48 protein-coding genes and 1 tRNA gene (1 of these 49 cut by a window edge) are annotated in these 57671 nt (G+C 71.0%); 32 read left to right on the top strand and 17 right to left on the bottom strand.

The genetic code is table 11. From position 1 onward, the window contains the following. Positions 1–1067: the 5' portion of a sorbosone dehydrogenase family protein gene (locus MTF69_RS24760; protein WP_243337822.1), read on the bottom strand. 142 nt of this gene lie to the left of the window's left edge; the window shows 1067 of its 1209 coding nt (coding positions 1–1067); it begins with the start codon at positions 1065–1067; its stop codon lies off the left edge, out of view. A gap of 310 nt (positions 1068–1377) precedes the next feature. Continuing rightward, on the bottom strand, positions 1378–2379 hold the full coding sequence (locus MTF69_RS24755) for an aldo/keto reductase (protein ID WP_243337820.1): 1002 nt from the start codon (positions 2377–2379) through the stop codon (positions 1378–1380). Positions 2380–2458: 79 nt separating this feature from the next. On the opposite strand from MTF69_RS24755, the gene MTF69_RS24750 reads away from it, so the two are divergent. The 6 genes from MTF69_RS24750 (at position 2459) to serA (ending at position 12325) form a co-directional block, all read left to right on the top strand. Next, complete coding sequence (locus MTF69_RS24750; RefSeq protein ID WP_243337818.1) at positions 2459–3415, top strand: 2-hydroxyacid dehydrogenase; 957 nt, start codon at positions 2459–2461, stop codon at positions 3413–3415. 282 nt (positions 3416–3697) lie between these two features. Next, the gene (locus tag MTF69_RS24745; RefSeq protein WP_374323705.1) at positions 3698–6655 is read left to right on the top strand and encodes a putative bifunctional diguanylate cyclase/phosphodiesterase; all 2958 of its coding nucleotides are present in this window, start codon (positions 3698–3700) and stop codon (positions 6653–6655) included. A gap of 215 nt (positions 6656–6870) precedes the next feature. Then, positions 6871–8760, top strand: a complete 1890-nt coding sequence (locus MTF69_RS24740; RefSeq protein WP_243337815.1) for an acetolactate synthase large subunit — start codon at positions 6871–6873, stop codon at positions 8758–8760. A gap of 32 nt (positions 8761–8792) precedes the next feature. Beyond that, complete coding sequence (gene ilvN / locus MTF69_RS24735; RefSeq protein WP_243337813.1) at positions 8793–9317, top strand: acetolactate synthase small subunit; 525 nt, start codon at positions 8793–8795, stop codon at positions 9315–9317. 141 nt (positions 9318–9458) lie between these two features. Then, complete coding sequence (gene ilvC, locus MTF69_RS24730) at positions 9459–10460, top strand: ketol-acid reductoisomerase (protein WP_243337812.1); 1002 nt, start codon at positions 9459–9461, stop codon at positions 10458–10460. A 275-nt stretch (positions 10461–10735) separates the two neighbouring features. Next, positions 10736–12325, top strand: coding sequence for a phosphoglycerate dehydrogenase (serA, locus tag MTF69_RS24725; RefSeq protein WP_243337811.1), 1590 nt, complete (start codon positions 10736–10738; stop codon positions 12323–12325). A 76-nt stretch (positions 12326–12401) separates the two neighbouring features. On the opposite strand, the gene MTF69_RS24720 is transcribed toward serA, so the two are convergent. Beyond that, the gene (locus MTF69_RS24720; protein WP_243337810.1) at positions 12402–13937 is read right to left on the bottom strand and encodes an MFS transporter; all 1536 of its coding nucleotides are present in this window, start codon (positions 13935–13937) and stop codon (positions 12402–12404) included. 103 nt (positions 13938–14040) lie between these two features. On the opposite strand from MTF69_RS24720, the gene MTF69_RS24715 reads away from it, so the two are divergent. After that, complete coding sequence (locus MTF69_RS24715; protein ID WP_243337808.1) at positions 14041–14640, top strand: TetR/AcrR family transcriptional regulator; 600 nt, start codon at positions 14041–14043, stop codon at positions 14638–14640. A 10-nt stretch (positions 14641–14650) separates the two neighbouring features. Here MTF69_RS24715 and MTF69_RS24710 read toward each other — a convergent pair whose 3' ends face one another. Then, entirely contained in the window at positions 14651–15886 is a 1236-nt protein-coding gene (locus MTF69_RS24710; RefSeq protein ID WP_243337807.1) for a CdaR family transcriptional regulator, read from the bottom strand. Positions 15887–16087: 201 nt separating this feature from the next. On the opposite strand from MTF69_RS24710, the gene MTF69_RS24705 reads away from it, so the two are divergent. The 4 genes from MTF69_RS24705 to MTF69_RS24690 all read left to right on the top strand — a co-directional run bounded on the left by MTF69_RS24705 (position 16088) and on the right by MTF69_RS24690 (position 20048). Then, a complete protein-coding gene (locus tag MTF69_RS24705) occupies positions 16088–17014 on the top strand; it encodes a proline dehydrogenase family protein (RefSeq protein ID WP_243337805.1) in 927 nt (308 codons plus the stop codon). 33 nt (positions 17015–17047) lie between these two features. Then, positions 17048–18688, top strand: coding sequence for an L-glutamate gamma-semialdehyde dehydrogenase (gene pruA, locus MTF69_RS24700; RefSeq protein WP_243337804.1), 1641 nt, complete (start codon positions 17048–17050; stop codon positions 18686–18688). Positions 18689–18939: 251 nt separating this feature from the next. Further along, the gene (locus MTF69_RS24695; RefSeq protein ID WP_243337803.1) at positions 18940–19818 is read left to right on the top strand and encodes a hypothetical protein; all 879 of its coding nucleotides are present in this window, start codon (positions 18940–18942) and stop codon (positions 19816–19818) included. Next, the gene (locus tag MTF69_RS24690) at positions 19818–20048 is read left to right on the top strand and encodes a hypothetical protein (RefSeq protein WP_243337802.1); all 231 of its coding nucleotides are present in this window, start codon (positions 19818–19820) and stop codon (positions 20046–20048) included. Before MTF69_RS24695 ends, MTF69_RS24690 begins: the two co-directional genes overlap by 1 nt. Here the strand turns inward: MTF69_RS24690 and MTF69_RS24685 are convergent. Continuing rightward, positions 20032–20733: a nitroreductase family protein gene (locus MTF69_RS24685; protein ID WP_243337799.1), complete on the bottom strand. Its 702-nt coding sequence runs from the start codon at positions 20731–20733 to the stop codon at positions 20032–20034. The genes MTF69_RS24690 and MTF69_RS24685 overlap by 17 nt on opposite strands. Before the next feature lie 129 nt (positions 20734–20862). On the opposite strand from MTF69_RS24685, the gene MTF69_RS24680 reads away from it, so the two are divergent. From MTF69_RS24680 to MTF69_RS24670, 3 genes are all read left to right on the top strand, one after another. Beyond that, entirely contained in the window at positions 20863–21426 is a 564-nt protein-coding gene (locus MTF69_RS24680; protein WP_243337796.1) for an SMI1/KNR4 family protein, read from the top strand. Then, on the top strand, positions 21405–21968 hold the full coding sequence (locus tag MTF69_RS24675; protein WP_374323699.1) for a GNAT family N-acetyltransferase: 564 nt from the start codon (positions 21405–21407) through the stop codon (positions 21966–21968). Before MTF69_RS24680 ends, MTF69_RS24675 begins: the two co-directional genes overlap by 22 nt. Before the next feature lie 245 nt (positions 21969–22213). Continuing rightward, complete coding sequence (locus MTF69_RS24670) at positions 22214–22423, top strand: hypothetical protein (RefSeq protein WP_243337794.1); 210 nt, start codon at positions 22214–22216, stop codon at positions 22421–22423. 126 nt (positions 22424–22549) lie between these two features. On the opposite strand, the gene MTF69_RS24665 is transcribed toward MTF69_RS24670, so the two are convergent. Then, positions 22550–22729 (bottom strand): hypothetical protein, encoded by a 180-nt coding sequence (locus tag MTF69_RS24665; RefSeq protein WP_243337792.1) that lies wholly within the window; start codon positions 22727–22729, stop codon positions 22550–22552. A gap of 262 nt (positions 22730–22991) precedes the next feature. Between MTF69_RS24665 and MTF69_RS24660 the strand changes: the two genes are divergently transcribed. After that, entirely contained in the window at positions 22992–24908 is a 1917-nt protein-coding gene (locus MTF69_RS24660; protein WP_243337791.1) for a transposase, read from the top strand. Positions 24909–24923: 15 nt separating this feature from the next. On the opposite strand, the gene MTF69_RS24655 is transcribed toward MTF69_RS24660, so the two are convergent. Then, positions 24924–26954, bottom strand: coding sequence for a phosphocholine-specific phospholipase C (locus MTF69_RS24655; protein ID WP_243337786.1), 2031 nt, complete (start codon positions 26952–26954; stop codon positions 24924–24926). A 750-nt stretch (positions 26955–27704) separates the two neighbouring features. Here MTF69_RS24655 and MTF69_RS42990 point away from each other — a divergent pair. The 4 genes from MTF69_RS42990 to MTF69_RS24640 all read left to right on the top strand — a co-directional run bounded on the left by MTF69_RS42990 (position 27705) and on the right by MTF69_RS24640 (position 30721). Further along, positions 27705–27839 (top strand): hypothetical protein, encoded by a 135-nt coding sequence (locus tag MTF69_RS42990; protein WP_266904135.1) that lies wholly within the window; start codon positions 27705–27707, stop codon positions 27837–27839. A 137-nt stretch (positions 27840–27976) separates the two neighbouring features. Then, the gene (locus MTF69_RS24650) at positions 27977–29017 is read left to right on the top strand and encodes a 3-isopropylmalate dehydrogenase (RefSeq protein ID WP_243337785.1); all 1041 of its coding nucleotides are present in this window, start codon (positions 27977–27979) and stop codon (positions 29015–29017) included. 232 nt (positions 29018–29249) lie between these two features. Next, positions 29250–30338: a branched-chain amino acid aminotransferase gene (locus tag MTF69_RS24645; RefSeq protein WP_243337784.1), complete on the top strand. Its 1089-nt coding sequence runs from the start codon at positions 29250–29252 to the stop codon at positions 30336–30338. 68 nt (positions 30339–30406) lie between these two features. Beyond that, positions 30407–30721, top strand: coding sequence for an antibiotic biosynthesis monooxygenase family protein (locus MTF69_RS24640; protein WP_243337783.1), 315 nt, complete (start codon positions 30407–30409; stop codon positions 30719–30721). Between the two features lie 72 nt (positions 30722–30793). Here MTF69_RS24640 and MTF69_RS24635 read toward each other — a convergent pair whose 3' ends face one another. Further along, on the bottom strand, positions 30794–32218 hold the full coding sequence (locus MTF69_RS24635) for a cytosine permease (protein WP_243337781.1): 1425 nt from the start codon (positions 32216–32218) through the stop codon (positions 30794–30796). A 164-nt stretch (positions 32219–32382) separates the two neighbouring features. Here MTF69_RS24635 and ureA point away from each other — a divergent pair, with 164 nt between their 5' ends. The 6 genes from ureA to MTF69_RS24605 all read left to right on the top strand — a co-directional run bounded on the left by ureA (position 32383) and on the right by MTF69_RS24605 (position 40144). Next, entirely contained in the window at positions 32383–33096 is a 714-nt protein-coding gene (gene ureA, locus MTF69_RS24630) for an urease subunit gamma (protein ID WP_243337778.1), read from the top strand. Further along, positions 33093–34826 carry an urease subunit alpha gene (locus MTF69_RS24625; protein ID WP_243337776.1) on the top strand — a complete coding sequence of 578 codons (1734 nt, stop codon included), beginning with the start codon at positions 33093–33095 and terminating at the stop codon, positions 34824–34826. Before ureA ends, MTF69_RS24625 begins: the two co-directional genes overlap by 4 nt. 47 nt (positions 34827–34873) lie before the next feature. Beyond that, on the top strand, positions 34874–35926 hold the full coding sequence (locus MTF69_RS24620; RefSeq protein WP_243337775.1) for an agmatine/peptidylarginine deiminase: 1053 nt from the start codon (positions 34874–34876) through the stop codon (positions 35924–35926). Positions 35927–35958: 32 nt separating this feature from the next. Then, positions 35959–36606 carry a TetR/AcrR family transcriptional regulator gene (locus MTF69_RS24615; RefSeq protein ID WP_243337773.1) on the top strand — a complete coding sequence of 216 codons (648 nt, stop codon included), beginning with the start codon at positions 35959–35961 and terminating at the stop codon, positions 36604–36606. A 380-nt stretch (positions 36607–36986) separates the two neighbouring features. After that, positions 36987–38624 (top strand): citramalate synthase, encoded by a 1638-nt coding sequence (cimA, locus tag MTF69_RS24610; RefSeq protein WP_243337771.1) that lies wholly within the window; start codon positions 36987–36989, stop codon positions 38622–38624. A gap of 152 nt (positions 38625–38776) precedes the next feature. Then, complete coding sequence (locus MTF69_RS24605) at positions 38777–40144, top strand: hypothetical protein (RefSeq protein ID WP_243337768.1); 1368 nt, start codon at positions 38777–38779, stop codon at positions 40142–40144. Between the two features lie 64 nt (positions 40145–40208). Here the strand turns inward: MTF69_RS24605 and MTF69_RS24600 are convergent, their stop codons facing one another. Beyond that, positions 40209–40826 carry a YceI family protein gene (locus MTF69_RS24600; protein ID WP_243337766.1) on the bottom strand — a complete coding sequence of 206 codons (618 nt, stop codon included), beginning with the start codon at positions 40824–40826 and terminating at the stop codon, positions 40209–40211. Between the two features lie 299 nt (positions 40827–41125). On the opposite strand from MTF69_RS24600, the gene MTF69_RS24595 reads away from it, so the two are divergent. Continuing rightward, positions 41126–42709 carry an acyl-CoA carboxylase subunit beta gene (locus tag MTF69_RS24595; protein WP_243337765.1) on the top strand — a complete coding sequence of 528 codons (1584 nt, stop codon included), beginning with the start codon at positions 41126–41128 and terminating at the stop codon, positions 42707–42709. A 23-nt stretch (positions 42710–42732) separates the two neighbouring features. Further along, positions 42733–42936 carry an acyl-CoA carboxylase subunit epsilon gene (locus MTF69_RS24590; protein WP_243337762.1) on the top strand — a complete coding sequence of 68 codons (204 nt, stop codon included), beginning with the start codon at positions 42733–42735 and terminating at the stop codon, positions 42934–42936. 70 nt (positions 42937–43006) lie between these two features. Here the strand turns inward: MTF69_RS24590 and MTF69_RS24585 are convergent, their stop codons facing one another. The 8 genes from MTF69_RS24585 to MTF69_RS24550 form a co-directional block, all read right to left on the bottom strand. Further along, positions 43007–43591: an ATP/GTP-binding protein gene (locus tag MTF69_RS24585; RefSeq protein WP_243337760.1), complete on the bottom strand. Its 585-nt coding sequence runs from the start codon at positions 43589–43591 to the stop codon at positions 43007–43009. Next, on the bottom strand, positions 43572–44165 hold the full coding sequence (locus MTF69_RS24580; RefSeq protein WP_243337758.1) for a DUF742 domain-containing protein: 594 nt from the start codon (positions 44163–44165) through the stop codon (positions 43572–43574). The genes MTF69_RS24585 and MTF69_RS24580 overlap by 20 nt, the downstream gene beginning before the upstream one ends. A gap of 93 nt (positions 44166–44258) precedes the next feature. Next, entirely contained in the window at positions 44259–44672 is a 414-nt protein-coding gene (locus MTF69_RS24575; protein ID WP_243337850.1) for a roadblock/LC7 domain-containing protein, read from the bottom strand. A 10-nt stretch (positions 44673–44682) separates the two neighbouring features. After that, positions 44683–47886 (bottom strand): nitrate- and nitrite sensing domain-containing protein, encoded by a 3204-nt coding sequence (locus tag MTF69_RS24570; RefSeq protein ID WP_243337756.1) that lies wholly within the window; start codon positions 47884–47886, stop codon positions 44683–44685. Positions 47887–48194: 308 nt separating this feature from the next. Further along, positions 48195–48779, bottom strand: a complete 585-nt coding sequence (locus MTF69_RS24565) for an ATP/GTP-binding protein (RefSeq protein WP_243337754.1) — start codon at positions 48777–48779, stop codon at positions 48195–48197. Next, positions 48760–49152, bottom strand: coding sequence for a DUF742 domain-containing protein (locus MTF69_RS24560; RefSeq protein ID WP_243337752.1), 393 nt, complete (start codon positions 49150–49152; stop codon positions 48760–48762). The genes MTF69_RS24565 and MTF69_RS24560 overlap by 20 nt, the downstream gene beginning before the upstream one ends. Positions 49153–49303: 151 nt before the next feature. Then, positions 49304–49717 carry a roadblock/LC7 domain-containing protein gene (locus MTF69_RS24555; RefSeq protein ID WP_008739864.1) on the bottom strand — a complete coding sequence of 138 codons (414 nt, stop codon included), beginning with the start codon at positions 49715–49717 and terminating at the stop codon, positions 49304–49306. Positions 49718–49726: 9 nt separating this feature from the next. After that, positions 49727–53536: a nitrate- and nitrite sensing domain-containing protein gene (locus tag MTF69_RS24550; RefSeq protein ID WP_243337751.1), complete on the bottom strand. Its 3810-nt coding sequence runs from the start codon at positions 53534–53536 to the stop codon at positions 49727–49729. Between the two features lie 601 nt (positions 53537–54137). Between MTF69_RS24550 and MTF69_RS24545 the strand changes: the two genes are divergently transcribed. From MTF69_RS24545 to MTF69_RS24525, 5 genes are all read left to right on the top strand, one after another. Further along, positions 54138–54320 (top strand): hypothetical protein, encoded by a 183-nt coding sequence (locus tag MTF69_RS24545; protein WP_243337750.1) that lies wholly within the window; start codon positions 54138–54140, stop codon positions 54318–54320. A 102-nt stretch (positions 54321–54422) separates the two neighbouring features. Continuing rightward, complete coding sequence (locus MTF69_RS24540; protein ID WP_243337749.1) at positions 54423–55229, top strand: fumarylacetoacetate hydrolase family protein; 807 nt, start codon at positions 54423–54425, stop codon at positions 55227–55229. Then, positions 55222–56700, top strand: coding sequence for a glutamate--tRNA ligase (gene gltX, locus MTF69_RS24535; RefSeq protein ID WP_243337748.1), 1479 nt, complete (start codon positions 55222–55224; stop codon positions 56698–56700). Before MTF69_RS24540 ends, gltX begins: the two co-directional genes overlap by 8 nt. Positions 56701–56780: 80 nt before the next feature. Then, positions 56781–57509 (top strand): HAD family hydrolase, encoded by a 729-nt coding sequence (locus tag MTF69_RS24530; RefSeq protein WP_243337742.1) that lies wholly within the window; start codon positions 56781–56783, stop codon positions 57507–57509. Positions 57510–57595: 86 nt separating this feature from the next. Next, positions 57596–57667, top strand: a tRNA-Gln gene (locus tag MTF69_RS24525). Positions 57668–57671 lie beyond the last annotated feature (4 nt).

Here is a 57671-nt window from a genome sequence, read left to right as displayed (position 1 = left end):
GGCTCGGGCTCCGCCACCAGGGCCGCCCCGGCCAGCGGAATCCGCCAGAGCCGCTGCCCCCTCAGCCCGGCCATCCAGACGGAGCCCTGCGCCCAGGCGATCCCGCTCGGCGAGGCCTCGTCGGTCTTCCAGACCGCCACCGGATCGCGCATGCCCGGCTTGCCGGCCTTGCCCTCGGCCTCCGGCCAGCCGTAGTTCGCGCCGGGCTCGATCAGATTCAGCTCGTCCCAGGTGTTCTGCCCGAACTCGGCCGCCCACAGCCGTTTGTCCTTGTCCCAGGCGAGCCCCTGCACATTGCGGTGCCCGTAGGAGTAGACGACCGAGTCGGCCTCCGGATTGCCGTGCACCGGCTCCCCGTCCGGGGTCATCCGCAGGATCTTCCCGCCGAGCGACTTCTTGTCCTGGGCCAGCCCGGTGTCCCCGGTCTCGCCCGTCCCGGCGTAGAGCATCTTGTCCGGGCCGAAGGCGATCCGCCCGCCGTTGTGGATGAGCCCCTTGGGAATCCCCCTGAACACCGTGTCCGGTGCGCCCAGTTGATCGCCGGCCGGTCTCTTCTCGTCATAGCGCAGCCGGGCGATGCGGTTGTCCGACTCGGTGGTGAAGTAGGCGTACACCATGAGGTCCGAGGCGAAGGAAGGGGACAGGGCCAGGCCCATCAGCCCGCCCTCGCCGCCCGGGGCGACCCCGGGCACCTTGCCGACCTCGGTCACGGCGCCGGTGCCCACCTCGACCCGGCTGATCGTGCCCTTGTCCCGCGAGGCGACGAGCAGGTTCCCGTCGGGCAGCGGAGCCACCCCCCACGGGGACTCCAGGCCCTGGGCGGCCACGCCGGTCACCGTCACCTGCCCCTTGGCCGGCGGCCCGGAGGCCGACGCGGAGGCGGAGGGCCCGCCCGAGGCCCCCGATGGCGCGGAGCCCGCCGTCGTGCCCGGTGGCGCCTCGCTCGGCCGGGCTCCGGCTCCGTCCGGCGGGGAGCAGCCGGCGGCCAGCAGCGCCCCGCATCCCGCCAGGGCGACCGCCGCCAGTACCCCGCGGACCCGGCCGCGCGGGCCACCGTACGACCGCATCGGCAGCCTCACCCGACCCTGCACCCGACCCTGCACCCGGTCCTGCACCCGGTCCTGGCCCGGCCCTTGTGCCTCCCCCGACCCAGGCCCCTGCCCCGGCCCCTGCCCTTGTCCAGGCCCCGGCCCCTGCCCCGGCCCCTGCCCCGGCCCCTGCCCTTGTCCCGGCCCAGGCCCCTGCCCCGGCCCCTGTCCCCGCTCGTGTCCGTATCGCATCGCCGTACTCCCCTCCGGTCCTCCGATCGTGCCCTCACAGACTCAACAGCGCCGACCATGCCCCAAGTTCCGCCACTCGTACACTCGATCGAGTGGATCAGGCGCCCATCGGCACCGGCAGCTCCGACAGCTCCACCAGGTCCTCGGCGCTCAGCCGCACCTCCGCCGCCCGCGCGTTCTCCGCCGCCCGGTGCGCCTGCCCGGTCCCGGGCACCGGAACCACCTGCGGCCCCTGCGCCAGCACCCACGCCAGCGCCACCTGCGCCGCCGTGACCTCCGGTCCGTGCCGCCGGGCGACCCGCCGCAGCCCCGCCACCAGCACCTGGTTCGCCGCCATCGCGTACGCCGTGAACCGCGGATGCCTGGCCCGGACGTCCTCGGGCTCGAACCCCTCGCCCGGGACCAGCGTCCCGGTCAGGAACCCGCTCCCCAGCGGCATCGCCGCCAGGAACCCCACACCCCGCGCCGCGCACCACGGCAGCAGCCGCCACGCCGCCTGCGGCGACCACACCGACAGCTCCGCCTGCACCGCGCTCACCGGGAACACCTGCTGCGCCCGCTCCAGGTGCCGCACGGTCGTCTCGTACGCCGGGTCCCCGCGCCGCCCCGCGCCCGGCCCGGTGCCCGCCCCCAGCGCGCAGAAGCCCAGCGCCCGCACCTTGCCCGCGCCCACCAGCTCCGCCATCGCGCCCCAGGACTCCTCGACCGGCACGTCCGGGTCCACCCTGTGCAGCTGGTACAGGTCTATGACGTCGGTGCGCAGCCGCCGCAGCGAGGCGTCGCAGGCCCGCCGCAGGTACCCGGGGCGCCCGTCGGCCACCACGTGCACCCCGTCGGCCCGCAGCCCCGCCTTCGCGGACACGAAGGCGTCGGCCCTGCGCTCGCGCAGCACCCGGCCGAGCAGCAGCTCATTGGTGTAGGGGCCGTACAGATCGGCGGTGTCGAGCAGGTTCGCCCCCAGGTCGAGGGCCGTGTGCAGGGTGAGCAGCGAGTCCTCGCGCCGCCTGCGCGAAGGCGCGTACGCCCCGCTCATCGGCATGCAGCCGAGGCCGACGGCACCCACCGTCAGCGCCCCCGCCCCGATCGACCTGCGCTCCACCGTGCGTCCCCCCTGGTCCTCCCGGTCCGGCACACAAACTAACGGCTCGATCCGGATCCCCTGGCATAGCCTCCTGATCATGACTGCAGAGATGCGCGAGACCCTCGACGTATGGCTCCCCTTCCCCGCCGAGGAGATCGAGGGCCTGCCCGATTCCTTCCACTACCGCCACTGGGACGGCGAGGAGACCTTCCCCGCCGATCCGGCCGCCTGCGTCTTCTACGTCACCCCGTACATGAAGTCCCCCGCCGTCACCCTGCGCCCGCTGGCCGCCATGCCCCGCCTGCGGATCGTCCAGACCCTGACCGCCGGGGTCGATCACGTCCTGGGCGGCCTCGGCGACCTGGCCCCCGGTGTCCGTCTGTGCAACGCCAAGGGCGTCCACGACGCGAGCACCGCCGAGCTCACGCTCACCCTGGTCCTGGCCTCCCTGCGCGGGATCCCCGGCATGGTGCGCGGCCAGGACCGCGAGGAGTGGCGCTTCGGGTTCTACGAGGCCCTCGCGGACAAGTCCGTACTGATCATCGGCTACGGAGCGGTCGGCGCGGCCGTCGAGGACCGGCTCGCGCCCTTCGAGTGCGAGCGGATCGTCCGGGTCGCGCGGACGGCGCGCACCACGGCGCGCGGGCCGGTGCACGCCCTCGCCGAGCTGCCCCAACTCCTACCCGGGGCCGACGTGGTGATCCTCTCCACACCGCTCACCGCGGAGACGAGGGGGCTCGCGGACGCCGAGTTCCTCGGCCGCATGAAGGACGGCGCGCTGCTCGTGAACGTGGCCCGCGGACCCGTCGTCGACACCAAGTCGCTTCTGGCGGAGGTGGAGTCGGGCCGGCTGCGCGCCGCGCTGGACGTCACCGATCCGGAACCACTGCCTTCAGGCCATCCGCTCTGGCATGCTCCGGGTGTCCTGATCACGCCCCATGTGGGCGGCAGCAGCTCCGCGTTCGAGCCGCGGGCCAAGCGCCTGGTGGCCCGTCAGCTCCGCCGGTTCGCCGCCGGAGAGCCCGTGGAGAACACGGTGCTGATCACGGAATGACGTGCGGTGAGCACGCTCCGCGATCGCCCGAACGCGCTCGGTGGACGCAACTCCCCTGTTGGTGACGGAGCGTAGAGACACTATGTCCCTGAGTGACGAAAGTGGTGTATCGTCCGGACCAAGGGGCTGCGCCACGAATGTCTGGCGCCGGGGAGTGATCGGACACTTTGGGGGGCGACGGGCGATGCACGGCCAATGGACGAAGGATCCGATGCGGCGAAGCCGCCGGAGGCGGCGGTGCCGGGACTGGACCGCGCCGGAACCAGCCAGCGAGGGGGACCGGTGAGCACCCCGGGGGCGGCGCTCCTGACCCGCCGGCCCCTCGCCGGCGGCGGCAGCGGCGCCAAGGCGCTGGCGATGCAGCTCCTCCTCGCGGTGGTCAGCAGCGGGTACGCCGTGGGTGCGGCCCTCGGCTGGGGCTCAGAGGAACTCGCCGAGATCATGGGCGACTTCGGGCTCAGCGCCGCCGGCCTGCTGGCCGCCGTCTCCTGTTTCACGTACGCCCGGGCCATTGACAGCCGGGAGCGCCCGGCCTGGCTGCTGTTCGCGTTCTCCTCGCTCATGGGCTGCTGCGGCAACGCCGTCTGGGGCTGGTACGAGGTGGTCCTCGGCGAGGCCGTGCCGAAGCCCTCCCTCGCCGACTTCGCCTTCCTCTGCTTCGCGCCGCCCGCCATCGTGGGCCTGCTCGTCCTCGCGAAGCGCCCGGTCACCAGGGCCGGCTGGGTCTGCCTCGGCCTCGACTCCTGGCTCATCGGCGGCTCCCTGCTCACCCTCTCCTGGAGCCTGGCCCTCGCGCACGCCGCGCGCACCGCCCAGTCCGGCGCCCCCGGCAGCGTCCCGCGCGCGGCCCTCTCGCTGGCCTACCCGCTCCTGGACATCGCGCTCGTCTCAATGGTGCTGGTGCTGCACTTCCGCCGCTCCGAGACCAACCGCTCCGCCGTGAACACCGCCATCGCGGCCCTCGCCCTGACCGTGCTGAGCGACGCGCTGTTCACCTCGCCGCTGCTCAGCGCCGAGTACCAGTCCGGCCAGCTCCTCGACGCCGGCTGGTTCGCCGGCTCGCTCCTCCTCGCGTACGCGCCCTGGGGCGCCCGCCGCCTGCACCCCGGCCCCGGGCCCGAGCACGGAGCGGCCCACGCGCGCTCCGAGCGGCCGCACAGCCGCCCCATCACCGGCTCCCTCCCCGCCCTCACCCCGTACCTCGCGGCGGCCGTCTGCACGCTGGGCATCCTCTACAACGTGGTGGACGGCAGGAAGGTCGACCGGGTCGTCGTCTTCACGGGCTGTACGGTCGTGCTCGCCCTGGTCATCCGCCAGGGCATCATGCTGCTCGACAACATCGCGCTGACCCAGGAACTGGCCCAGAAGGAGAACCACTTCCGCTCCCTGGTCCAGGGATCCAGCGACGTCATCATGATCGCCGCGCCCACCGGAACCCTGCGCTACGTCAGCCCCGCCGCCGCCGGGGTCTACGGCCGCGAGGCGGAAGAGCTGGTCGGCACCGAGCTGGCCACCCTGATCCACCCGGAGGACCTGGGCCGCGTCGTCCACGAGGTGCGCCGCTTCCTGGCCGCGCCGCCCGCCGAGGAGCCGACCACCCGCATCGAGTGCCGGTTCAGATCGGGCGGTGGCGAGTGGCTCAATGTGGAGTCCACCGTCAACCGCCACCAGGGCGGCCTCATCCTGAACAGCCGGGACGTCACCGAACGGGTCCGGCTCCAGGCGCAGCTCCAGCACAGCGCCGAGCACGACCCGCTCACCGACCTCCCCAACCGGGCCCTGTTCACCCGGCGGGTCCGCCAGGCCCTCACCGGCCGGCGGGCCGGGGACCACAGCACCGCCGTGCTGTTCATCGACCTCGACGGCTTCAAGGCGGTCAACGACACCATCGGCCACCAGGCCGGTGACGAGCTGCTCATCGAAGCCGCCCGCCGGCTCCAGGACTCGGTCCGGGCCGGGGACACCGCGGCCCGCCTCGGCGGCGACGAGTTCGCCGCACTGATCCTGGGCGACGGCAACCGCGACCGCAGCGCCCGCGAGTACCAGGTCCACGAGATCGCCGACCGGCTGCGCACCACTCTCTCCCAGCCCTACCGGATCGCCGGGAGCGAGGTCCGGGTCGCCGCCAGCATCGGCGTGGCCTTCGCGGACCCCGGCATCACTCCTTCGGACCTGATGCGCAACGCGGATCTCGCGATGTACCGGGCCAAGGCGGGCGGCAAGGACCGGGTCGAGATGTACGCGCCCCAGATGCAGGCCGAGGTCGTCCGCAAGGCCGAGCTGGCGGGGCGGCTGCGCACCGCGCTGCACGACGGAGAGTTCGCCCTGCTGCACCAGCCCGTGGTCTGCCTGGCCTCGGGGGAGATCTCGGCCGTGGTGGCGCAGGCCCGGTGGCGTTCCGCCCAGGGGATCCTGTTCACCCCCGCCGAGTTCCTGCGGGTCGCCGAGTACAGCGAAGGAGGGGCCGGCGAAGGAGGGGCTGGCGAGGGAGGGGCCGGCGGGGCCGGCGGGGGCGGGTCCACCGCCCGGGCAGCCGTGCCGGACGCCTCGCGCACCGCCGAGCTGGGGCGCTGGCTGCTGGAGCAGGCCGTCGGGCAGGCCGCCGAGCGGCACCGGGCCGGGCACGACGTTCCCGTGGCCGTACGGATGACCGCGCAACGCCTGCTGGACCGGTCGATGCCGCTGGGCTCCGTGGAAGCCCTGCTGACCCGCAACGGGCTGCCGTCGGGCGCGCTCGTCCTGGAGCTCGCCGTCTCCGACCCCAGGGTGCCCTTCGACGACCTGGAGCGCCGTCTGGCGGCGCTGCGCCGCCTCGGGGTCCTGATCGCCCTGGACGGCTTCGGCAGCGGTTACGCGGCCATCAGCGCGCTGCGCCGGCTTCCCGTGGACATGCTCAAGCTCGACCGGGGCCTGGTCGAGGGGGTCGTGGAATCCCCCCGACTCCACAAGATCACCGCAGGTCTGTTGCGGATCGCAAACGACCTCGGCATGCAGTCGGTGGCGGAGGGCGTGGACCTCCCGGAGCAGGTCATGGCACTGCGCGCGATGGGCTGCAGCCATGGGCAGGGAATGGCCTTCTCCGGCCCTCTGGACGAGTACAGGCTGCGGCGAGCGCTCGTGCGCGGTACGTTCCCAGTACCGGGCGGTGCGGCCCAACCCGCGTTGGCCGGTGGTTCGCCGGGGGGCTCGATGGCTATCCACAGAGGCTCACATAATGAGACGCCCGTCCCACCCGCTTGACATCACCCTCCCGCCGGAGGGAGGGTCAATGCCATGCGCACCCGAATTCTCGTACTTGGAAAGCGCGTCGGCTGAAGCTGGGACCAGCATGTCCCCGCTCAACGCACCCGACGCGCTCCCCTCGCTTGCCTCCCGGCACGAGGGGTTTTTTGTTGCACTGGCAACGTCGAATCTCGTAAAACCCTCCTCGTAAAACCCTCAGCTTCGAGAAGAGAATGCCGATGACCGATCAGGCCACCGGGGCCCACCATCCGCAGCCGCGGGCCCGTACCGGCGGACACCAGACCGCCGCAGTTGAGCACGTCACGGGTGCGCAGTCCCTCATCCGCTCTCTCGAAGAGGTGGGGTGCGACACCGTCTTCGGCATTCCGGGGGGCTGCATCCTCCCGGCCTACGACCCGATGATGGACAGCAAGAAGGTCCGCCACATCCTGGTCCGCCACGAGCAGGGGGCCGGCCACGCCGCCACCGGCTACGCGCAGGCCACGGGCAAGGTCGGCGTCTGTATGGCCACCTCCGGCCCGGGCGCCACCAACCTGGTCACCCCGATCGCCGACGCGCACATGGACTCCGTGCCGCTCGTCGCGATCACCGGCCAGGTCTCCTCCAAGGCGATCGGCACCGACGCCTTCCAGGAGGCGGACATCGTCGGCATCACCATGCCGATCACCAAGCACAACTTCCTGGTCACCAAGGCCGAGGACATCGCGCGGACCATCGCCGAGGCCTTCCACATCGCCTCGACCGGCCGCCCCGGTCCGGTGCTGGTCGACATCGCCAAGGACGCCCTGCAGGCGAAGACCACCTTCTCGTGGCCGCCGAGCCAGGACCTGCCGGGCTACCGTCCGGTCACCAAGCCGCACGCCAAGCAGATCCGCGAGGCCGCCAAGATGATCGCCGCCGCCAAGCGGCCGGTCCTCTACGTGGGCGGCGGCGTCATGAAGGCCGGCGCGACCGCCGAGCTGAAGGTCCTCGCCGAGCTCACCGGCGTCCCGGTCGTCACCACTCTGATGGCCCTGGGCTCCATCCCGGACAGCCATCCGCAGAACGTCGGCATGCCCGGCATGCACGGTGCCGTCACCGCCGTGACCGCGCTCCAGAAGTCGGACCTGCTGATCGCGCTCGGCACCCGCTTCGACGACCGCGTCACCGGCAAGCTGGACAGCTTCGCCCCCTTCGCCAAGGTCATCCACGCGGACATCGACCCGGCCGAGATCGGCAAGAACCGCGCCGTGGACGTCCCGATCGTCGGTGACGCCCGCGAGGTCATCGCCGACCTGATCCAGGCCGTCCAGGCCGAGGCCAACGACGGCAACGCCGGCGACTACACCGCCTGGTGGAAGGACCTCAACCGCTGGCGCGACACCTACCCGCTGGGCTACGACCTGCCCGAGGACGGCACGCTCTCCCCCCAGCAGGTCATCGAGCGGATCGGCCAGCTGGCACCGAAGGGCACCATCTACACGGCCGGCGTCGGCCAGCACCAGATGTGGGCCTCGCACTTCGTGAACTACGAGGAGCCCCGCACCTGGCTGAACTCCGGCGGCGCCGGAACCATGGGCTACGCGGTCCCCGCCGCGATGGGCGCCAAGGTCGGCATGCCGGAGCGCACCGTCTGGGCGATCGACGGCGACGGCTGTTTCCAGATGACCAATCAGGAACTGGCCACCTGCGCGCTGAACAACATCCCGATCAAGGTCGCGATCATCAACAACGGTGCGCTGGGCATGGTCCGCCAGTGGCAGACCCTGTTCTACAACCAGCGGTACTCGAACACCGTCCTGCACGCGGGTGAGACCGGCACCGACACGGCCGTCGGCTCCCAGCTCGGCGAGTCGGCCGCCCCCCGCATGGGCACCCGGGTCCCGGACTTCGTCAAACTGTCCGAGGCCATGGGCTGCGTGGCGCTGCGCTGTGAGGACCCGGCCGACCTGGACAAGGTCATCGCCGAGGCCAACGCGATCAACGACCGCCCGGTCGTCATCGACTTCATCGTCCACGAGGACGCCATGGTGTGGCCGATGGTCGCCGCCGGCACCTCGAACGACGAGGTCATGGCCGCACGGGGCGTCCGCCCCGACTTCGGCGACAACGAAGACGACTGAGCCGAGAGAGCCTGAGAGAGAGAACGACTCACATGTCCAAGCACACGCTCTCCGTCCTGGTCGAGAACACGCCCGGCATCCTCGCCCGGATCGCCGCGCTGTTCTCCCGCCGCGGGTTCAACATCGACTCCCTCGCGGTCGGTGTCACCGAGCACCCCGACATCTCGCGCATCACCATCGTCGTGAACGTCGAGGACCTCCCGCTGGAGCAGGTGACCAAGCAGCTCAACAAGCTGGTCAACGTGCTCAAGATCGTCGAGTTGGAGCACACCAACGCCATCGAGCGCGAACTCGTTCTGGTGAAGGTCCGCGCCGACAACGAGACGCGCTCGCAGATCGTCGAGATCGTCCAGCTGTTCCGCGCCAAGACCGTCGACGTCTCCCCGGAGGCCGTCACCATCGAGGCCACCGGCGGCACCGACAAGCTGGGCGCGATGCTCAAGATGCTGGAGCCCTTCGGCATCAAGGAGCTCGTCCAGTCCGGGACGATCGCCATAGGGCGCGGCGGCCGGTCCATCACGGACCGCAGCCTGCGCGCGCTCGACCGCAGCGCCTGAGCCCGGCCGGGCCGGTGACTCCGGCCCGGTCGTGCCCCGCCCGTTCGTTTCTCGCTCGCTCGTATGGCGAGACCGAGAACCACGTATTCCGTTCCCCGCCGTACGGTGGGAGCAACACCAGCGCACCAAGGAGATATCCCAGTGGCCGAGCTGTTCTACGAGAACGACGCCGACCTGTCCATCATCCAGGGCCGCAAGGTCGCGGTCATCGGTTACGGCAGCCAGGGCCACGCCCACGCGCTGTCGCTCCGTGACTCCGGCGTCGACGTCGTCGTCGGCCTGCACGAGGGCTCGAAGTCCAAGGCCAAGGCCGAGGAGCAGGGCCTGAAGGTCCTGCCCGTCGCCGAGGCCGCGGCCTGGGCGAACGTCATCATGATCCTGACCCCGGACCCGCTCCAGGCCGAGATCTACGCCGCCTCGATCGAGTCGCACCTCGAAGAGGGCGACGCGCTCTTCTTCGGCCACGGCTTCAACGTCCGGTACGGCTTCATCAAGCCCCCCACCAACGTGGACGTCGCCCTGGTCGCGCCGAAGGGCCCGGGTCACCTGGTCCGCCGTCAGTACGAGGAAGGCCGCGGCGTGCCCTGCATCGCCGCCGTCGAGCAGGACTTCACCGGTTCCGCCTTCCAGCTCGCGCTGTCGTACGCGGCCGGCATCGGCGGCACGCGCGCCGGCGTCATCAAGACCACCTTCACCGAGGAGACCGAGACCGACCTGTTCGGTGAGCAGGCCGTTCTCTGTGGTGGTGCCTCCGCGCTGGTGAAGGCCGGTTTCGAGACGCTGACCGAGGCCGGCTACCAGCCGGAGATCGCGTACTTCGAGTGCCTGCACGAGCTGAAGCTCATCGTCGACCTCATGTACGAGGGCGGCCTGGAGAAGATGCGCTGGTCGGTCTCCGAGACCGCCGAGTGGGGCGACTACATCACCGGTCCCCGCATCATCACGGACGCCACCAAGGCCGAGATGAAGAAGGTCCTCGCGGAGATCCAGAGCGGCGAGTTCGCCAACACCTGGATGGCCGAGTACAAGGCCGGTCTGCCGAAGTACAACGAGTACAAGAGCGCCGACGAGGCGCACCTGCTGGAGACCACCGGCAAGAAGCTCCGCAAGCTGATGAGCTGGGTCGACAACGACGAGAGCTGATCCACGCGCGGCGGGGCCGGGACGATGCGTCCCGGCCCCGCCGCACAGGGGCTCCGGACCGCGGAATACAGGCCTCCTGTAGATCCGCTTGTCCACCCCGGCCAATCACGGACGGGTGATCCTTCCGTACAGGCGGAATTCCCTCCCGGATCCGCCACTACACTGCACAACACAACGCGTCAGGCCCACAGTGTCGTGCGTCTTCCACGCGGCTACCCCCTCCACCGCCTGCGGCCGTCGGGACGGCCGTCCGCACTGGACTTGTGAGGACCCACGTGAGCTCGAAACCTGTCGTACTCATTGCCGAAGAGCTGTCGCCCGCCACTGTCGAGGCGCTCGGCCCGGACTTCGAGATCCGTCACTGCAACGGCGCCGACCGCGCGGAGCTGCTCCCCGCGATCGTGGACGTCGACGCGATCCTGGTCCGCTCCGCGACCAAGGTCGACGCCGAGGCCATCGCCGCCGCCAAGAAGCTGAAGGTCGTCGCCCGCGCGGGCGTCGGTCTCGACAACGTCGACGTCTCGTCCGCCACCAAGGCCGGCGTGATGGTCGTGAACGCACCGACCTCCAACATCGTGACCGCCGCCGAGCTGGCCTGTGGCCTGCTCGTCGCGACGGCCCGCAACATTCCGCAGGCCAACACCGCCCTGAAGAACGGCGAGTGGAAGCGGAACAAGTACACGGGTGTCGAGCTCAGCGAGAAGACCCTCGGTGTCGTCGGCCTCGGCCGCATCGGCGTCCTGGTCGCCCAGCGCATGTCGGCCTTCGGCATGAAGATCGTCGCGTACGACCCCTACGTGCAGCCCGCACGCGCCGCCCAGATGGGCGTCAAGATGCTGGCGCTCGACGAGCTGCTCGAGGTCGCCGACTTCATCACCGTGCACCTGCCCAAGACCCCCGAGACCCTCGGTCTCATCGGGGACGAGGCCCTGCACAAGGTCAAGCCGTCCGTCCGCATCGTCAACGCCGCCCGCGGCGGGATCGTGGACGAGGCCGCGCTGTACTCGGCCATCAAGGAAGGCCGCGTCGCCGGCGCCGGCCTCGACGTGTACGCGAAGGAGCCCTGCACGGACTCCCCGCTGTTCGAGCTCGACCAGGTCGTCTGCACCCCGCACCTCGGCGCGTCCACGGACGAGGCCCAGGAGAAGGCCGGTGTCTCGGTCGCCAAGTCGGTGCGCCTGGCGCTCGCCGGCGAGCTCGTGCCCGACGCGGTCAACGTCCAGGGCGGCGTCATCGCCGAGGACGTCCGTCCCGGCCTGCCGCTCGCCGAGAAGCTCGGCCGCATCTTCACCGCGCTGGCGGGCGAGGTCGCGGTCCGCCTCGACGTCGAGGTCTGCGGCGAGATCACCCAGCACGACGTCAAGGTGCTCGAACTCTCCGCGCTCAAGGGCGTCTTCGAGGACGTCGTCGACGAGACGGTCTCCTACGTCAACGCCCCGCTCTTCGCGCAGGAGCGCGGGGTCGAGGTCCGCCTGACCACCTCCTCGGAGTCCCCGGACCACCGCAACGTGGTGACCGTCCGCGGCACCCTGTCGGACGGCCAGGAGGTCTCGGTCTCCGGCACGCTCGTGGGCCCGAAGCACCTGCAGAAGATCGTCGGCATCGGCGACTACGACGTGGACCTGGCGCTCGCCGAGCACATGATCGTCCTGCGCTACGCCGACCGCCCGGGCGTGGTCGGCACCGTCGGCCGCATCCTCGGCGAGGCCGGCCTCAACATCGCGGGCATGCAGGTCGCCCGCGCCGAAGAGGGCGGCGAGGCCCTCGCGGTCCTCACCGTCGACGCCGAGGCCCCGGTGAACGTCCTCGCGGACATCGCCACCGAGATCGGCGCCGTCTCGGCCCGTACGGTCAGCCTCGGCTGACACTGCGGCAGCGCACAGAGCGAAGGGCCCGGGGGAGACCCCGGGCCCTTTCGCGTGTCCCGCCCCGCTACGCCGCTCAGTGCACGAGCGCTTCGCCGGCCGGAGCCGGCTCCGCCGGAGCCGGGGCCTGGGCTCCGCGTCCCCGGAGCAGGGCCGCGGCGAGCACCGCCGCCGCGAGGAGCAGGACCGTACCGCCCCAGGCCGCGTACTGCATTCCGTGGACGAAGGCCTCCCGGGCCGCGGCCAGGACCTGCCCGCCGGCCGCGCCGCCGAGCCCCCGGGCGGTGGCCACGGCTCCGCCGAGGGTCTCCCGTACGGCGGGCTCGGAGCCGGCCAGGTCGGCGCGGTAGACGGCCGTGCCCAGGCTGCCCAGGACGGCCATCCCGAGGGCCCCGCCGAACTCCTGGCCGGTCTCCAGCAGGGAGGCGGCCGAGCCGGCCTTCTCGGCGGGGGCGGAGCCGAGCGCCATGTCGGAGACCAGGGACATCACGGTGACGATGCCGCAGGCGAGGACCCCGGCTCCGGTCAGCAGCAGCCACAGCGAGTCGGTGTCCACCAGGCTGATCAGGGCGAACCCGGCGGCGGCGAGGACGAAGCCGCCCGAGATGACGTAGGCCCGTTCGGTCTTCTGGGCGAGGGCCGCGCCGACGGGGGCGGCGGCGCCGATGACGACCGAGGGGGCGAGGCTCCAGAGGGCGGCCTCCAGCGTGCCCATGCCGAGCACCGACTGCAGGTACTGGGTGGTGAAGTAGGCCGAGCCCATCATGGCGAAGGCGGCGATGGTGTTCAGGCCGATGCCGGCGCCGAAGCCGCGCCCCCGGAAGAGGTCCCGGGAGACCATGGCGTCGTCACGGGTGCGCTGGCGGCGGACGAAGAGCCACCCGAAGGCCAGGCCGGCGGCGAGGCAGCCGGCGTGGAGCGGGCTGAAGCCCTCGGCGGCGATCTCCTTGAGCCCGTAGACCACCGGCAGCACGGCGGCCATCGACAGCGGCACGCTCAGCAGGTCGAAGCGGCCGGGCGCCGGGTCCTTGAACTCCGGGACCAGCACGGGGACCAGCACCAGCAGGAGCAGCATCGCGGGCACGTTGATCAGGAAGACGGAGCCCCACCAGAAGTGGTTCAGCATCACCCCGCTCAGCACCGAGCCCAGCGCGATGCCGCCGGTCATGGCGCCGGACCAGATCGCGATGGCCTTGCCGCGCTGCCGCTCGTCCTGGAAGAGGTTGCGTACGAGGGCGAGCGTGGACGGCATCAGGGTCGCGCCGCCGATGCCGAGCAGCACCCGGGCCGCGATGAGCATTTCGGCGCTGGAGGCGTAGGCGGCGGCGACGGAGGCGAGTCCGAAGGCGGCCGCGCCGGCCAGCAGCAGCGTGCGGCGGCCGATCCGGTCGCCGAGCGAGCCCATCGTGATGAGCAGGCCCGAGAGGGCGAAGGCGTAGCTGTCGAAGATCCAGAGCTGCTGGGTGGCGCTGGGGTCCAGCTCCCGGGTGATGGCCGGGATGGCGAAGTAGAGGACGGAGACGTCCATCGAGACCAGGAGCAGCGGGAGCAGGAGAACGGTGAGGGCGGTCCATTCCCGGCGACCGGCGAGACGTGCTGCGGGGTTCGTCATGAGCAGCAATGTACAAGCGTCATAAACGCTTGTCTAGTACGACCGTATGGAACAATTGTGTAGGACGTTTGTCTTGGACGGGTGTCTTGGCTACCGTGAAGGCATGGGACATCGCGAAGACTTGCTGGAAGGCGCCAAGAAGTGCCTGGTCGAGAAGGGGTTCGTGGGCACGACGGCCCGCGACATCGTCAAGGCCTCGGGTGCGAACCTGGCCTCGATCGGCTACCACTACGGCTCGAAGGACGCCCTCATGACAGAGGCGTTCATGGCCGTCGTCCAGGAGTGGGGTGACCAGTTCACCGGCGCGGTGAAGGGTGAGGGCGGCTCGCTGGAACGCTTCCGCTCGGTATGGGACGGGGTGCACGCCGGGCACGAGGAGTCCGGCCCGATCTGGGCGGCGAGCCTGGAGGTCGCGGTGACCCGGGACCGGGACCGGCTGCCGGAACTACGTGCGCTGCTCGCCGCCTCGCAGGGGGAGGGGCGCAAGGGGCTGGTCTCGATGTTCACCGGCGTGCCCGAGGAGGACCTGACGGAGGAGGACCTGCGGACCGCGGGCGCCTTCTACCAGGCCCTGCTGAACGGGTTCATGCTCCAGTGGCTCTTCGACCCCGCGTCGGCCGCGACCCCGGCGGAACTGACGGAGGGGATGCGGCGGGCGGCGGAGGCGATGACGGCGGCGAAGGCCGGTCGGGACACGCCCTAGTGGGGGACCGTCAGCCGTGCAGGCGGGCGGCCTTGAGGGCCATGTGGAGGAGCAGGCGGTCCTCGCCCTCGTCCAGGTCGAGGCCGGTCAGCTGCTCCACCCGGGACAGCCGGTAGTAAAGGGTCTGTCGGTGGATCCCCAGGGCCGCCGCCGCGCGGCCCGCCTGGCCGGCGCAGTCCAGGAACACCTCGGCGGTCCGGGCCAGTTCGGGATTGGCCGGGCCGCGCAGGGCGCGGGCCACCGGGTCGTCCAGGGCCTCCTCGGCGACGGACGCCAGCATGCGGTAGGGCCCGATCGCGGACCACTGTGCGACCGGGCCGAGCCGCGGCCCGGCGGCGGCGGCCCGGGCGGCGGCGGTGGCCTGCTGCCAGGCGGCGGGCAGTTCGGTGAGCGCCCGCACGGGGTCGGACACCCCGGCGGTCACTCCTGTGGCCGACCCGGGGGCGGCGGCCCTGCCGCCTGCCGGGCCGCCTCCGTGGGCCGTTCCGCCGGCCGTGCGGGGCATCAGGCGGGAGATCGCCGTGAGGGCCGGAGCCAGCGGGTCCGCGCCGCGCAGCCGGATCAGGACCGCGAGGGACTGCCCCGCCGGGCCGCCGCCGGACGGGTGGGATTCCTGCTCGCCGGCCCCCCGCCAGGGCGCCACGCACACGGCCGCCGCTCCCGGCACCGACGTCGGGGCTTCGCCGGACCACGGGCTCACACAGACCGCGGCGTGCGGTCCTTCGGCGCCCGGACCGAGTGCCACCCGTAGCGCGGCCACCGCCATGTCCTGGTGCCAGCCGCGCCCGGCGGTGAGCACGGCGAGGAACTCCCGCGACAGGTCGGCCCCCGCCCGGGCCTCCTCCGCGAGCAGCAGCCCGATCCGCTGGGCCACCTCCATGGCGGCGGCCAGGGACTCCGCATCGGGCCCGGGCTCCTGGTCGAGGAGCCACACGTAGCCCTGGACGATGCCGCGGTAGCGCACCGGCAGGCAGATCCGCCCCCGGAAGACGCCGGCGTCCGGGGCCGCCGGGATCCTGACCGGTCCGGTGGCGCGGGCGATGCCGAAGCCCTCGAACCAGGACCGGACGGCCGCCGTCGACTGGCGGGTCAGGATCGAGCGGGTCCGTACCGGGTCCATGGCCAGATCGTCATCGCTGTCGTGCGCGCCGAAGGCGATGAGGCGGAAGTCCCGGTTCTCCAGCGTCGCCGGAGCGCCGAGCAGCGCCGAAATCTCGTCCACCAGGTCCTGGTAATCGCCTTTCACCCGCACATTCTCCCACCCCCGCACCCGCTCTTCAGACAGATGTATGAGATCCGGGCCACGGATGCGTGACAGCTGTCGATGGCAGAGGATCAGGGAGATCTCTAGGTTTCACGGTGGTTTTACTTGCGTTTTCCTTATGGCCTCCGTCGTCCCGGCGCGGGCTGAATGTCTGCTTCTGCCCGCCCCCGTTGGAGGTACCCCGTGCTGGGTCCCGCGATCCTCGCCGCCTCGCGCAGCGACACGATGCGCCGAATCGTCTCTGCCGCCCCGGTGACCAAGCCCGTGGTGAACCGGTTCATCCCCGGTGAGACGGTCGACCAGGTCATCCCGATCGTCGAGGACCTGACGGGCAAGGGCCTGGAGGTGACCCTCGACGTCGTCGGCGAGGACATCACCACCGTGGAGCAGTCCCACGCCGCGCGTGACGCGTACCTCGAGCTCATCGAGCAGCTCGCGCACCTGGGCCTCGGCGAGACCGTCGAGATGTCGGTGAAGCTGTCCATGTTCGGCCAGGCGCTGGAAGGGGGCCACGAGCTGGCCCTCGCCAACGTCCGCCCGGTCGTCGAGGCCGCCGCCGCCATCGGCACCACCGTGACCCTCGACGCCGAGGACCACACCACCCTCGACTCGATGTTCGCCATCCACGAGGAGCTGCGCCGCACGCACCCGCAGACCGGCTGCGTGATCCAGGCGTACCTGTTCCGCACCGAGGCCGACGCCCGCCGCCTGGCCGCGGCCGGCAGCCGCGTACGCATCGTGAAGGGCGCCTACAAGGAGCCCGCCGAGGTCGCGTACCAGGACAAGGCCGAGATCGACAAGGCGTACGTCCGCATCCTGAAGATCCTGATGGAGGGCGAGGGCTACCCGATGATCGGGTCCCACGACCCGCGCCTGATCGCCATCGGCCAGGAGCTCGCCCGCAAGGCGGGCCGCAAGCTGGACGAGTACGAGTTCCAGATGCTGTACGGCATCCGCGGCGAGGAGCACCTGCGGCTGGCCGCCGAGGGCCACCGCATGCGCGTCTACACGGCGTACGGGACCGACTGGTACGGCTACTTCATGCGGCGCCTCGCGGAGAAGCCGGCCAACCTGCTCTTCTTCCTCCGCTCGATGATCACCAAGAACTAGGCCCTCCCACTAGCTCAAGGAGCACCCCGCATCATGGACGCTGTAACCCAGGTCCCCGTGCCGGTCAACGAGCCGGTCCACTCGTACGCCCCCGGCACCCCGGAGCGCGCGCGTCTCGAAACGCAGCTGAAGCAGCTCTCCGAGAACCCGATCGACCTCCCGATGACGATCAACGGCGTCAAGCGGATGGGCGGCGGCGAGCGCTTCGACGTCGTGCAGCCGCACGACCACAAGTCGGTCATCGGTACGTACGCGAACGCCACGCGGGCCGACGCCCAGGAGGCCGTCGACGCCGCCCTCGCCGCCGCCCCGGCCTGGCGCGCGATGTCCTTCGACGACCGCGCCGCGATCATCCTGCGCGCCGCCGAGCTGCTGTCCGGCCCGTCGCGCGAGAAGCTGGCCGCCTCCACCATGCTGGGCCAGTCGAAGACCGCGCAGCAGGCCGAGATCGACACCCCGTGCGAGCTCGTCGACTTCTGGCGCTTCAACGTCCACTTCGCCCGCCAGATCCTGGCCGAGCAGCCGGTCGCGAACTCCGCCGGCGTGTGGAACCGCAGCGACCACCGCCCGCTCGAGGGCTTCGTCTACGCGATCACCCCCTTCAACTTCACGGCCATCGCGGGCAACCTGCCGACCGCCCCGGCCCTGATGGGCAACGTGGTCGTGTGGAAGCCGTCCCCGACGCAGACCCACTCCGCGGTCCTCCTGATGGAGCTCCTGGAGGAGGCCGGCCTGCCGAAGGGCGTCATCAACCTCGTGACGGGCGACGGCATCGCCGTCTCCGACGTGGCGCTGACCCACCCGGAGCTCGCGGGCATCCACTTCACCGGTTCGACCAAGACCTTCCAGTACCTGTGGAAGACGGTCGGCACCAACATCGAGGCGTACAAGTCCTACCCGCGCCTGGTCGGCGAGACCGGCGGCAAGGACTTCGTCGTCGCGCACCCGTCCGCGGACCGCGCGATCCTCAAGACCGCCCTGACCCGCGGCTCCTTCGAGTACCAGGGCCAGAAGTGCTCGGCGTCCTCGCGCGCCTACGTCCCCGCCTCGATCTGGAACGACGGCTTCAAGGAGGCCTTCGCGGCCGAGGTCGACGGCATCACCATGGGCGACGTCCGCGACCTGACGAACTTCATCGGCGCCGTCATCGACGAGCGTTCCTTCGCGAAGAACAAGGCCGCGATCGACCGCGCCATCGCCGACCCGACCTGCGAGATCGTCGCGGGCGGCACGTACGACGACTCGGAGGGCTACTTCGTCCGCCCGACCGTCATCGCGTGCACCGACCCGTCGAACGAGGTCTTCACGACCGAGTACTTCGGCCCGATCCTGGCGATCCACGTCTACGAGGACGAGTCCGCCGAGGGATTCGACGCGATGCTCGCCCAGATGGAGTCCGTCTCGGCGTACGCCCTGACCGGCGCCGTCATCGCGCAGGACCGCTACGCGGCCGCCGGCGCGATGGACAAGCTCCGCTTCGCGGCGGGCAACTTCTACATCAACGACAAGTCGACCGGCGCCGTCGTCGGCCAGCAGCCCTTCGGCGGCGGCCGCGCCTCGGGCACCAACGACAAGGCCGGCGCGGCTTCGAACCTGATGCGCTGGACCTCGACCCGCTCCATCAAGGAGACCCTGGTCGCCCCGACCGACTACGGCTACCCCCACATGGGCTGACCCCAGCCCCACTGAACCCCGCCCCCGTTCCGGTACCCCCAAGTCCGGAGCGGGGGCGGTTTCCATTTCCCCGATGGGCAAGTCCTGCTAGCGTGAGGGGAGTTGTCGCGTACGGCGACACGCTCCATTACTCGGGCCCGGCGTCCCGAGGGAGCCGAGGGCTCTCACGAGTTCCCGTACGGGGTGGGCCGCAGTGCCAGGAGATACGAGACCTCTACGCGTCCGTGCCGGGGCGACGCCCGGGGAGACGTATGTCCAGTCGCACTGACAACCGCCACCGTGTCGCCACCATCTGCCGCCGGGCCACCGGGCTTCCGCACCACGTCTGCACGCGCTGGGCCGCAGAGGGCCTCATCACGAGGGCACAGCCGGTGCCGGACGCCACGGACGCCGGGCGGCGGGCCTTCGAGGCGCAGGTCGCCCTCGTCCTCGCGGACCGGTTGCGCCATGAGCAGGTGGACGGAGCGCTGCTCGGGTTCACCAGGGCGCAGCCGACTCCTGACGGGTTGGTCCTGAGCCTCCACCCGATCACGGCGGACCGTGTCGTCGCGGAGCTGCTCCCGCGGATCGATACGAGGTACGGCGGTATGCGGGGCGTCGCCGGACTGAGGCTGACGGGCGGGCCCGGCCGGTGGCGGCTGGCCGGACTCCTCGGCGACACGCACATCCGGCTGATGCATCCCGATCCGGCATGGATGCCGGTCCTGCCCGACGACCAGCCGGACTTGACATACCTGTGGCGCCGTCGCCCGAGGAGCCTGCACGGGATCGAGGCCGGTCGGCCCCACGACCGCTGGGGCGAGGCGCGTGACTGGCTCCTCAGTCGCCTGCTTCGCAGGACCTCCCTGGTCAACGAAGCCGGCGCGGGACACGGCTGGGCGAACACCTACACCCACGGCAGCCGGGGTGTGGTCATCGAATGGTGCTGCGCCATCAGTACGGATCACATGGCGCGCTGCCTGGTACGCAGCGGCCTCCTGGCCGTTCCGCCGGGCCTGACGGGCGTTGAGGAGCCCGGCCGTGAGGATCTGGCACGGTTCGGGCAGCTCCGTCTCGGGGATGCGCTCGTCACCGTCCGGCAGGCGAGTTGCGCCGAAGAGCGGCCGGTCCTGAAGGGTCGGGTGCGTTGATGCTGACCGCGGCATGTGTGACGGCCGCCGTGCTCGGCGTGGCCAAGGTGGTGCGGGATTGGCTGATCCTGCGGCAGGTGCGGGCCGCCATGGACGCGGGCACGCCCGAGGACCGGGTGCGCATCGGGATGAGGCTGGCCTCGGCCCTGGGCGGCGGACAGGCCGACGCGGTGGCTCCGGGGCCGGACCCGGAGCCACCCGTCGGGGAGGGAGTCACACCTCCACGATGACCTGGTCCAGGGACTTGCGGATCAGGTCCGGGACCTCGCAGTCGTCCGCCGGGTAGCCGACCGGGATGACCGCGAAGGCCTTTTCGTTCTCCGGGCGGTTCAGGACGTGGGAGAGGAAGCGCATCGGGCTCGGCGTGTGGATCAGGGCGGCCAGGCCGGAGAGGTGGAGGGCGGAGAGGAGCATGCCGACCGCGATGCCGACCGACTCGTCCACGTAGTAGTGCTTGTGCTTCGTGCCGTCCTCGCCGAGCCAGTAGCGCTGCTGGAAGACCACGATCAGGGCCGGGGCGTCGGTGAGGTGGGTCTTCACCGCGTCCGTGCCGATGGGGCGCAGGGCCGCCAGCCACTCGTCGCCGAGCCGGCCGTCGTAGGAGAGCTGCTCCTCCTGCTCGGCGGCCGCGCGAATCTGCTTGCGTACGGCCGGGTCCTTGACGAGGACGAAGGTCCACGGCTGCTGGTGCGCACCGGAGGGCGCGGTCGCGGCGCACGCGATGGCGTCCCGGACCACCTGCTGGGGCACCGGGTCGGGGGAGAAGTGGCGTACGGTCCTGCGCTCGTCCATCCGCGTCCGCAACTCGGCGGCGCGCGCGAGGGATTCCCCGCTCGGCATCCGCTCGGGCCGGTAGGGGGCGGAACGGTACGGCTGGCCGTGGATCGGGGTCCACTGCTGGGTATCGGGAGACATGGGGCGAGTCTGCCGAGCCAATGGTCCAGACCGCCAGAGCCGCGTCGGCCCAATCCGGCCGGTGGGTGATATTCGGTGTCCGCATAGCGGGGACCGGTGGCGGGGGAGCCCGCTTGGTACGGTCGCGCCATGGGTGACTGGGACGCGCGAGCCGTACGGGCGAGGCTGCGGCAGATGGCGGCAGAGGACCCGGAGGCCACGCGCCACGGCGCCCACCATCATCGGTACGAGCTGGCTCCGCCGCTTCCCGAGGCCGAGATCGGCGCCTTCGAGGAGGAGCACGGATGTCGGCTGCCCCCGGAGTACCGCTCGTTCGTCGGGCGTGTCGGTGACGGCCCCGCCGGTCCCGCGTACGGGCTGATGCCGCTGGTGACCCCGCACTCGGGGGCCGACGCGGACGGGGCCGCCGAGGGGGAGTGGGAGGACGACCGGCGGCCGGGCCGACTGGGCGCCCCCTGCCCGATGCGGGAGCCCCGGCCGTTCGACGAGGGACAGCGCTTCGACCCGGACGAGGGCCTGACGCTGGGCACGTTCGTGCTCGCCGACCACGGCTGCGGCACGTACTCGCGGCTCGTTCTCAACGGGCTACTGACCGGCCAGGTCTGGTACCTGGACCAGGACTTCGGCAGCTGTACGCCGGCGAGCCCCGACTTCCGCACCTGGTACACCGGATGGCTGGAGGGACGGACGTGAACGGGATCTCGCTGCGGCACACCTCGCAGCTCGGCGATGGGGAGCTGCTGCGGGTGCGGGAGTTGCTCGACGGGGCCTTCGAGGGGGGATTCGGGGGCGAGGACTTCGAGCATGCGCTGGGCGGGATGCACGTGCTGGTGTACGAGGGCGGGGAGCTCGTCGCGCACGGGAGCGTCGTGCAGCGGCGGGTGCTGCATCAGGGCCGGGCGCTGCGCACCGGGTACGTCGAGGCCGTGGCCGTGCGGGCCGACCGGCGCCGGCGCGGGCTCGGCGGCGTGGTGATGGAGGCGGTCGAGGAGGTCGTCGAGCGGGCCTACATGCTCGGGGCGCTCAGCGCCTCCGCGGACGGGGCCCGGCTGTACGCGGGCCGCGGCTGGCGGGTGTGGGGCGGGGAGATCGGGGTGCTCGGGCCCGGCGGACCCGAGCGGCTGCCCGAGGAGGAGGGGTCCACGTACGTGTGGGCGCCGCCCGGCGGTGGGTTGCTGCTCGACCCCACCGCCGGGCCGCTGCGGTTCGACTGGAGGGACGGGGACGTGCTGTAGCGGCTAAGAGATGTTCCGCAATTCGCGGGTAGTCGATTTTGAGGTTGTGGAGGACGGCGACGGCGCGGGTGGTGGAGTTGATCGTGTCGCCGCGTCGGCGGTGCTGGCGCAGTACGCGGTAGTCCTTGATGCGGGCGATGCCGTGTTCGGCCCGTGCCCGGCGCTTGGCGAACGGGCTTGCTCTTGGTCTTGCTGGTGATGATCTCGGGGGCGCTGCGGTAGGCGCCGTCCCCGATGGTCAGCCGGTGTCCGGCGACCTGCTCGGCCATGGTGGCGCGGAAGACGATGATGTCGTTGCGGTTGCCGGTCCAGGCGTCGCCCACGGCGATGACGCGCCGGTCGCGGGCGCGGAAGGTGAACTGGACGTTCACGCTGCGACGGTAGTTCTTGGAGCCTTCGGTCATCGTGTGGTCTTCCACGGGGATGAGGGTGCCGTCCACGACCCACAGCTCTGAGCGGCTGCCGCCGGGCGGTTCGAGGAGCCCGGCGACCAGCGGCGTCATGCGGTCGATGATGCGGTGCACGGTGGCGATGCCGACGCTGAACAGGTCGGCGAGCTGGCGGTGGGTCAGGTTGGTCCGTCAGGCGATGGCCGCGAGGAGTATGCGGTTGTCCAGCAGGAGCGCCCAGGGACGCCCGCGTCCCGGCGTCGGCAGGAGGGCGGCGACGCGGGCGCCCAGGGCGAGGAAGGCTTTGACGGGGAGTCCGGTCCGGTGGGGCAGGGAGCGGGGCCGCAGGCTGTTGGCGTTGATCTTCGACATGAACGGACAGAACGACGCATTAGGTCAGTTACTTCCCGGCCGTGCCGCTGCCTGCTTGGCGTCTTCATATCCAGGGATCGCGAAGGCCGTAGCTCCCATTTCCTTCTTGCTGGAACGGCGTAACCATCCACATGTCGTACCGTAGGGTAGTCATGACGTGACGGGAGGTGATGGTTGTGCGGGCTGGCCAGACGCGGCGGAAGTTCCGGGGTAGAACAAGGCTCCGAAGTGGAAGAAGCCCGACGACGGGATGGTGTCGGTGATGGTGCTGCCGCTGGCTGTCACCGACCCCGCCGACCTGGCCCGCGTGGAGAAGCTGTTCGGCGCGATGTGGTCGATCAGGCGGGCCGTCCAGCGTGATGCCCGTGCCAGGGTCGATGCCTACTGGTCCGCGTTCCACGAGCGCAATGAGGACGGGGCGAAGGCCGTACGCCAGCGCCTCGGCCTGTCCCGCGAGGCGGTGGAGCGGTGCGCGTACAAGCACCTCGAATCGTCGGGGCACTTGAAGCACCACGCCTCGAAGGCCCTGGCGATGCACATGGCCGACGAGGTGTGGAACGGCATACAGCGCCACCTGTTCGCCGACGCCACCGGAAAGCGACACGGCCGCCCGAAGACGGGACGCTGGTACGACTTCACCCACATCCCCGGACGTGCCCGCTCCCACACCGCCGACCGAAAGTGGGAGACCTTCCGCCTGGCCGGCTCGCTGCATGGCCACGTCATGGCCCACACCGACGGCGGCCGGCACACCTTCGCCCAGCCTCGCCATATGCGAGTGCCGGCCGTTGTCCCCACCGGCAACACCACGGGGTCGGGGAAGCCGGGCACCCGCAAGGCCACATGGTGGGACCACACCGGCCCCCTCGCTGTGGTGTTCGCGGGCGGCCCCGACTCCAGCCGGGGTGACCTCGTACTCCCGGTGCGCATCCCGCAGCAGCCCGGCCAGTGGGCGCGCGTCGAACACTTCCTGTCGAATCCCGGCCGCTGGCACAAGGTCGATCTCGTGCGCCGCCGTAAGGCGTCCGCGCCGAGCGGCTGGGTGTACGAGGCGCACCTGATGGTCCTCGGCCCCGGCTACACCGCCCCCGCCGTGCGGCAGATGCGCGAGCAGGCCACCGCCCTGGACCGCATCGGCGGGGTGGACGGCAACGTCTCCAACGTCTCGATCGTCTCGTTCCCCGCCGGCCTGGACCCGGCCGACGGTTCCCCGGCCTCCACCGAGATCACTCTCAGTCCCGAGGAATGGGCGCTTCTGGAGCGGGAGGCGAAGAAGAGGCGCGGCAGGGCACGGGCGCTGGAGCGCTCCCGCCGCGCCACCAACACCGCCCAGTACGGCCTGTCGAAGAAGCAGATCCGACACGCCGAGCGCCGGGCCGCAAAGGGCCTGACGCCCAAGACGGTGACCGTGCCGGGCGGTGCGCGTGATGCCCGGTCGGACGGGGTATCGAAGCAGGCGTTCCGCCGCGACCGGATCTCAGGCGGCTACCGGGAGCTGCGCGCCCGTCAGGCCGAAGCCGCCGCGTCGATGGCGGAGCACCGCCGCCACCGCGCCCGCCAGGTCGCCCGACAGATCATCGCCATCCACGGCCCCGTGCTCGTGGTCGAGGACTGCGACATCCGCACCTGGTACCGACTGTGGGGCAAACACCTCTCCCAGACCACACCCGGCCTGCTGATCTCCGCCCTTGAGCGGGAATGCCAGGCTGCGGGCGGCCGTCTCGTACGGGCCTCCACCTGGTCCACCGCCCTGTCCCAGCACTGCCTGTGCGGCGAGCGCGTCAAGAAGACGCTCCGCGACCGCGAGCACAAGTGCATCGCGTGCGGCCTCGTCGGGAAGCGCGACCTTGTCTCCGCCGCCCTGGCCTCCTTCGTTCGCTTCGCCGACGTGGACGACCCCAAGACCGCGTACCTGGACACCACGGCGTCCCGGCACGCGCAGATCGTTTTCGCACAAGGGTTGGAAGAAGCCCTGCGGGAGTCAACCGCACCGAGCCGGACCACCACGTCTCGTGGTGCCGGTCATGCGGCAGTCCCACGGCAACGCCGTGGAACCTCTGCTCCCCGAACCGCCGGACGGCGGTCCCGAGCGACCCCGGATGAGCCACGCCCCAAGCGTGACCACGCCGGAAAGCCCGGACACCGCCCCGGCTGCAACCCGCAGCTCACCCTCTGGTGAATTGCGGATCAAGTCTTAGCTGCCGCTGATGCTCGGGGCGCCCGTCTCGATGTGGCCCGTGTAGCGGCGCGACCAGGTGCCGTCGGAGTCGGCGAGGACGGTGAAGTCGTACCAGCCGTTGTTGTGGGCGACGGCGTTGAAGTGGTCCTCGCGCGAGGAGTTCGCCGGCACGGTGTACGTCCACGGGCCGTCCGTGCGGTAGGCGTTCGCGCGGATCGTGAAGGTGACCGGGGAGGCGGAGGAGTTGGTCATCTTGAGGTACAGCGCCGTTTTGCCGGTGCCCGGCTCCACCCCGAAGCGGGACGCGGCCTCGATGGACTTGCCCGCCTTCGACGCGTCGCCGATGAAGCGCCGCAGGAAGCGGTTCGGCCCGTACATCGAGATGTCGTACTTGCCGGAGCCGCTGCCCGTGCCGATGTTGAAGTAGTCGGTCGACGTGGCGCCGGCGTCCACCGTGTACTGCCAGGCGGCCGTGTCCCGGTACTGGTGCGGGTGGATCGAGAAGTGCGCCGCCTGCTTCGCCCCGGTGCCCGCGTTCGCCATCGAGAACCAGGCCAGGATCTTGCCGCCCGACCCGAACTCGAAGCGGTCCAGGTTCCCGTTGACCTGGTACGGAAGGGCTCGCGCGGGCCGGGTCCCGGCCTCCTGCGCCGGCTGCGCGTTGTCCTGCGGCACCGGGTTGGAGAGCGGGCCGCAGGTCGCCTGGCCGATGACCTTGGCCGTGGAGGGCAGGCCCGCGGGAACCCCGTAGACCGGGTGCGCGAAGTCGAAGACGCCCGTCAGGTCGCCGGTGACCTTGCGGCGCCACGCGCTGATGTTCGGACAGTTCGCGGGGGTGCCGAGCGCGGCCGTCCACTTCTCCATGAAGCGCAGCACGGAGGTGTGGTCGAAGACCTCGGAGCTCACCCAGCCGCCGCGGGTCCACGGGGACATCACGATCATCGGGACGCGGAAGCCGAGCCCGATCGGGACGCCGTCGATGTACTCGCCGGCGGTGCCGGGCGGGGCGACCGGCGGCGGGACGTGGTCGAAGAAGCCGTCGTTCTCGTCGTAGTTGAGGAAGAGGACGGTGGAGTCGAAGACCTCCGGGTTCGCCGAGAGCGCGCGGTAGACCAGGTCCACGAAGTGCGCGCCGTCGCCGGGCGGGGCGTACGGGTGCTCGGAGAAGGCTTCGTTCGCCACGACCCAGGAGACCTGGGGGAGGGTGCCGGCGACGACGTCCGCGCGGATGGCGGCGGCGATGTCGTCGGGGGTGGAGCCGGTGACCTTGGGGACGGAGCCCATGCCGCGGTCCCACAGGGGGTTGCCGGGGGCGGCGTCCGTGAACTTCTTGAAGTAGGCGAGCCCGTTGTCCCCGTAGTTGTCCTGGGCGTTCTGGTACACCTTCCAGCTCATCCCGGCCCGCTGGAGGGCCTCCGCGTACGTCTCCCAGGTCAGCCCGGACTCCTCGCCGCCGTCCTTGCTGCCCGCGTCGATCTTGCCGCTCCACAGGAAGGTGCGGTTGGGGCCGGTCGCGCTCAGGGTGGAGCAGAAGTAGGCGTCGCAGATGGTGTAGGCGTCGGCGATGCCGTAGTGGAACGGTATGTCGCCGCGGTCGAGGTAGCCGAGGGTGCGGGTGTTGCCGACGCCGGTCACGAAGTTGTCCATGCGGCCCTTGTTCCAGGCCGCGTGCTGCGAGGTCCAGCTGTGCGGGAGGTCGCCGTTGCACTGGGCGAGGGTCTCGCCGTCGACGCCGCCCACCGGCGGGGTGGAGCTGAGCTTCCACGGGTACTGGCGGCCGCCCCAGTTGGGCTGGTTGAACATGCCCCAGCCGCCCGGGATGTTTCCGGCCGCGCGGTCGCCGAAGCCGCGGACACCCTTCAGCTTGCCGAAGTAGTGGTCGAAGCTGCGGTTCTCCTGCATCAGGATCACCACGTGCTTCACGTCGGTGATCGTGCCGGACGCGGTGGCCGCGGCCGCCGAGGTCGGCGCGATCGCGGGCAGGGTCGCCCCTGCCATCAGCCCGGCGCCGATTCCCACGAATCCTCTGCGGCTGATAGGTGTCACTGGCTGCTCGCCTCCAACTCAAGTGCCCCGCTGGCACATTGACGGCAAGCGTGGCGGCAGACGCGCCAAAGGTCTACATCCGTGCGGTAAGAACTCGGTGAACATCCGGGTGGCTGGAATCAGTTGGCCGGCGGAGCGGGCAAACACTCCCGGACCGCCCCTCGGATCGCGCCCCGGAACTCCTCCGCCGGGTGATCAAACCGCTGGACAGGGGTGGTGTGGACGCCGACGCGGCCGTCGCGCGGGTGCCGGAGGGCGGGGGAGAGCGGGCGAGCCGGGGGCCTTCCGGCTTCTCTCGCATATTGGTGTGATCACGAACCAATGCCCCTGCGGGGTCCTCCGGCTTGTCTACGATCCCGGGAGGGCCGGCCGGTCCCGGCCCGGGGTCCGAGGGGCCGGTGAGGCGGGTGGGATGCGTCACTCATCTGGAATGCGCCGACCAGTCACCCAAATGGCTCTGACCAGCTTGTTTCTATCCGAGCGGGCCAAAAGCGGAGGTCACGGCAGGGCCCGTCAGGGGGGTTCCGCGTCTCAGATAGTAGGAAGTCCGAGTAATTGCGGAGACATACAGCGGGAGCTGGCCTACGTTGTAGAAGCCGAACGTCTCGCCGATCCGGCGAATGGCGGTCGAGAGCGCGCGCCCCATGGCAGGCAACCCCTGCCGCGCACCGCTCCCCGCCTCTTCCGGCGCCTTGAAGGAACCCCTCATCCGTGGCCCCGCCACGCCGTGATCTCAAGGAGTCGATCACCATGACGCACACCCCCTCCACCACCGCCCGCCGCGTCCGCCGCTCCGCCGCCGCCGACGCGGACCGCAAGAACGCCGCCGCCGCCCTGCAGCGTGCGCTGGACCGCCGCGACAACGGCGGCTCGACCGGTCACTGACCGCCGCGGAACAGGTCGCCGGCGCCTTCGCGCGCCGGGCCCCCGACCTGCCGCCGAGCGCTCCCGGCCCGTACATATTGCGTCCACATGGTGGACGTAATATGTCTGAGGGATGGGACAAGGAGTACGGTTCCACCATGTCGACCAGCATCAATCTCGCAGTGATCCCCGGTGATGGCATCGGCCAGGAAGTCGTGGCTCAGGGCCTCAAGGTCCTTACCGCGGTCCTGCCCCAGGATGTGAAGCTGGAGACCAAGGAATACGACCTCGGCGCCCAGCGCTGGCACCGCACCGGTGAAACCCTCCCGGACGCGGAGCTCGAGGCCCTCAAGCACCACGACGCGATCCTGCTGGGCGCCATCGGCGACCCCTCGGTCCCGTCGGGCGTCCTGGAGCGCGGTCTGCTGCTGAAGCTCCGCTTCGCCTTCGACCACTTCATCAACCTGCGCCCGTCGAAGCTCTTCCCCAACACGGCCACCCCGCTCGCCGGCCGTCCGGAGATCGACTTCGTCGTGGTCCGCGAGGGCACCGAAGGCCCGTACACCGGCAACGGCGGCAGCCTGCGCACCGGCACCCCGGCCGAGGTGGCCACCGAGGTCAGCCTCAACACGGCCTACGGCGTCGAGCGCGTGGTCCGTGACGCGTACGAGCGTGCCAACGGCCGCCCGCGCAAGAAGCTGACGCTGGTCCACAAGAACAACGTCCTCGTCTACGCCGGCCACCTGTGGAAGAACATCTTCGACAAGGTCGGCCAGGAGTACCCCGAGGTCACCACCGACTACCTGCACGTCGACGCCGCGACGATCTTCTTCGTCACCCAGCCCGACCGCTTCGACGTCATCGTCACGGACAACCTCTTCGGTGACATCCTCACCGACCTGGCCGCCGCCGTGACCGGCGGAATCGGCCTGGCCGCCTCGGGCAACATCAACCCGACCGGCGCCTTCCCGTCCATGTTCGAGCCCGTCCACGGCTCCGCCCCGGACATCGCCGGCACCGGCAAGGCCGACCCGACCGCGACGATCCTCTCGGTCGCCCTCCTGCTGCGCCACCTCGGCTACGAGGCCCAGGCCGCCCGCATCGAGGACGCGGTCTCCGCCGACCTGGCCGAGCGCGACGGCACCTTCCGCTCCACCGACGCGATCGGCGACGCCCTCGCCGCTCGAGTAGCCGGCTGACCCGGTAGCCCCACCTCCAGGAAGCCGCCGGGTCGCGACCACCGCACCCGGCGGCTTTTCCTGTGCGGCCCCGGGTGCCACCATCTCCCCTGGGCCGCATTCACCCCGGTTCACCGAAGTCCCCCTCGCGCGCGATAATCGAACGCGAGGCCGTGGAATACGGGGAAGCTCGGACGTCCTAGTACGCCGTGAGCGCGGTCCGCCCTACAAAACCGGTGAAGGACAAGCACTCATGACGACGACGCCCACGATCGAGCTGAAGCCCTCCTCGAACCCCCTGTCCGCCGCGGAGCGCGACGCGATCCTGGTGAGCCCCGGCTTCGGCCGCCACTTCACCGACCACATGGTGACGATCAAGTGGACCGAGGGCCGCGGCTGGCACGACGCCGAGCTGGTCCCGTACGCGCCGCTGTCCATGGACCCGGCGAACATGACCCTGCACTACGCGCAGACGATCTTCGAGGGGCTCAAGGCCTACAAGCAGCCCGACGGCACCGTCGCCACCTTCCGTCCGCAGGCCAACGCCGAGCGCTTCCAGTCCTCCGCCCGCCGGATGGCGATGCCGGAGCTGCCGGCCGAGCTGTTCATCGCCGCCTGTGACGCGCTCATCAAGCAGGACCGCGCCTGGGTGCCGGACTCCGGCGAGGCCTCGCTCTACCTGCGGCCCTTCATGTTCGCCACCGAGGTCGGCCTCGGCGTCCGCCCGGCCAACGAGTTCCTCTTCATCGTCATCGCCTCCCCGGCCGGCGCGTACTTCCCCGGGGGCGTCAAGCCCGTCTCCGTCTGGCTCTCCGAGGAGTACGTCCGCGCCGCCAAGGGCGGCACCGGCGCAGCCAAGACCGGCGGCAACTACGCCGCCTCGCTCGTCGCGCAGGCCCAGGCCGCCGAGCACGGCTGCGACCAGGTGGTCTGGCTCGACGCCGTCGAGCACCGCTGGATCGAAGAGATGGGCGGGATGAACCTGTACTTCGTGTACGGCGACCGGATCGTCACCCCCGAGCTCACCGGCTCGCTCCTCCCCGGCATCACCCGCGACTCCCTCCTCACCATCGCCCGCGACCTCGGCTACACCGCCGAGGAGGGCCGCATCACCACCGAGGACTGGAAGCGCGACAACGAGAACGGCACCCTGACCGAGGTCTTCGCCTGCGGCACCGCCGCCGTGATCACCCCGGTCGGCTCCGTCAAGTCGGAGCGCGCCAACTGGACCCAGGGCGACGGCGAGCCCGGCGAGGTCACCATGAAGCTCCGCAAGGCCCTCCTGGACCTCCAGACCGGCCACAAGGCCGACACCCACGGCTGGATGCACCAGCTCGGCTGACCCGAGGGTGACCGCCTGGTACGGGCCTAGTCTGGACAGGGGGACGACCCGTACCGAGGTGGTGTGCGATGTCCAGCGCGAGCAAGTTCTGGGCCTCCGGTGCCTGGCAGGTCTCCGAAGGCAGGGAAGACGAGTTCGAGACCAGGTGGGAAGCCTTCCTGGTGTGGACCAGGGAAGCGAACGAGGGGTTCCTCTTCGCCCGCCTGATCCGCGATCTGAGCAGCCCCGGCCACTACGTGTCCTTCGCCTCCTGGAGCGACGCGGAGGCCATGAAGGGCTGGCAGGAGAAGCCCGAGTTCGCCGAGCACTTCGGCGGCTGCCGCGAGCTGTGCGACGACATGCAGGGCGGCGGCTTCGCTCTGGCGCGGGCGGTGGACGCGTAGCCGCGTGAGTACGTACGAAGGCCCGCGCCCCGGGAGATCCTGGGGCGCGGGCCTTCGCACGTACGGGGTGGCTCAGGCGGCCACGGGCTCCTCGGCGGCTTCGGCGGGCGCCGGGGCGGGGGCCGTGCGGGCGGTCAGGGCCGCGTAGACCAGGCCGCCGGTCAGGCCGGAGAGCACGAAGGAACAGTCCACGCCGCCGGTGAATGCCAGCAGCGGGCCCTCGTAGAACGGGGTGGTCACGGCGAGCAGGCCGACGCCCGCGCCGACGGCCCAGGAGAGGGTGGCCGGGATGTTCCAGCCGCCGCGGAACCAGTAGATCCCGCCCTTGGCGCGGCGGTTGAACACCTGGAGGGCATCGGCGTCGTAGCGGCCGCGGCAGCGGACGTAGCCGATGAGGGTGATCACGGCCCACGGGGTGCCGATCGCGGTCAGCAGCAGGACGAACGAGGTCATCGCGGCCTGGACGTCCCACGAGAAGGAGCCGACGAACACGAACGCGGTGGCCACGGCCGCGGCGATCACGGTGGACGTGGTCCGGGTGGCCTTGGGGACGATGGCGTCGAGGTCGAGGCCCATGGAGTAGAGCATCAGCCCGGCGTTGCCGACCGATCCGGCCGCCGCGGCGACGAGCAGCGGAACCAGGTACCAGAACGGCGCGGCGTCGACCAGCGGACCGGCGTACTCGGCGCCGGCCCGGGCGGCGAGCGCGGTGTAGGTGCCGAAGAGCTGCGGGATCAGCAGCCCGACGAGCAGGCCGAGCCCGGTGGACCAGAGCACCTTGCGGGAGCTGTGCCTGCGCGGGGAGACGTAGCGGGTGTAGTCGCCGAGCAGGGTGATGAAGGCGACGGGCCCGCTGAGGCCGGCCGCGACGGCGGCGAGCAGCCAGGTCGGCCAGAAGGAGCCGAGCAGGTACGCGGTGTCCGGCGGGGCCGCGGCGGTGAAGTCGGGGGCGTAGGCGAACACGCCGGCGGCCAGCAGCAGCACCATGCCGATGGAGAGCACCTTGCTCATGCGCAGCAGCAGCCGGTAGCCGAAGACGGCCGCGACGACGGTGCACGCGGCGAGCGCGCCGTACATCGCGGCCCGGGAGAGGCCGGTGTCCGGCAGCCCGGTGAGCCGGGACAGGGCGCCGACCATCACGTCGCCGCCTATCCACAGGGTCAGCGCGGTGTAGCCGAGCGAGAGCAGCAGGCCGACCACCGAGCCGACGAGCCGGCCGCGGACGCCGAACTGGGCGCCGCTGGAGGTGGAGAGATTGGTCCCCGTGCGAAGGGAGACGAGCGCCAGCGGCGCGGTGAAGGCGATGCCGACGAGGGTGCCGGTCACGATGGCGGTGACCGACGGCCACAGACCCAGTCCGAAGGACGGGGGCAGCCAGCCGAAGACGATCACACCGAGGCAGAGGTTGGAGCCGAGGAGGATCGAGATCAGGTCACGGGGACCGCTCGTCCTCTCCTCCTCCGGGATGGTGTCGACTCCGCGCTGTTCGATGGGCATGGGGGGACTCCCTTGGCAGGGCGGGGGGTGGCAATGCTGTGTGTGCATGTTTGAGCGACACTCAATGTGACCTAAGCCCTGGTCTCAGGTCAATGCTTCATTGCAGGGAAATGAAGAGTTAGAGTGATGCTCTAACCCATCGACTCAAAGGGTGGTGGATCGGCGTGCGGCTGACCCCTACGGAGCGCGACCGGCTGCTTCTCCGCAGCGCTGCGGAACTGGCCAGGGCCCGACGGGCCCGCGGACTCAAACTCAACGTCCCGGAGGCCACCGCGCTCATCGCGGACACGGTCTGCGAGGCCGCGCGTGACGGCAAGCGGCTGGCGGAGGCCATCGAGGAGGCCCGCTCCGTGCTGGGCCCCGCCGACGTGCTGCCCGGCGTCAGCGACGTGGTCACCGAGGTGCACGTGGAGGCCGTCTTCGACGACGGATCCCGTCTCGCGGTGGTCTCGTCCCCGATCCGGGGCGCCGTCGGCCTGGGCGAGGACGCCCCGGGCGCGGTCGTACCCGGCCCCGGAGCGCCCCAGCCGGAGCCGGCCGTCCACCTGCACGTGCGCAACACCGCCGCGGTGCCGGTGAGCGTCACCTCCCACTTCCACTTCTTCGAGGCCAACCCGCGCCTCGACTTCGACCGCGCGGTGGCGTACGGCATGCGCCTGTGCGTGCCGGCGGGCTCGTCCGTACGGTTCGACCCGCACGGCGAGGGCGAGGTCGGCCTCGTCCCCATCGGCGGGGACCGCGTCGCGATCGGCTTCGCGGGGCTGGTCGACGGACCGCTGGACGCCCCGGGCGCCAAGGCCGAAGCCCTGCGCCGCGCGGCCGCCTGCGGCTACCTCGGCACAGATGCCACCGACGCCACGGACGGAGACCAGGCGTGAGCAAGCAGACCAGGCACAGTGACCACTGCGCACCCGGCAGCCGGCACATCGACCCGCACGAGTACGCCTCCGTCTTCGGCCCCCGGGCCGGGGACCGGGTCCGGCTCGGTGACTCCGGGCTGACCGTCCGGGTGGAGTCCGACTCCCAGAAGCCCGGTGACGAGTTCCTGGCCGGTTTCGGCAAGACGGCCCGCGACGGACTGCACCTGAAGGCCGCCGCCGTCCGCGACACCTGCGACGTGGTGATCAGCAACGTGCTGGTCATCGACGCCGTCCTCGGCATCCGCAAGGTCTCCATCGGCATCCGCGAAGGGCGGATCCACGCGATCGGCCGGGCCGGCAACCCCGACACCCTCGACGGCGTGGACGTCGTGGTCGGCACGGGGACGAGCATCGTCTCCGGCGAAGGCATGATCGCCACCGCCGGCGCCGTCGACACGCACGTGCACCTGCTCTCCCCGCGCATCATGGAGGCCTCGCTCGCCGCGGGCGTCACCACGATCATCGGCCAGGAGTTCGGCCCGGTCTGGGGCGTCGGGGTCAACTCCCCGTGGGCGCTGAAGCACGCCTTCAACGCCTTCGACGCCTGGCCCGTCAACATCGGCTTCCTGGCCCGCGGTTCCTCCTCGGACCCGGCCCCGCTGATCGAGGCCCTCGCCGAGGGCGGCGCCTCCGGCTTCAAGGTCCACGAGGACATGGGCGCGCACACCCGCGCCCTGGACACCGCCCTGCGGGTCGCCGAGGAGTACGACGTACAAGTCGCCCTGCACAGCGACGGCCTCAACGAGTGCCTGTCCGTCGAGGACACCCTGCGGGTGCTCGACGGCCGGACCATCCACGCCTTCCACATCGAGGGCTGCGGCGGCGGCCACGTCCCCAACGTCCTGAAGATGGCGGGCGTGCCGAACGTCATCGGCTCCTCCACCAATCCGACCCTGCCCTTCGGCCGGGACGCGGTCGCCGAGCACTACGGGATGATCGTCTCCGTCCACGACCTCAAGCCGGACCTCCCCGGCGACGCCGCCATGGCCCGCGACCGGATCCGCGCGGGCACGATGGGGGCCGAGGACGTCCTGCACGACCTCGGCGCGATCGGCATCACCTCTTCCGACGCGCAGGGCATGGGCCGCGCGGGCGAGACCATCCGGCGCACCTTCGCCATGGCCGCCAAGATGAAGGGCGAGCTCGGCCCGCTGGCCGGCGACGGCGAGGGCGACGACAACGCCCGCGTGCTGCGCTACATGGCCAAGCTGACCATCAACCCGGCCATCGCCCACGGCCTGGCCCACGAGATCGGCTCCATCGAGGTCGGCAAGCTCGCCGACATCGTGCTGTGGCGCCCCCAGTTCTTCGGCGCCAAGCCGCAGCTGGTCCTCAAGTCCGGCTTCCCGGCGTACGGGGTCACCGGCGACCCCAACGCCGCCACCGACACCTGCGAACCGCTGGTCCTCGGCCCGCAGTTCGGCTCGTACGGCGCCACCGCGGCCGACATCTCCGTCGCCTTCGTCTCGGCCGCCGCGGCGGCGCTGGGCAGCGACGAGATGCCGACCCGCAGGCGCCGCGTCGCCGTCCGCGGCACCCGGGGCATCGGCCCCGGGAACCTGCTCCTCAACTCCCGGGTGGGCGCGGTCGATGTGGACGCGCGCAGCGGACTCGTCTCCCTCGACGGGGAACCGCTGCGCTCCGAAGCCGCCGAATCGGTCTCCCTCAACCGCCTGTACTTCTTGTAAATCAGCACAGTCTGCAAGCCAGCACAGTCTCTAAGGACCTCCCTGCCATGACCGACACCACGCCCGTGAACGCCGGATTCCGGATGCCCGCAGAGTGGACGCCCCACGAGCGCACCTGGATGGCCTGGCCCAGCCCCAACCCCACCTTCACCAACGAGCAGGAGCTCGCCGAAGCCCGCGAGGCCTGGGGCGCCGTGGCCCGCGCGGTCCGCTCGTACGAGCCGGTGACCCTCGTCGTCTCGCCCGGTGACGCCGACAGCGCCCGCGCCGGAGCGGGAGGGGCCGCCGGCCATGAACTGGTGCTGGTCGAGCGCGAGCTCGACGACGCCTGGATGCGCGACATCGGCCCGACCTTCGTCACCAACGACGCCGGCGAGCTGGCCGCCGTCGACTGGACCTTCAACGGCTGGGGCGCCCAGGACTGGGCCCGCTGGGACCACGACTCGAAGATCGCCCGGGAGATCTCCGGCCTCGTCGGGACCCGCACCTACAGCACCGCACTGGTCAACGAGGGCGGCGCCATCCACGTGGACGGAGAGGGCACCGTGCTCCTCACCGACACCGTGCAGCTCGGCAAGGGCCGCAACCCCGACTGGACCCGCGAGCAGGTCGAGGCCGAGATCCACGCCCACCTGGGCACCACCAAGGCGATCTGGCTCCCGTACGGCCTGGCCGGCGACTACGGTACCTACGGCACCCAGGGCCACGTGGACATCGTCGCCGCCTTCGCCCGGCCCGGCGTGGTCATGGTCCACAGCCAGCCCGACCCGGCCCACCCGGACCACGAGCGCGGCAAGACCATCGCCGCCATCCTGCGCGCGTCCACCGACGCGCAGGGGCGGCAGCTGGAGGTCGTGGAGATCCCGGCGCCGACCGTGCTGGAAGAGGACGGGGAGTGGGTCGACTACTCCTACATCAACCACTACCTGTGCAACGGCGGCGTGGTCCTGTGCGCCTTCGACGACCCGCGGGACGAGGAGGCGGCCGAGATCTTCCGCGGTCTGTTCCCGGGGCGGACCGTGACGCTCGTCGACGCACGTACGATTTTCGCCGGGGGTGGCGGTATCCACTGCATCACCCAGCAGCAGCCGAAGGTCTGACCCCGAGAGGGCGGCCGGACGAGGAGTGGGTCATGGTGGCGGGTGAGGTACGTGCCGCGCGCAAGAACGCGCCGCCGCGCGAGGACGTACTGGTCGCCGCCATGGCCACCATCGCCGAACGCGGTCTCGACGGCCTGACCATGGCCGGCCTGGGCCGCCAGGTCGGCATGAGCAGCGGCCACCTCCTCTACTACTTCCGCACCAAGGACGAGCTCCTGCTGCAGACCCTGGAGTGGAGCGAGGCGGCGCTCGGCACCCGGCGCCGGGCCCTGCTGTCCCGCCGCGGCCCGGCCCTGGAGCGCCTGCGGGCGTACGTGGACCTGTACGTGCCCGAGGGCGCCCGGGATCCGCACTGGACGCTGTGGCTGGAGGTCTGGAACCGCTCGCAGAACGCGGGACCGGGGGAGCGGGACCGCCAGGGGGCCATCGAGGGCGCCTGGCACCGCGACCTGGTGGCCCTGCTCGCCGAGGGCATCTCGCGCGGAGAGTTCCGCCCGGTCGACCCGGACCGGTTCGCGGCCCGGCTGCGGGCCCTGCTCGACGGGTTCAGCATCCAGGTCGCGGTCGGCCTGCCCGGGATAGGGCGGGGCGACATCCTCGACCACGTCGGCGAGTTCCTCAGCGAGGCGCTGACCCCGCATGGCGATTCCAGCCCCGCAGGGGGCACCTCCCAGCGGTAGCTGGGGGAGTTTGAGGCGCGGGGTCCGGGGCGGAGCCCCGGCAACGGAGCCGCACCAGGCCGGACGGGGCGTGCCCGCATGCTGAGATCCCCGTCCATCCGCGGCATGCGGTATGGCAGACTGCCGACGTGCCTGCTCAGCTCATGATTATGGACAGCAGCGCGCCGGTCCCCAGTGGCCGCTGAGCCGCGGAAGAACTTCGCGGAGGCGGCCACCGTGCCCCAGACCCGCGCGCAGACCTCTCGCACCCGCGAGAGGTTTTTTCGTTTTCCGGCCACGAACATGCCGGGATCGGGCAGCGCGCGATGATGGGGGCAGTGGCGTCGGCCTGCCCGAGGGCGGGCATCCGGAACCACCCATCCGACAGGAGTCAGATCAGCATGACGACGACAGAGGCGACCGAGCCGACTGCGCCGGCTTCGGGCCCCGGCCCCGATGACGGGTTCCACGTCTTCGACACGACCCTGCGCGACGGTGCCCAGCGTGAGGGCATCAACCTCACGGTCGCGGACAAGCTGACGATCGCCCGGCACCTGGACGACTTCGGGGTGGGGTTCATCGAGGGCGGCTGGCCCGGCGCCAACCCCCGCGACACGGAGTTCTTCTCCCGCGCCCGCGCGGAGATCGACTTCAAGCACGCCCAGCTCGTCGCCTTCGGCGCGACCCGCAGGGCGGGCGGCTCGGCCGCCACCGACCCGCAGGTCCGCGCCCTGCTGGAATCCGGCGCCCCGGTGATCACCCTGGTCGCCAAGTCCCACGACCGGCACGTCGAGCTGGCGCTGCGCACCACCCTCGACGAGAACCTGGAGATGGTCCGCGACACCGTCGCCCACCTGGTCTCCCAGGGCCGCCGGGTCTTCGTCGACTGCGAGCACTTCTTCGACGGCTACCGGGCCAACGCCGAGTACGCGAAGTCCGTCGTACGCGCCGCGTACGAGGCCGGCGCCGACGTCGTGGTCCTCTGCGACACCAACGGCGGCATGCTGCCCGCGCAGATCACCGCGACCGTGGCGACCGTACTGGCCGACACCGGCGCGCGCCTCGGCATCCACGCCCAGGACGACACCGGCTGCGCCGTCGCCAACACGCTGGCCGCCGTGGACGCCGGCGCCACGCACGTGCAGTGCACCGCGAACGGCTACGGCGAGCGCGTCGGCAACGCCAACCTCTTCCCGGTCGTCGCCGCGCTGGAGATCAAGTACGGCCGTACGGTCCTCCCGGCGGGCGCCCTGGCCGAGATGACCCGGATCTCGCACGCCATCGCCGAGGTCGTCAACCTCACCCCCTCCACGCACCAGCCCTACGTCGGCGTCTCCGCCTTCGCGCACAAGGCGGGCCTGCACGCCTCGGCCATCAAGGTCGACCCGGACCTGTACCAGCACATCGACCCCGCGCGGGTCGGCAACACCATGCGGATGCTCGTCTCCGACATGGCCGGCCGGGCCTCCATCGAGCTCAAGGGCAAGGAGCTCGGCGTCGACCTCGGCGGGGACCGCGCGCTGGTCTCCCGGGTGGTGGAGCGGGTCAAGGAGCGGGAGCTCCAGGGCTACACGTACGAGGCCGCCGACGCCTCCTTCGAGCTGCTGCTGCGCGCCGAGGCCGAGGGCCGGGCGCGCAAGTACTTCCGCATCGAGTCCTGGCGGGCCATCGTCGAGGACCGCCCCGACGGCACGCACGCCAACGAGGCCACGGTGAAGCTGTGGGCCAAGGGCGAGCGGATCGTCGCGACGGCGGAGGGCAACGGCCCGGTCAACGCGCTGGACCGCGCGCTGCGGGTCGCCCTGGAGCGCTTCTACCCCCAGCTCGCCAAGTTCGAGCTGATCGACTACAAGGTCCGCATCCTGGAGGGCGCACACGGCACGTCGTCCACGACCCGGGTCCTGGTCACCACGACGGACGGCGCCCGCGAGTGGAACACGGTCGGCGTCGCCCCGAACGTCATCGCAGCCTCCTGGCAGGCCCTGGAGGACGCCTTCACCTACGGACTCCTCCACGCGGGCGTCGAGCCGGCGGAGTAGCCGGGCGACGCGCCGTCCCGCCGTGCCCCGGCGGGGTGGGACGGCGCGGTGAGGCCGTGGGCGCGGCCGTGGGGTGAGGCGGCCGGCCGCCGACCGTGGGCCTTTATGTCCTACTCACACAGAATTGCACCCATTCGGGTAGCGTCATGGATATGAGGACCAGGCTTATATCCGTACCTTTTGGATCGCTGCTGGCCGCTCTGCTGCTGGCGCTGTCCGCGACCGCGCTGCTGGTCGCCCCGGGGGCGTCGGCCGCCGACGGGACCACCACCGTGGCGGAGGCCCTCAAGAAGGGCCCGGTCTACGTGGACCCCCGCGCGGAGGCCCAGCTGCCGCCCGCGCAGGCGGACGCGCTCGCGAAGAAGATCAAGGACGCCGGGAAGCCGGTGTTCGTCGCCGTGCTGCCGGCCACCGCCGAGTTCCCGGCCGCGAGCGTACTGAAGACGGTCCGTACCGAGACCGGGATCACCGGGCTCTACGCGATCCGGCTCGGGGACGGCTTCAACGCCGGGGCCGACCGGGCCGTCATGCCGAGCAACGCGGTCCGCAACCTGGTCGACGCCGTCAAGGCGGGCGGCCCGGCCGACGCGGGCACCGAGCTCAACAACTTCGTGGATCAAGCCCTCGCCCAGGCCAAGGGCACGGCCCCGGCCTCCTGGGGCACCGCGAGCACCGACAGCGGCGCCCCGGTGGGCGCCCTGATCGGGCTCGGCGTGGTGGCCGCCGTCGGCGGTGGCGGGGCGTACGCGCTGGTCAAGCGCAACCGCAGGAAGAAGGAAGAGCTCCGGCGCGAGTCCATCGCCCGGCTGAGCGTGGTCGTCGACGAGGACATCACGGCCTTCGGCGAGGAGCTGGAGCGCCTCGACTTCCACCCCGGTGAGCCCGGCGCCGACGACGCCATGCGCGCGGACTACGAGCAGGGCCTCGACTCCTACGAGAAGGCCAAGCAGATCATGGCCTCCGTGCAGCACCCGCAGGAGGTCAAGGGAGTCACCCAGGCCCTCGAAGACGGCCGCTTCGCCCTGGCCCGCCTCGACGCGCGCCGGCAGGGCCGGCCGCTGCCCGAGCGCCGTGCGCCCTGCTTCTTCGACCCGCGCCACGGGCCGAGCAGCGAGGACGCCGCCTGGGCCCCGGCGGGCGGAGCCGCCCGTACGGTCCCGGTCTGCGCGGCGGACGCCGTCCGGCTGCGCGACGGTCAGGACCCGGCGGTCCGCACCGTCGACACCGAGCACGGTCCGCGCCCCTACTACGACGCCGGCCCGGCCTACGGTCCCTGGGCCGGCGGCTACTTCGGCGGCGGCATCCTGCCCGGCCTGCTCATGGGCACGATGCTCGGTTCGATGATGTCCAGTCCGGCCTACGCCTCCGACTTCGGCGGCGGCAACGGATTCGACGGCGGAGGCTTCGACGGGGGCGACGTCTCCGGAGCCGACTTCAACCCGTCCGACTTCGGCGGCGGGGACTTCGGCGGCGGAGGGGGCTTCGACGGCGGAGGCGGGTTCGGCGGGGGCGACTTCTAGCCGCCCCCGGCCCCGCCCCCGGCCGGGGTCACACCCGGATTCACACTCGGGATCACACCCGGGATCACGCCTGCTTGATCGCCGAGATGTCGAAGGTCAGCTTCACCTTGTCGCTGACCATCACGCCACCGGTCTCCAGCGCCGCGTTCCAGGTCAGGCCCCAGTCGGAGCGCAGGATCTCGGCCGAGCCCTCGAACCCGACGCGCTCGTTGCCGTAGACGTCGGTGGCCGCGCCGCCGAACTCCAGGTCGATGGAGAGCGGGCGCGTGACGTCCTTGATGGTCAGCTCGCCGGTGATGCGGTACTTGTCGCCGCCGAGCTGCTGCGCCTCGGTGGAGCGGAAGGTCATCAGCGGGAAGGTCTCGGTGTCGAAGAAGTCGCCCGAGCGCAGGTGGCCGTCGCGGTCGCCGATGCCGGTGTCGATGGAGGCGATCTTCACGTCGATGGAGGCGGTGGAGCGGGACGGGTCGGCGCCGTCCAGGTGCAGGGCGCCCTCGTGGTCGGCGAAGGCACCGCGCACGTTGGTGACCATCGCGTGGCGGACGGTGAAGCCGATGCTGCTGTGGGAGGCGTCGATGACGTAGTCACCGGTGAGTGCGGCGAGGGCCGGGTCCACGTCGAGGGTGGCGACGGCGGTCGTGGTGGTGGCGGTGTCCTGCGCGCGGCGGGTGAAGAGACCCATGACTGCTCCTTTGTGGGGGGTGCCGCTCGTCGATGTCGGCACTCGTTGAACTTTCAACAACAACGACGCTAGACCCATTCCGTTCAAATTTCAACCTCTGTACTTCTTGCGGGTGACTTGGCCGTGTCTTGGCGACGGCTTGGCGGGGGTTTTGTGAGAAACCGACAAAGGACCAAGGTCCTGCCTGGTGGGCCCCGCTGCACCCCGGACGGTTCTGTCCGGGACGGACAGCGGAAGACACCCGACACTGTGTGGATTCGACGGAGGGTTTTTCCGGTCCGGCTTCGTAAGGTCATTACATGACCGTTGTGGACCAGATTCCGAGCGAGCCGACGGACGCCCGCGGGCGCGTGGCCGAGCTGCACGACCTGCGCGAGCAGGCGCGGCGCGGCCCGAGTGACCGGGCGACCGAAGCGCAGCATGCCAAGGGCAAGCTCACCGCCCGCGAGCGGATCGCGTTGCTGCTCGACGAAGGTTCCTTCAAGGAGGTCGAGCAGCTGCGTCGCCACCGCGCGACCGGGTTCGGCCTGGAGGCCAAGAAGCCCTACACCGACGGTGTCATCACCGGCTGGGGCACGGTCGAGGGCCGTACGGTCTTCGTCTACGCGCACGACTTCCGGATCTTCGGCGGCGCCCTGGGCGAGGCCCATGCGACGAAGATCCACAAGATCATGGACATGGCCATCGCGGCCGGTGCCCCGCTGGTCTCCCTGAACGACGGTGCGGGTGCCCGTATCCAGGAGGGCGTCTCGGCGCTGGCCGGTTACGGCGGCATCTTCCAGCGCAACACCAAGGCCTCGGGTGTCATCCCGCAGATCTCGGTGATGCTGGGCCCCTGCGCGGGCGGCGCGGCCTACTCCCCGGCGCTGACGGACTTCGTGTTCATGGTCCGGGAGACCTCGCAGATGTTCATCACCGGCCCGGACGTGGTCCGCGCGGTGACCGGCGAGGAGATCACCCAGAACGGCCTCGGCGGCGCCGACGTGCACGCCGAGACCTCGGGCGTCGCGCACTTCGCGTACGACGACGAGGAGACCTGCATCTCCGAGGTCCGCTACCTCATCACGATGCTGCCCTCCAACAACCGCGAGAACCCCCCGGTCCACGAGACCAGCGACCCGGCCGACCGCCGGTCCGACGTCCTGCTCGACCTCGTGCCCGCCGACGGCAACCGCCCGTACGACATGCTCAAGGTGATCGAGGAGCTCGTCGACGAGGGCGACGTCCTGGAGATCCACGAGCGCTGGGCCCGCAACATCATCTGCGCGCTCGCGCGGATGGACGGCCAGGTCGTCGGAATCGTGGCCAACCAGCCCGGCCACCTCGCCGGCGTCCTGGACATCCACGCCTCCGAGAAGGCGGCGCGCTTCGTCCAGCTCTGCGACGCCTTCAACATCCCGATCATCACGCTGCTGGACGTGCCCGGCTTCCTGCCGGGCGTCGACCAGGAGCACGGCGGCATCATCCGCCACGGCGCGAAGCTGCTGTACGCGTACTGCAACGCGACCGTGCCGCGGATCTCGCTGATCCTGCGCAAGGCCTACGGCGGCGCGTACATCGTCATGGACTCCCAGTCCATCGGCGCCGACCTGACCTACGCGTGGCCCACCAACGAGATCGCGGTGATGGGCGCCGAGGGCGCCGCCAACGTCATCTTCCGCAAGCAGATCGCGGACGCCGAAGACCCCGAGGCGATGCGCGCGCGCATGGTCAAGGAGTACAAGGCCGAGCTGATGCACCCGTACTACGCGGCCGAGCGAGGCCTCGTCGACGACGTGATCGACCCCGCGGAAACCCGCGAGGTCCTCGTCGCCGCCCTCGCGATGCTCCGCAACAAGCACGCGGACCTGCCGTCGCGCAAGCACGGCAACCCGCCCCAGTAGACGTCGAAGGAGAACTGCCACCGATGAGCAACGCCACAGGCACCCTGCTGAAGGTCGAGAAGGGCAACGCCGAGCCCGAGGAGCTGGCCGCGATCACCGCGATCCTGCTCGCCCGCGCCGCGGCCGCCCCCGAAGAGACCTCGGCTGCCGCCGTCCGCTCCCAGGCCGGCTGGCGCCGCCTGGAGCGCACCCCCGGCTTCCGCGGCCCGCGCAGCTGGCAGGGCTAGTACCCCGAAGCACGAGAAAGCCCCCCGCACTCCTCGGAGTGCGGGGGGCTTTCCCATGCGGCCGGGACGGCTACCGCAGGCGGGCCATGAGGGCGTGCTCGACCAGGGTGATGAGCGCGCTCTTGGCGTCCGTGCGGTGGCGGGCGTCGGTGATGATGATGGGGGCGTCCGGGCCGATCTGCAGGGCCTCGCGGACTTCCTCCGGGGTGTAGGGCTGGTGCCCGTCGAAGCCGTTGAGGGCGATGACGAAGGGCAGGCCGCTGTTCTCGAAATAGTCGACGGCGGGGAAGCAGTCGGCGAGACGGCGGGTGTCGACGAGGACCACGGCGCCGATGGCGCCGCGGACGAGGTCGTCCCACATGAACCAGAAGCGGTCCTGACCGGGAGTACCGAAGAGGTACAGGATCAGGTCCTGGTCCAGGGTGATGCGGCCGAAGTCCATGGCGACCGTGGTGGTCGTCTTGTCCCCGGTGTGGGTCAGGTCGTCGATGCCGGCGGAGGCGCTCGTCATGACGGCCTCGGTGCGCAGGGGGTTGATCTCGGAGACGGCGCCGACGAACGTGGTCTTGCCCACGCCGAAGCCACCCGCCACCACGATCTTCGCGGAGGTGGTGGAGCGAGGAGCCGCTCCGCCGTTAGAGCTTGCGAAGTCCACTGAGCACCCTTTCGAGCAGTGTCACATCTGGCTGGCCGCCGGCGGACTCGTCGCCGCCGGGCTGGTGGATGGCTACGAGGCCCGCCTCCGCCAGGTCGGCGACGAGGATCCGGGCTACGCCAAGAGGAATGGAAAGAAGTGCCGAGATCTCCGCGACGGATTTGATCTCCTGGCACAGGAGGCAGATGCGCTGGTGCTCGGGCAACTGCCCTTGCAGACGCGCGGGGTCGGCCGTGGTGCTGACCAGGGCCTCGATGGCGAGCTGGTAGCGCGGACGGGTCCGGCCACCGGTCATCGCGTACGGACGCACCAGCGGGTTGTGCGCCTGCGGAGCCTGCGGACGGCCACCGCGCGGAGGCTGCTGCGGGGACCGGTAGGACTGGCCCGGCTGCTGCGGCCGGCCGTACGGCTGCTGCTGGTAGGGCTGCCGCTGGTACGGCTGCTGCCCGGCGGCCGGGTCGTGCTCCGGCGCGGGCCGGTTGCTGGGAGCGGAAGGGAAGTTGAAGCGGTTCTGGTCGTGCCCACCCTGCGGCTGCTGCGCGCCGCCATAGGGATGTCCTCCGGGTGTTGTCACGTTTCCTCCTCCGACTCCAAGTACGCAGTACTCCCTGTGGAACCGCGCCACCGCACCCTATGGTGCAGTGACGCGAAACGCACTGCCTGTCTGCTAGTTGAGAAGCCCGCCCTGCAGTTCCGCGCGCAGGTCCGGGGTGAGGACACTGCCCGCGCGATCCACCAGAAGGGCCATCTCGTAACCCACGAGGCCGATGTCGCACTCGGGGTGTGCGAGCACCGCGAGCGAGGATCCGTCGGAGACGGACATGAGGAAGAGGAATCCCCGGTCCATCTCCACAACGGTCTGGTTGACGGCGCCGCCCTCGAAGATGCGCGAGGCACCCGCGGTGAGGGAGGTCAGCCCGGAGGCCACCGCGGCGAGCTGGTCGGCCCGGTCGCGGGGGAAGCCCTCGGACATAGCCAGAAGGAGGCCGTCGGCGGAGACCACCACCGTGTGAGACACCCCTGGGGTGTTGTCCACGAAGTTCGTGATCAACCAGTTCAGGTTCTGTGCCGCCTGGCTCATCGCGCTCACACTAACGCTCCTGGTCATAGCTGTTACTTGACTGCTCGGATCCCGCGTTGCGGCCCTGCTCGACACCGCGTCGCAGGTTGCTCAACCTGCCACGGACGTCCTCCGGGGCCCGGGAGACCTGGGGGCCGCCCTGCGGAGTCGTCTCCGCGGCACCCTCGACCAGGTTGGCCTTGGGCACCCGCCGAGGGAGACCGGACGGGGTGACCCCGCCCGCCTTCGGCTCACGGAGCTTGGCGGCCTGCTGCCAGCGCTCGTCGTTGTTCGAGCGCCAGTCGGCAGGGCCTTCCGTTTCCCCGGTGGCCCGCTCCGGCGCCGCGGGCTGCTGCTGACGCTGCGGCCGCTGCTCGAAGAGGGATCCGGAGGACTCCGCTTCCTGCTGTCCCGGCCGCTGCTGCGGCTGGCTGCCGCGTCGCGGCAGGCCCGCCCCGGTCACCTGGTGGCCGGCGTCGGCAGTGGCGCCCGGACGGTCGAAGCCTACGCGCTCCGGGGCCGGTTCGGGAGCGGCCGGTGATTCCGATTCGGTCCCGTAATCCTGCTGGTAGGAGCCCGAGTAGGTGTTCTGCTGGGGCCACTCCGCAGCTGCGGAGGGGGAATCGTACCCGCCGTCATAGGCCGGGAGATCCTGTCGCTGATCCGTGTACCCGGGTTCCGGATACGCGTACTCCTGCTGGGTGTACGCGTCGTATCCCTGCCCGGCCTGAGCGGATTCGTAACCGAGGTCGTAGCCCTGCGCGGGCTGCTGCTCGTAGCCCTGGTACGGCTGGTACGCGTGCTCCGGCTGCGGTTCCGGATACTCCGCCGCGGGCTCGTCGTACGCCGGCTGCGCCTGCGGGTAGCCGACCTGCGCCTCCAGCGCGGCCCGGCGCTCCTCACGGCCCAGGGAGCGGCCGACCGGGTCGGCGGCGGGCTCGTCGTAACCCGGCTGGTCGGCCCGGTGGACCTCGTAGCGGGAGTCGTCGAAGCCGAGCTCGGCGGCCGTGCGCAGCGGAGCCGGCTGCTGGGCCTGCTGGCGCGGGATCATCTGGGAGACCGTGAAGTCGTCCGCCGGGACCTCCTCGCCACCGCCACCGTGGGTGATGGCGTCGGGGAGCATGACCAGCGAGGTGGTGCCGGCCGCTTCGCCCGAGGGGCGCAGCTGGACGCGGATGCCGTGCCGGTCGGCCAGCCGGCCGACCACGAACAGACCCATGCGCTGCGAGATCGCGGCGTCCACGGTCGGCGGGTTGGCCAGCTTGTGGTTGATGTCCGCGAAGTCCTCGGCCGTCAGGCCGATTCCCTTGTCGTGGATCTCGACCATCACGCGGCCGTCGGGCAGACGCGTCGCGTTGACCCGGACCTTGGTCTGCGGGGAGGAGAAGGTGGTGGCGTTCTCCAGGAGCTCGGCGAGCAGGTGCACGAGGTCGGTCACGGCCTGGCCGTGGATCTCGGCGTCGGAGACGCCCGACAGCTCGACGCGCTCGTACTGCTCCACCTCGGAGGAGGCGGCGCGCAGGACGTCGACGAGGGGGACCGGCTGGTCCCAGCGGCGGCCCGGCTCCTCACCCGCGAGGATGAGGAGGTTCTCGCCGTTGCGGCGCATGCGGGTGGCCAGGTGGTCCAGGCGGAAGAGGTTCTCCAGCTGGTCCGGGTCGGCCTCGTTGTTCTCCAGCTCGGTGATCAGGCTCAGCTGGCCCTCGATCAGCGACTGGTTGCGCATGGAGAGGTTCGTGAAGATCGCGTTGACGTTGCCCCGCAGGAGGGCCTGCTCGGCGGCGAGCCGGACGGCCTCCCGGTGGACCTGGTCGAAGGCGCGGGCGACCTCGCCGATCTCGTCCTGGGAGTCGATCGGGATCGGCACCACCCGGGTGTCGACCTTGCCCGGGTCGGTGCGCGAGAGCTGGTCGACGAGCATCGGCAGGCGCTGCTCGGCGATGTCGAAGGCGGCACCGCGCAGACGGCGCATCGCCCGGCCCATCTGGCGGGCCATCATGCCGGCCAGGATGAAGGCGGCGAGCAGGGCCACGACCACGATGGCGCCGGTCAGGATGGCGTCGTTGCGGGCCTCGTCGGAGACCGATCCGGCGTCCCCCAGAGCCTTGTCGAGGAGTTCCTTCTCGAGCTGGTTGTAGCCGTCGAACTTGGCGGTCGCGGCAGCCTGCCAGGCCGCCGGGGTGGTACCGCCCAGGGCGAGGGCGGCCGGCTTCGCGCCGCCGGCTATCGCCTCGGTCATGCCGGTGAGCGCGGAACCATTGACCACCGGAGGAGCCCGGAAGACGGTGCCCGCCTGCTCGGCCGCCTGCTTGGCGTCGACGAGCTTCTTGGCGCCCTCCTCGGACTTCGCGCCCATGATGTCCTTCAGGCGCGCGACGTCCTCGTCGGTGCCGGCGGCGACGTACTCGCCGATGGCGATCTCTTCGAGGTACGCGTACGAGGAGAAGGCGACGAGCTGGGCCTTGCGGATGTCCTCGTCGTCGTTCGGCCGCACCAGCAGGTGCGTGCCCACCGAGCGCTGCAGCGAGTTCGCGGCCTTGGACAGCTCGAGCGCGTAGACCATGCGGCCGTACGAGGTCACGTTGCCGGTGCCGAGGCCCAGCTCGTTGGAGAACTGCATGAGGTAGTGCTGGACCAGCACGTACCCCTCTTCGGTCGGGATCGGGCCCATGGCCTTGGGGAGGGCCTTCTTCGGCGTCTCCAGCTGCGCCAGGTAGGCCGTCTTGCGGACCTGCTCCAGCTTCGGCTCCTCCTGGCGGAAGAGCTCGAGGCGGCGCTCCAGGCCCTGGCCCTCGGGCAGGTCCTTCGCGGCCTCGGTGAACTTGGCCTTGGCCGCGTCGGTGGCGGCGTACGCCGCCAGTACGGGCTCGGACTCGCGCTGGCCCTTGAGCAGGGGCTCGGCCGTCAGGTCGCGCTCGTTGAGGAGCGCCTGGCCGTACTCGGCGGCGGCCTGGACGATGACGGCGGTCTTCTCGGCGTCCTTGGCCTCGTCCCAGGTGTCGATGGACCCCTTCACCTGGAAGCCGCCCATGACCAGTCCGACGAGGACCGGGACGAGCAGGATGGCGTTCAGACGGGTCGGCACGCGCCAGTTGCGGGGCGAGAACCTGCTGGTGCTTCCACCGCTCACGGATGGTTCCACGGGTACGTCAAAGGATGACGCGGCCGCGCGCGGCGGCGGGGTGAAGTTGCCGCGCGCGGGTTCATCCGCGGGGCTCGAGTTGCTTCGCCTCACTCGACCAACAACCTCTCGGCGGTGCTACTAGCTAGTTCGTTGAATTCCAGCACGGTTAACGGCCGTGTTCCAAACAGTTGAAATCGGCCATTCCTAGAGCCTTATGCCCCACATAAATCGGACATAAAGAGCGTCCTGCGGCAAAAACGGGGCCAGTTGTGAGCGCAGCGACACCGGGCGAACGCACCGTGTCGCCAACTACCGGCAATTCTCTGTCGAAACGTTATGAACGAAGGGGGGCGGGCCGTGTCCTATGACACAGCCCGCCCCCAAACCAGCCGGTGAAGCACTCGCCCCGCGGCGCAGCCCTACTTGAGCCGCGCCATCAGGGCGTGCTCGACGAGCGTGATGAGCGCGCTCTTGGCGTCCGCGCGGTGGCGGGCGTCGGTGGTGATGATGGGGGCGTCCGGGCCGATCTGCAGGGCCTCGCGGACTTCCTCCGGGGTGTAGGGCTGGTGCCCCTCGAAGCCGTTGAGCGCCACGACGAACGGCAGGCCGCTGTTCTCGAAGTAGTCGACGGCCGGGAAGCAGTCGGCCAGGCGCCGCGTGTCGACCAGGACGATCGCCCCGATCGCGCCGCGCACGAGGTCGTCCCACATGAACCAGAAGCGGTCCTGACCGGGAGTACCGAAGAGGTACAGGATCAGGTCCTGGTCCAGGGTGATGCGGCCGAAGTCCATGGCGACCGTGGTGGTCGTCTTGTCCCCGGTGTGGGTCAGGTCGTCGATGCCCGCGCTCGCGGACGTCATCACGGCCTCGGTGCGCAGCGGGTTGATCTCGGAGACGGCGCCGACGAACGTGGTCTTGCCCACGCCGAAACCACCCGCCACCACGATCTTCGCGGAGGTGGTGGAGCGAGGAGCCGCCCCACCGTTAGAGCTTGCGAAGTCCACTGAGAACCCTCTCGAGCAGCGTTACATCCGGCGTTCCGCCGGCCTCTCCATTGCCCGGCTGGTGGATGGCCACCATGCCGGCCTCCGCCAGGTCGGCGACGAGGATCCGTGCGACACCGAGCGGCATGTTCAGCAGCGCGGAGACCTCCGCGACCGACTTGACCTCACGGCACAGGGTGCAGATGCGCTGGTGCTCCGGGAGCAGCCCGGACAGGTGCATCGGATCGGCCGTGGTGCTGACCAGGGCCTCGATGGCGAGCTGGTAGCGCGGTCGGGTCCGGCCACCGGTCATCGCGTACGGACGAACCAGCGGCTGGTCGCCTTCCGAGTACGAGTCTCCGTACTGATCGGAATAGGCGGGGGGCGGGGTCATTGATCCTCCGGGCTGGACAGCAAAGGTCAGCGTGCCGTCTGACGGGGCGGCCGGTGGGGGGACGGTATGACGGCCTGGCGGTGGTACTGGGTTCCGGGGCCGCGGCCCCGGTCCCCCGGCCGGCAGTACCGTCCGGCCGGGAGAGCGGCAGTCAGATGAGCAGGCTTCCCTGCAGTTCCGCGCGCAGGTCCGGGGTGAGGACACTGCCGGCGCGGTCCACGAGGAGGGCCATCTCGTAACCCACGAGGCCGATGTCGCACTCGGGGTGCGCCAGTACGGCCAGCGAGGATCCGTCGGAGACGGACATCAGGAAGAGGAATCCGCGGTCCATCTCCACCACCGTCTGGTTGACGGCGCCACCCTCGAAGATGCGGGACGCACCCGCGGTGAGGGAGGTCAGCCCGGAGGCCACCGCGGCGAGCTGGTCGGCCCGGTCGCGGGGGAAGCCTTCGGACATCGCCAGAAGGAGGCCGTCGGCGGAGACCACCACGGTGTGGGACACCCCGGGGGTGTTGTCCACGAAGTTCGTGATCAACCAGTTCAGGTTCTGTGCCGCCTGGCTCATCGAACTCAACTATCGCTCCTGCTGGTAAGTGGGGTCGACGTGGTAACTGCCGGTGGCCGGGCCGGTGGTGCCGGCCTGCCGACCCTGCTGGATACCGCGTCGGAGGTTGGTGAGACGCCCGCGGACATCGTCCGGGGATCGCGAAACCTGGGGGCCGGCCTGTGCTTCGGCCTGCTGCTGCGCGGTGCCGGCCACGAGGTTCGCCCGCGGGACCCGGCGGGGCAGACCCGACGTGGTGATACCGCCGGCGGCGGGCTGGCGCACGCGCTCGGCCTGCCGCATCAGCTCGTCGTTCGGCGAGGAGCGCCAGCTCACGGTCGGCACGGCGCCGGTGGCCGTCTGCGCGGACTCGGCCGGAGCCTCCTCCTGGGCGCGCTGCGGCAGCTGGTGCTGCTGCGGGCGCTGGGGGGAGGCCGGAGCCGGAGCCGCCGGAGCGGACTGCTGCGCCTGCTGGCCCTGCTGCTGGGGTACGGCCGTCGGCGCCTGCCCGGCGGCCTGAGCGGCCTCCTGGCGGAACCAGTTCGACTCCAGCGTGTCGAAGATCGGGCTGCGGCCCTCGCCGGTGCCCGGACCGGCCGGGGGCAGTGCCTCCGGCCGGGTCGCCTGCGGCAGCCGCGGAGCCTCTGCGCGCGGAGTCGGTACGGGGGCGTAGTTGCCCTGGGGCTGCGACTGCGGCTGGGGGGCCTGGCCGGGCTGGGCGTAGCCGCCGACACCGGGGCCACCGGGCCGCTGGGCCTGGAAGTCCTGGCGGGCGAACTGCCCCGTGGAGGCCGGGTCGCCGAAGTCCTGGCGGGCGAACTGGCCGGTGGAGGCCGGGTCGCCGAAGTCGGGACGGGCGAACTGGCCCGTGGCGCCGTTGTCGTGGCCGCCGGCCTGGGGAGCCGGGGCGTTGAAGTCGGGGCGGGGGAACTCGGACGTGGAACCGGGGCCCGACAGCTCGTCGTGGCCGCGCGGAACGTCGTGCTGCCCGCGCTGGCCCGCACCCCAACTGGTGGTCTGGGGCATCGCGGCGGGGCCGCCGACCGCGCCCGGGAGCTCCGGACGGGGCGCGCCACCGCGCGGCGGGAGCTGCGGCCGGGGGCTGCGGCCGGCCGGGCCGCCGGTCTGCTGCTGGCCCGGACCCTGCTGACCCTGACCCTGCTGCGGGGCCGGCTGCTGGGGCTGGAACGGAGCCTGCTGCTGGGGCTGCTGAGGGCGCTCGAAGCCGTTGCCCTGCGGGAAGCCGCCGGGACCGGACGCCGTGGGGCCGCCGGCCGGACGGGCCTGCGGACCGCCGAAGCCGCCCGGGCCGCCGGGACCGGAGACCGGACCGCGGCCGGGCAGCGGAGCACCCGAACCGAAGGCGCTCTGCGTCTGGCCGCCGGGGCCCTGCTGCTGAGGCCGTCCGCCCTGCGGGCCGGGGCCCTGGGGCTGACCGCCGGGGGCGCCGTCGCGGCCCGGCAGGGCCGCGCGCTGGCTGCCGGCCGAAACCTGGCCGCGCTGCGGGGCGGCGCCCACGGGGGGACGCGCGCCGGGAGCGGGGATCGAGCCCTGCGCCTGGCCGCCGGGACCACCCTGACCGGGGGCGCCGGGGGAACCCTGACCGCCCTGGCCGGGCATCGGGGCCGGCTTCTTGCCGCCCTGGGCGACGTCCACCGGGAGCATGACGAGGGCCGTCGTACCGCCCGAGTCGGAGGGGCGGAGCTGGATGCGGATGCCGTGTCGCAGGGACAGGCGGCCGACCACGAACAGGCCCATGCGGCGGGAGACGGAGACGTCCACGGTCGGCGGCGACGCGAGCCGCTCGTTGATCGCGGCGAGGTCCTCGGGGGAGAGGCCGATGCCGGTGTCGTGGATCTCGACGAGCACGCGGCCGTCGGGCAGCGCGTGCCCGGTGACCTTCACCTTGGTCTGCGGGGAGGAGAACGAGGTGGCGTTCTCCAGCAGCTCGGCGAGCAGGTGCACGAGGTCGTTGACGACGCGGCCGGCGACGTCGGTGCCGGGCACCGACGAGAGTTCGATGCGCTCGTACTGCTCCACCTCGGACGCCGCGGCACGGAGCACGTCGACGAGCGGGACGGGGCGGGTCCACCGGCGGCCCGGCTCCTCGCCCGCGAGGACGAGGAGGTTTTCGCCGTTACGGCGCATGCGGGTCGCGAGGTGGTCGAGCTTGAAGAGCGAGGACAGCTGGTCCGGGTCGGCCTCGCGCGACTCCAGCTCGGAGATGAGCGAGAGCTGGCGCTGGATGAGGCCCTGCGAACGGCGCGAGAGGTTGGTGAACATCGCGTTGACGTTGCCTCGCAGGAGGGCCTGCTCGGCGGCGAGGCGGACGGCCTCGCGGTGCACGTCGTCGAAGGCCGCGGCCACCTGGCCGATCTCGTCGCGGGTGTGCAGACCGACGGACTCCACCGTCGTGTCCACGTCCTGCGGGTCGGACTCGGACAGCTGCTTGACGAGCTCGGGCAGCCGGTCCTGGGCGACGCGGGTCGCGGTGTCCTGGAGGCGGCGCAGGGAGCGGATCATCGAGCGGGCCATGACGAAGGCGCCGACGAGGGAGACACCGAGGACGAGGAGGATCAGCGCACCGTTGATGAGCGCGTCGCGCTGCGACTCGTTCTTGAGCTCGCGGGCCTTCTGCTCCATGTCCTCGAGCAGGGTGAGCTCGATGACCTTCATGGCCTGGAGCTTCACGTCGTCCGCGTCGTACCAGTCCATCCAGGACCGGGGCTTCTCCTTGACGAACTGGTCCTTGTTCCCGAGGACGCGGCGCGCGTAGCCGTCGGCGTTGCCGATTTCCTGGTTGCCGTCGCCGAGCGAGGCGAGGAGCTCCTCGGGCTTGCCCTGGTAGGCGAGTTCGAAGGTCTTCTGCGCCTGCTCTTCGCTGTTCTGCGCGGAGCGGGCGTACAGACGGTCGTTCTCGCTGAGGCTGCCGGGCTGCCTGGGGTCGGCGGGGAGCGCGGCGGCGATGATCGCGCGCTGGATGGAGGCGTACTCCTTGGCGGAGGAGAACGCGGCCAGGGCGCGGGTGCGCTTGATCATCTCGGGGTTCGAGGTGGCCTGCGCCATTTCCTGCGAGAGGGAGAGCAGCGAGACGACCAGCGCGTTGTACTCGGTGACGGTCTGCTGGGCGCCGTTCTGGTACGCGCCCTTGCGGATCTCTTCGAGGTTGTTGAGCCCGTGTGCGATCTGCAGGATGTTGTTGCGGATCGACCTGAGCGTCTCGTCGTTGCCCTCGGCGACGTCGACCTTGTCGGTCGCGGCGGCGAAGGCCCTGACGGCGGAGTCGGTGGAGTCGCGGACACCCTTGACGAGGGTGCTGGGCTTGCCCGACTTGTCGACGGACAGCGGACCGGCGGAGTTGTCACGCTCGGCCTGGAGCATGGCGGCCAGGTTGGTGGCCTGCCGGGTCATCGTCGTCAGCAGCTGCATGTGCTCCAGCTGCGCGATGTCGTTGAGAGAGTCGTTGATGCGGAAGCCACCGAGGGTGGTGGCGGCGACGACCGGCAGGGTCAGCAGCGACACCAGTCGCGTACTGATGCGCCAGTTCTGCATGGCGAGGCGGGAACCGGACCCACGGGGGGTCTGGGGTATCGCGACGTCGCGGCCGCCCGACTCGTCGTCGGCCTTGGAGCCGCCCTTGGACTTGGCGCGGCCCTTGGGCTTCACCGTGACGGAGCCGTCGGGGCCCCCGCTCTCGACAGCCGGCCCGCGGTTCTGGGCGTGCTGGGGCGAGGAGCCACGGTCGGTCCCGCCGCGCGGGTCCTGCTCCGGCGCGGCTTCCCCACGGCCCTGACGGGCCTGGGGAGACCCCTTGTCATCCCTCTTGAATCGTCCCTGCACTAGCGTCGCAACCTCTGGACCAGGCGTCCCGCCGGGCGACCGGTGGGACGGTGTCGAGTCGTGGGGCAATGCGCCCCATGGTGGTCGTCGGTGACCGGCGCGTCTCCCTCTCCGTTGCCGCCGCGCTCGGCGCTGTCTCGCGCCATTTGCGCGCCGGCTGTTCCCGCGGCGGTCCCGCGAATTCCAGCACAGAGGCGGATCTCCAACAAGGTGCGAGTCCTGCGCTGGACGGTCGGTCACGTCTGGTGACGCGTGCGCTACCCGTCGTGCGTGCCAATTCATATGGAATCGGACTTACGCCGCCCAAACCTCGCGCCTGGCAAGCTGTCCCAGTCGCGATGATCGGGAGCGGAATGACGCATTCAGTGGCGCAATGTCCGTTTTATGGGGCGAAATTGACTGCCCGTTATGCCCGTAATGCCTGGCCACTGGTGAGCAAACTCACATAGCCGTGGCCATTACTTCCCGGTTCGGCGGGGGATTCAGATGTTTAGCCTTGAGCTTTACAGGGTTGCCGCGAGCGACAAGTGGCACTCCGAAGGCATCCCGGCGGCGGCCGCCGCCACCATCCGACCTAGTGAGCCGAGGGCTTCGCACTCCGATGAAGACGACGATGATGTTCCGCAACATAGCCAACCCGCGCCGCACCACCCTCGCGCACCTCAAGGACGCCGAGGAGCTGCAGGCCGTGCCGGTCCCGGAGCACACCGTCGAGCTGCCGGCCCAGACCGCGAACCCGCGCCGCACCATCCTCATGAACGCACCGGTCGCCGCCGCGCAGTAAGAGGGTGTCCGGCGAAAGCCGCGCGAAGCGTCGGCCCCCACCGCGTTAGCCTGGAGTCCGCAGACTCCAGCCAGCGGAAATACAGAGGGGCAGACGCAACACGTGCGCATCGCCAGGTTCTCGATCGACGGCAATGTCGCGTTCGGCGCGGTCGAGGGCAGCACTGCCCCCGGCGCCGAAGGTGAGCTCGTCCTCGACATCATCAAGGGCATCCCGTTCGCGGACTTCGAGCTCTCGGGCACGAAGGTCCCGCTGAGCAAGGTCCGGCTGCTGCCGCCCGTGCTCCCGAACAAGGTCGTGGCCATCGGCCGCAACTACGCGGAGCACGCGGCGGAGCTGGGTAACGCCATCTTTGACAGTGAAGGCCGTCCGGACGCCCCCATCACCTTCTTCAAGCCCTCCACCTCGGTGGTCGGCCCGGGCGACCCGATCGCGTACCCGTCCTTCTCCCAGGACCTCCACCACGAGGCGGAGCTCGCCGTGGTCATCGGCCGCATGTGCCGCGAGGTCCCGCGCGAGCGCGTCAAGGACGTCATCCTCGGCTACACCTGCGCCAACGACGTCACCGCGCGCGACGTCCAGCAGCGCGAGAAGCAGTGGGCCCGCGCCAAGGGCTTCGACAGCTCCTGCCCCCTCGGCCCCTGGATCGAGACGGACCTCGACCCCAGCGACCTGGCCATTCAGTGCACCGTCAACGGCGAACAGCGCCAGCTCGGCCGCACCAGCGAGATGGTCCGCTCCATCGAGGACCTGATCGTGCACATCACCGAGGCCATGACGCTGCTCCCGGGCGACGTCATCCTCACGGGGACCCCGGCCGGAGTCGGCCCCCTGAACGTCGGCGACGAGGTCGCCGTCACCATCGAAGGCATCGGCACTCTCACCAACAAGGTGATCAAGCGTGGCTAACGCGACCCCCCGCGTACGTTTCTGTCCGTCCCCGACCGGCAACCCCCACGTGGGTCTGGTCCGCACGGCCCTCTTCAACTGGGCGTTCGCCCGCCACCACGGCGGCACGTTCGTCTTCCGCATCGAGGACACCGACGCGGCCCGCGACTCCGAGGAGTCCTACGACCAGCTGCTCGACTCGCTGCGCTGGCTCGGCTTCACCTGGGACGAGGGCCCCGAGGTCGGCGGCCCGCACGCCCCGTACCGCCAGTCCGAGCGCATGGACATCTACAAGGATGTCGCGCGCAAGCTCCTCGACGGCGGCTACGCGTACCACTGCTACTGCACCACCGAGGAGCTCGACGCCCGCCGCGCGGCCGCCCGCGCCGCCGGCAAGCCCTCCGGCTACGACGGGCACTGCCGCGAGCTGACCACCGTGCAGGTCGAGGCGTACGAGGGCGAGCACCGCGCCTCCATCGTCCGCTTCCGGATGCCCGACGAGCCGATCACCTTCACGGACCTGGTCCGCGGAGAGCTGACCTTCACCCCGGACAACGTGCCGGACTTCGGCATCGTCCGGGCCAACGGCGCACCGCTGTACACGCTGGTCAACCCGGTCGACGACGCGCTGATGGAGATCACCCACGTCCTGCGCGGCGAGGACCTGCTCTCCTCCACCCCCCGCCAGATCGCCCTGTACAAGGCGCTGATCGAGCTGGGCGTCGCCAAGGACACCCCCGCGTTCGGCCACCTGCCGTACGTGATGGGCGAGGGCAACAAGAAGCTCTCCAAGCGCGACCCCGAGGCCTCCCTCAACCTGTACCGCGAGCGCGGCTTCCTCCCCGAGGGCCTGCTGAACTACCTCTCGCTGCTCGGCTGGTCCTTCTCCAAGGACCAGGACATCTTCTCGATCGAGGAGATGGTGGAGAAGTTCGACATCCCGGACGTCAACGCCAACCCGGCGCGCTTCGACCTCAAGAAGGCCGAGTCGATCAACGGCGACCACATCCGCCTGCTCGACCCGAAGGCCTTCGCGGACGCCTGCGCCCCGTGGCTGCAGGCCCCGCACGCCAACTGGGCGCCCGAGGACTTCGACGCCGCCGCCTGGGAGCGCATCGCGCCCCACGCACAGACCCGCGTCACGGTCCTCTCCGACATCACGGCCAACGTCGACTTCCTGTTCCGCAAGGAGCCGGTGGAGGACCAGGCCTCGTGGGACAAGGCGATGAAGGGCGACCCGGCGGCCCTCCTCACCACGGCCCGCGAGAACCTCGCCGCCGCGGACTGGTCGGACCCCGAGTCGCTCAAGCAGGCGGTCCTCACCGCCGGTGAAGCCCACGGCCTCAAGCTCGGCAAGGCCCAGGCCCCGGTACGCGTCGCGGTCACCGGCCGCACGATCGGTCTCCCGCTCTTCGAGTCCCTCGAGATCCTGGGCAAGGACCGCTCCCTGTCCCGCATCGACGCGACCCTGGCGAAGCTCGCCACCGCGTAAGCAGCACCCGTACCGTCCCCGGGGGCGGCAGCTCCGCAAAGGGCTGCCGCCCCCGGGGCGTTCCGCGTAGGGTCGGCCGTATGGCGATCCGTGCGGTGCTGTGGGACATCGACGACACCCTTTTCGACTACACCGGGGCCGACCGGGCCGGGCTCGCGGCGCACCTGGTCGACGAGGGGCTCGCGGAGCGGTACGGGGCTCCGCGCGAGGCGCTCGCGCTGTGGCGGCGGATCACCGACCGGCACTGGGAGCGGTTCGCGGCCGGGGAGGGCACCTTCCAGGGGCAGCGCCGGGACCGGGTGCGGGAGTTCCTCGGGGAGCCCCTGCTGACCGACGCCCAGGCCGACGACTGGTTCGGGCGGTACGTGGAGCACTACACGGCCGCCTGGGAGCTCTTCCCCGACGTGGTGCCCGTACTGGACGCCCTGGCCGCCGGCTACCGCCACGGGGTGCTCTCCAACTCCTCCGTGGCCAACCAGGACCCCAAGCTGCGCCACCTCGGCCTGCGCGACCGCTTCGAGGTCCTGGTGTGCGCCGTGGAGCTGGGCGTCAGCAAGCCCGAGGCCGGGGCCTTCCTCGCCGCGTGCGCCGAGATGGGGCTGGAGCCGGGGGAGGTGGTCTACGTGGGAGACCAGCCGGAGATCGACGCGCGCGGGGCCCGTGACGCCGGGCTGACGGCCGTGTGGCTCGACCGCGACGGATCGCGCGGCCCCGGACCCGAGGGCGTGCACCGGATCGCCGGACTCGAGCGGCTCCCGCAGGTGCTGGCCGGGGATACCCGTTTTGGAGCACGGTCAGCCATCCGGTAATGTTCTTTCTGCGCCGCCCGCTCGGGCCGAAAGGCCGGGCCGGAGACGCTAACCGAACGAAAGTACCTCAGGGTCTTGCGTTTTGGTGGGCTATAGTGTAATTGGCAACACGAGAGTTTCTGGTTCTCTTATTCTAGGTTCGAGTCCTGGTAGCCCAGCGCA

Origin of the sequence: Streptomyces sp. AP-93, assembly GCF_022808175.1 — a bacterium.
Lineage (GTDB): Bacteria > Actinomycetota > Actinomycetes > Streptomycetales > Streptomycetaceae > Streptomyces.
Note: the sequence above shows the minus strand (reverse complement) of the source record. Positions and strands in the feature narration are given on the sequence as shown.

Coding starts and splice junctions, on each gene's coding strand:
- MTF69_RS24695 (WP_243337803.1), top strand. CDS start 18,940: ATGTCCAGTCGCACTGACAACCGCCACCGTGTCGCCACCATCTGCCGC.
- MTF69_RS24605 (WP_243337768.1), top strand. CDS start 38,777: ATGAGGACCAGGCTTATATCCGTACCTTTTGGATCGCTGCTGGCCGCT.
- MTF69_RS24750 (WP_243337818.1), top strand. CDS start 2,459: ATGACTGCAGAGATGCGCGAGACCCTCGACGTATGGCTCCCCTTCCCC.
- MTF69_RS24635 (WP_243337781.1), bottom strand. CDS start 32,218: ATGCCCATCGAACAGCGCGGAGTCGACACCATCCCGGAGGAGGAGAGG.
- MTF69_RS24720 (WP_243337810.1), bottom strand. CDS start 13,937: ATGACGAACCCCGCAGCACGTCTCGCCGGTCGCCGGGAATGGACCGCC.
- MTF69_RS24530 (WP_243337742.1), top strand. CDS start 56,781: ATGGCGATCCGTGCGGTGCTGTGGGACATCGACGACACCCTTTTCGAC.
- MTF69_RS24640 (WP_243337783.1), top strand. CDS start 30,407: ATGTCCAGCGCGAGCAAGTTCTGGGCCTCCGGTGCCTGGCAGGTCTCC.
- MTF69_RS24600 (WP_243337766.1), bottom strand. CDS start 40,826: ATGGGTCTCTTCACCCGCCGCGCGCAGGACACCGCCACCACCACGACC.
- MTF69_RS24740 (WP_243337815.1), top strand. CDS start 6,871: ATGCCGATGACCGATCAGGCCACCGGGGCCCACCATCCGCAGCCGCGG.
- MTF69_RS24665 (WP_243337792.1), bottom strand. CDS start 22,729: ATGTCGAAGATCAACGCCAACAGCCTGCGGCCCCGCTCCCTGCCCCAC.
- MTF69_RS24620 (WP_243337775.1), top strand. CDS start 34,874: ATGACCGACACCACGCCCGTGAACGCCGGATTCCGGATGCCCGCAGAG.
- MTF69_RS24680 (WP_243337796.1), top strand. CDS start 20,863: ATGGGTGACTGGGACGCGCGAGCCGTACGGGCGAGGCTGCGGCAGATG.
- pruA (WP_243337804.1), top strand. CDS start 17,048: ATGGACGCTGTAACCCAGGTCCCCGTGCCGGTCAACGAGCCGGTCCAC.
- MTF69_RS24575 (WP_243337850.1), bottom strand. CDS start 44,672: ATGAGCCAGGCGGCACAGAACCTGAACTGGTTGATCACGAACTTCGTG.
- MTF69_RS24555 (WP_008739864.1), bottom strand. CDS start 49,717: ATGAGCCAGGCGGCACAGAACCTGAACTGGTTGATCACGAACTTCGTG.
- cimA (WP_243337771.1), top strand. CDS start 36,987: ATGACGACGACAGAGGCGACCGAGCCGACTGCGCCGGCTTCGGGCCCC.
- ilvN (WP_243337813.1), top strand. CDS start 8,793: ATGTCCAAGCACACGCTCTCCGTCCTGGTCGAGAACACGCCCGGCATC.
- MTF69_RS24660 (WP_243337791.1), top strand. CDS start 22,992: ATGGTGCTGCCGCTGGCTGTCACCGACCCCGCCGACCTGGCCCGCGTG.
- MTF69_RS24715 (WP_243337808.1), top strand. CDS start 14,041: ATGGGACATCGCGAAGACTTGCTGGAAGGCGCCAAGAAGTGCCTGGTC.
- MTF69_RS24690 (WP_243337802.1), top strand. CDS start 19,818: ATGCTGACCGCGGCATGTGTGACGGCCGCCGTGCTCGGCGTGGCCAAG.
- MTF69_RS24615 (WP_243337773.1), top strand. CDS start 35,959: ATGGTGGCGGGTGAGGTACGTGCCGCGCGCAAGAACGCGCCGCCGCGC.
- MTF69_RS24590 (WP_243337762.1), top strand. CDS start 42,733: ATGAGCAACGCCACAGGCACCCTGCTGAAGGTCGAGAAGGGCAACGCC.
- MTF69_RS24685 (WP_243337799.1), bottom strand. CDS start 20,733: ATGTCTCCCGATACCCAGCAGTGGACCCCGATCCACGGCCAGCCGTAC.
- MTF69_RS24645 (WP_243337784.1), top strand. CDS start 29,250: ATGACGACGACGCCCACGATCGAGCTGAAGCCCTCCTCGAACCCCCTG.
- MTF69_RS24650 (WP_243337785.1), top strand. CDS start 27,977: ATGTCGACCAGCATCAATCTCGCAGTGATCCCCGGTGATGGCATCGGC.
- MTF69_RS24560 (WP_243337752.1), bottom strand. CDS start 49,152: ATGACCCCGCCCCCCGCCTATTCCGATCAGTACGGAGACTCGTACTCG.
- MTF69_RS24675 (WP_374323699.1), top strand. CDS start 21,405: ATGGCTGGAGGGACGGACGTGAACGGGATCTCGCTGCGGCACACCTCG.
- MTF69_RS24595 (WP_243337765.1), top strand. CDS start 41,126: ATGACCGTTGTGGACCAGATTCCGAGCGAGCCGACGGACGCCCGCGGG.
- MTF69_RS24545 (WP_243337750.1), top strand. CDS start 54,138: ATGAAGACGACGATGATGTTCCGCAACATAGCCAACCCGCGCCGCACC.
- MTF69_RS42990 (WP_266904135.1), top strand. CDS start 27,705: ATGACGCACACCCCCTCCACCACCGCCCGCCGCGTCCGCCGCTCCGCC.